This window comes from Streptomyces sp. NBC_01298, from assembly GCF_035978755.1.
Classification (GTDB): Bacteria; Actinomycetota; Actinomycetes; order Streptomycetales; family Streptomycetaceae; genus Streptomyces.
On the sequence record NZ_CP108414.1, the window covers coordinates 8,930,474 to 8,986,527 of the forward strand.

The 56,054-nt window shown below is 69.4% G+C and carries 51 protein-coding genes and 5 pseudogenes (1 of these 56 cut by a window edge); 33 read left to right on the top strand and 23 right to left on the bottom strand.

Annotated elements, in window-relative coordinates:
* The first annotated feature begins 112 nt into the window (after positions 1–112).
* Both araD and OG730_RS40690 read left to right on the top strand, forming a co-directional pair.
* Complete coding sequence (gene araD / locus OG730_RS40685; protein WP_327309025.1) at positions 113–850, top strand: L-ribulose-5-phosphate 4-epimerase AraD; 738 nt, start codon at positions 113–115, stop codon at positions 848–850.
* A gap of 133 nt (positions 851–983) precedes the next feature.
* The gene (locus OG730_RS40690) at positions 984–3,455 is read left to right on the top strand and encodes a glycoside hydrolase family 9 protein (protein ID WP_327309026.1); all 2,472 of its coding nucleotides are present in this window, start codon (positions 984–986) and stop codon (positions 3,453–3,455) included.
* A gap of 81 nt (positions 3,456–3,536) precedes the next feature.
* Here OG730_RS40690 and OG730_RS40695 read toward each other — a convergent pair whose 3' ends face one another.
* The 3 genes from OG730_RS40695 to OG730_RS40705 all read right to left on the bottom strand — a co-directional run bounded on the left by OG730_RS40695 (position 3,537) and on the right by OG730_RS40705 (position 7,594).
* Positions 3,537–4,979, bottom strand: a complete 1,443-nt coding sequence (locus OG730_RS40695; RefSeq protein ID WP_327309027.1) for an endo-1,4-beta-xylanase — start codon at positions 4,977–4,979, stop codon at positions 3,537–3,539.
* Positions 4,980–5,275: 296 nt separating this feature from the next.
* The gene (locus OG730_RS40700) at positions 5,276–6,565 is read right to left on the bottom strand and encodes a glycoside hydrolase family 6 protein (RefSeq protein ID WP_327309029.1); all 1,290 of its coding nucleotides are present in this window, start codon (positions 6,563–6,565) and stop codon (positions 5,276–5,278) included.
* Positions 6,566–6,622: 57 nt separating this feature from the next.
* Positions 6,623–7,594, bottom strand: a complete 972-nt coding sequence (locus OG730_RS40705; protein WP_327309030.1) for a glycoside hydrolase family 6 protein — start codon at positions 7,592–7,594, stop codon at positions 6,623–6,625.
* Between the two features lie 268 nt (positions 7,595–7,862).
* On the opposite strand from OG730_RS40705, the gene OG730_RS40710 reads away from it, so the two are divergent.
* Positions 7,863–8,894, top strand: coding sequence for a LacI family DNA-binding transcriptional regulator (locus OG730_RS40710; protein ID WP_327309031.1), 1,032 nt, complete (start codon positions 7,863–7,865; stop codon positions 8,892–8,894).
* 146 nt (positions 8,895–9,040) lie between these two features.
* Here the strand turns inward: OG730_RS40710 and OG730_RS40715 are convergent, their stop codons facing one another.
* From OG730_RS40715 to OG730_RS40730, 4 genes are all read right to left on the bottom strand, one after another.
* Entirely contained in the window at positions 9,041–11,737 is a 2,697-nt protein-coding gene (locus tag OG730_RS40715) for a beta-L-arabinofuranosidase domain-containing protein (protein ID WP_442815164.1), read from the bottom strand.
* A gap of 361 nt (positions 11,738–12,098) precedes the next feature.
* Positions 12,099–13,643, bottom strand: coding sequence for a glycoside hydrolase family 43 protein (locus OG730_RS40720; RefSeq protein ID WP_327309033.1), 1,545 nt, complete (start codon positions 13,641–13,643; stop codon positions 12,099–12,101).
* A complete protein-coding gene (locus OG730_RS40725; RefSeq protein WP_327309035.1) occupies positions 13,640–15,859 on the bottom strand; it encodes a glycoside hydrolase family 3 N-terminal domain-containing protein in 2,220 nt (739 codons plus the stop codon). The genes OG730_RS40720 and OG730_RS40725 overlap by 4 nt, the downstream gene beginning before the upstream one ends.
* Positions 15,860–16,052: 193 nt before the next feature.
* On the bottom strand, positions 16,053–17,066 hold the full coding sequence (locus tag OG730_RS40730; protein WP_327309036.1) for a LacI family DNA-binding transcriptional regulator: 1,014 nt from the start codon (positions 17,064–17,066) through the stop codon (positions 16,053–16,055).
* Between the two features lie 231 nt (positions 17,067–17,297).
* Between OG730_RS40730 and OG730_RS40735 the strand changes: the two genes are divergently transcribed.
* From OG730_RS40735 to OG730_RS40760, 6 genes are all read left to right on the top strand, one after another.
* On the top strand, positions 17,298–18,590 hold the full coding sequence (locus OG730_RS40735) for an extracellular solute-binding protein (protein ID WP_327309037.1): 1,293 nt from the start codon (positions 17,298–17,300) through the stop codon (positions 18,588–18,590).
* Positions 18,583–19,572, top strand: a complete 990-nt coding sequence (locus OG730_RS40740; RefSeq protein WP_442815165.1) for a carbohydrate ABC transporter permease — start codon at positions 18,583–18,585, stop codon at positions 19,570–19,572. Before OG730_RS40735 ends, OG730_RS40740 begins: the two co-directional genes overlap by 8 nt.
* Positions 19,569–20,399, top strand: a complete 831-nt coding sequence (locus OG730_RS40745) for a carbohydrate ABC transporter permease (RefSeq protein ID WP_327309038.1) — start codon at positions 19,569–19,571, stop codon at positions 20,397–20,399. The genes OG730_RS40740 and OG730_RS40745 overlap by 4 nt, the downstream gene beginning before the upstream one ends.
* 270 nt (positions 20,400–20,669) lie before the next feature.
* Entirely contained in the window at positions 20,670–22,151 is a 1,482-nt protein-coding gene (locus OG730_RS40750) for a non-reducing end alpha-L-arabinofuranosidase family hydrolase (RefSeq protein WP_327309039.1), read from the top strand.
* Between the two features lie 110 nt (positions 22,152–22,261).
* On the top strand, positions 22,262–22,429 hold the full coding sequence (locus tag OG730_RS40755) for a hypothetical protein (RefSeq protein WP_327309040.1): 168 nt from the start codon (positions 22,262–22,264) through the stop codon (positions 22,427–22,429).
* An 81-nt stretch (positions 22,430–22,510) separates the two neighbouring features.
* Positions 22,511–22,807, top strand: coding sequence for a WhiB family transcriptional regulator (locus OG730_RS40760; protein ID WP_327309041.1), 297 nt, complete (start codon positions 22,511–22,513; stop codon positions 22,805–22,807).
* A 182-nt stretch (positions 22,808–22,989) separates the two neighbouring features.
* Here the strand turns inward: OG730_RS40760 and OG730_RS40765 are convergent, their stop codons facing one another.
* The gene (locus tag OG730_RS40765) at positions 22,990–23,439 is read right to left on the bottom strand and encodes a flavin reductase family protein (protein ID WP_327309615.1); all 450 of its coding nucleotides are present in this window, start codon (positions 23,437–23,439) and stop codon (positions 22,990–22,992) included.
* 198 nt (positions 23,440–23,637) lie between these two features.
* Here OG730_RS40765 and OG730_RS40770 point away from each other — a divergent pair, with 198 nt between their 5' ends.
* From OG730_RS40770 to OG730_RS40780, 3 genes are all read left to right on the top strand, one after another.
* Positions 23,638–23,793 carry a DUF6131 family protein gene (locus OG730_RS40770; RefSeq protein ID WP_204357835.1) on the top strand — a complete coding sequence of 52 codons (156 nt, stop codon included), beginning with the start codon at positions 23,638–23,640 and terminating at the stop codon, positions 23,791–23,793.
* A 112-nt stretch (positions 23,794–23,905) separates the two neighbouring features.
* Positions 23,906–24,967 (top strand): fatty acid desaturase family protein, encoded by a 1,062-nt coding sequence (locus OG730_RS40775; RefSeq protein ID WP_327309042.1) that lies wholly within the window; start codon positions 23,906–23,908, stop codon positions 24,965–24,967.
* Positions 24,968–25,191: 224 nt separating this feature from the next.
* The gene (locus OG730_RS40780; protein WP_327309043.1) at positions 25,192–25,680 is read left to right on the top strand and encodes a VOC family protein; all 489 of its coding nucleotides are present in this window, start codon (positions 25,192–25,194) and stop codon (positions 25,678–25,680) included.
* 154 nt (positions 25,681–25,834) lie between these two features.
* On the opposite strand, the gene OG730_RS40785 is transcribed toward OG730_RS40780, so the two are convergent.
* The gene (locus OG730_RS40785) at positions 25,835–26,017 is read right to left on the bottom strand and encodes a hypothetical protein (protein WP_327309044.1); all 183 of its coding nucleotides are present in this window, start codon (positions 26,015–26,017) and stop codon (positions 25,835–25,837) included.
* Positions 26,018–26,337: 320 nt separating this feature from the next.
* On the opposite strand from OG730_RS40785, the gene OG730_RS40790 reads away from it, so the two are divergent.
* Positions 26,338–26,682 (top strand): PRC-barrel domain-containing protein, encoded by a 345-nt coding sequence (locus tag OG730_RS40790; protein WP_442815238.1) that lies wholly within the window; start codon positions 26,338–26,340, stop codon positions 26,680–26,682.
* Between the two features lie 167 nt (positions 26,683–26,849).
* Here OG730_RS40790 and OG730_RS40795 read toward each other — a convergent pair whose 3' ends face one another.
* Positions 26,850–28,283, bottom strand: coding sequence for a pre-peptidase C-terminal domain-containing protein (locus tag OG730_RS40795; protein WP_327309046.1), 1,434 nt, complete (start codon positions 28,281–28,283; stop codon positions 26,850–26,852).
* A 350-nt stretch (positions 28,284–28,633) separates the two neighbouring features.
* On the opposite strand from OG730_RS40795, the gene OG730_RS40800 reads away from it, so the two are divergent.
* The 7 genes from OG730_RS40800 to OG730_RS40830 all read left to right on the top strand — a co-directional run bounded on the left by OG730_RS40800 (position 28,634) and on the right by OG730_RS40830 (position 35,462).
* Positions 28,634–29,587 (top strand): ABC transporter substrate-binding protein, encoded by a 954-nt coding sequence (locus OG730_RS40800; protein ID WP_327309048.1) that lies wholly within the window; start codon positions 28,634–28,636, stop codon positions 29,585–29,587.
* Positions 29,588–29,589: 2 nt separating this feature from the next.
* The gene (locus OG730_RS40805) at positions 29,590–30,564 is read left to right on the top strand and encodes an amino acid ABC transporter permease (RefSeq protein ID WP_327309049.1); all 975 of its coding nucleotides are present in this window, start codon (positions 29,590–29,592) and stop codon (positions 30,562–30,564) included.
* Positions 30,565–30,572: 8 nt separating this feature from the next.
* Complete coding sequence (locus OG730_RS40810; RefSeq protein WP_327309616.1) at positions 30,573–31,325, top strand: amino acid ABC transporter ATP-binding protein; 753 nt, start codon at positions 30,573–30,575, stop codon at positions 31,323–31,325.
* Positions 31,322–32,536 carry a M20 family metallopeptidase gene (locus OG730_RS40815; protein ID WP_327309050.1) on the top strand — a complete coding sequence of 405 codons (1,215 nt, stop codon included), beginning with the start codon at positions 31,322–31,324 and terminating at the stop codon, positions 32,534–32,536. Before OG730_RS40810 ends, OG730_RS40815 begins: the two co-directional genes overlap by 4 nt.
* Positions 32,537–32,708: 172 nt before the next feature.
* On the top strand, positions 32,709–33,998 hold the full coding sequence (locus OG730_RS40820; RefSeq protein WP_327309051.1) for a cyanophycinase: 1,290 nt from the start codon (positions 32,709–32,711) through the stop codon (positions 33,996–33,998).
* Positions 33,999–34,138: 140 nt separating this feature from the next.
* Positions 34,139–35,008 (top strand): MurR/RpiR family transcriptional regulator, encoded by an 870-nt coding sequence (locus tag OG730_RS40825; protein WP_327309052.1) that lies wholly within the window; start codon positions 34,139–34,141, stop codon positions 35,006–35,008.
* Between the two features lie 133 nt (positions 35,009–35,141).
* A complete protein-coding gene (locus tag OG730_RS40830) occupies positions 35,142–35,462 on the top strand; it encodes a UBP-type zinc finger domain-containing protein (RefSeq protein WP_327309617.1) in 321 nt (106 codons plus the stop codon).
* Between the two features lie 151 nt (positions 35,463–35,613).
* On the opposite strand, the gene OG730_RS40835 is transcribed toward OG730_RS40830, so the two are convergent.
* On the bottom strand, positions 35,614–36,384 hold the full coding sequence (locus OG730_RS40835; RefSeq protein WP_327309053.1) for a 2OG-Fe dioxygenase family protein: 771 nt from the start codon (positions 36,382–36,384) through the stop codon (positions 35,614–35,616).
* A gap of 252 nt (positions 36,385–36,636) precedes the next feature.
* On the bottom strand, positions 36,637–37,086 hold the full coding sequence (locus OG730_RS40840; protein WP_327309054.1) for a TIGR03618 family F420-dependent PPOX class oxidoreductase: 450 nt from the start codon (positions 37,084–37,086) through the stop codon (positions 36,637–36,639).
* A 213-nt stretch (positions 37,087–37,299) separates the two neighbouring features.
* Here OG730_RS40840 and OG730_RS40845 point away from each other — a divergent pair, with 213 nt between their 5' ends.
* From OG730_RS40845 to OG730_RS40860, 4 genes are all read left to right on the top strand, one after another.
* Complete coding sequence (locus tag OG730_RS40845; protein WP_327309055.1) at positions 37,300–37,599, top strand: hypothetical protein; 300 nt, start codon at positions 37,300–37,302, stop codon at positions 37,597–37,599.
* Between the two features lie 188 nt (positions 37,600–37,787).
* Positions 37,788–38,252 carry a hypothetical protein gene (locus OG730_RS40850; protein WP_327309056.1) on the top strand — a complete coding sequence of 155 codons (465 nt, stop codon included), beginning with the start codon at positions 37,788–37,790 and terminating at the stop codon, positions 38,250–38,252.
* A 129-nt stretch (positions 38,253–38,381) separates the two neighbouring features.
* Positions 38,382–38,690 (top strand): hypothetical protein, encoded by a 309-nt coding sequence (locus tag OG730_RS40855; protein WP_327309057.1) that lies wholly within the window; start codon positions 38,382–38,384, stop codon positions 38,688–38,690.
* On the top strand, positions 38,687–40,315 hold the full coding sequence (locus tag OG730_RS40860) for a penicillin-binding transpeptidase domain-containing protein (protein ID WP_327309058.1): 1,629 nt from the start codon (positions 38,687–38,689) through the stop codon (positions 40,313–40,315). The genes OG730_RS40855 and OG730_RS40860 overlap by 4 nt, the downstream gene beginning before the upstream one ends.
* A 987-nt stretch (positions 40,316–41,302) precedes the next feature.
* On the opposite strand, the gene OG730_RS40870 is transcribed toward OG730_RS40860, so the two are convergent.
* Positions 41,303–43,969, bottom strand: a complete 2,667-nt coding sequence (locus OG730_RS40870) for an NACHT domain-containing protein (RefSeq protein WP_327309059.1) — start codon at positions 43,967–43,969, stop codon at positions 41,303–41,305.
* 266 nt (positions 43,970–44,235) lie between these two features.
* Complete coding sequence (locus OG730_RS40875; RefSeq protein WP_327309060.1) at positions 44,236–44,709, bottom strand: hypothetical protein; 474 nt, start codon at positions 44,707–44,709, stop codon at positions 44,236–44,238.
* Between the two features lie 226 nt (positions 44,710–44,935).
* On the opposite strand from OG730_RS40875, the pseudogene OG730_RS40880 reads away from it, so the two are divergent.
* A pseudogene (locus OG730_RS40880) lies at positions 44,936–45,151 on the top strand (hypothetical protein); the annotation flags it as partial.
* On the opposite strand, the gene OG730_RS40885 reads toward OG730_RS40880, so the two are convergent.
* Positions 45,048–45,773 (bottom strand): hypothetical protein, encoded by a 726-nt coding sequence (locus tag OG730_RS40885; protein ID WP_327309061.1) that lies wholly within the window; start codon positions 45,771–45,773, stop codon positions 45,048–45,050. The pseudogene OG730_RS40880 and the gene OG730_RS40885 overlap by 104 nt on opposite strands.
* Before the next feature lie 318 nt (positions 45,774–46,091).
* On the opposite strand from OG730_RS40885, the pseudogene OG730_RS40890 reads away from it, so the two are divergent.
* Positions 46,092–46,241: pseudogene (locus OG730_RS40890) on the top strand (IS5/IS1182 family transposase); the annotation flags it as partial.
* A 675-nt stretch (positions 46,242–46,916) separates the two neighbouring features.
* Here OG730_RS40890 and OG730_RS40900 read toward each other — a convergent pair.
* The gene (locus OG730_RS40900) at positions 46,917–47,708 is read right to left on the bottom strand and encodes a PIG-L deacetylase family protein (RefSeq protein WP_327309062.1); all 792 of its coding nucleotides are present in this window, start codon (positions 47,706–47,708) and stop codon (positions 46,917–46,919) included.
* A 204-nt stretch (positions 47,709–47,912) separates the two neighbouring features.
* Between OG730_RS40900 and OG730_RS40905 the strand changes: the two genes are divergently transcribed.
* From OG730_RS40905 to OG730_RS40920, 4 genes are all read left to right on the top strand, one after another.
* Positions 47,913–48,248: a hypothetical protein gene (locus OG730_RS40905; RefSeq protein ID WP_327309063.1), complete on the top strand. Its 336-nt coding sequence runs from the start codon at positions 47,913–47,915 to the stop codon at positions 48,246–48,248.
* Between the two features lie 281 nt (positions 48,249–48,529).
* Positions 48,530–48,877 carry an excalibur calcium-binding domain-containing protein gene (locus tag OG730_RS40910; protein WP_327309618.1) on the top strand — a complete coding sequence of 116 codons (348 nt, stop codon included), beginning with the start codon at positions 48,530–48,532 and terminating at the stop codon, positions 48,875–48,877.
* Between the two features lie 55 nt (positions 48,878–48,932).
* The gene (locus OG730_RS40915) at positions 48,933–49,109 is read left to right on the top strand and encodes a hypothetical protein (protein WP_327309064.1); all 177 of its coding nucleotides are present in this window, start codon (positions 48,933–48,935) and stop codon (positions 49,107–49,109) included.
* A 209-nt stretch (positions 49,110–49,318) separates the two neighbouring features.
* Positions 49,319–49,633 (top strand): hypothetical protein, encoded by a 315-nt coding sequence (locus tag OG730_RS40920; protein WP_327309065.1) that lies wholly within the window; start codon positions 49,319–49,321, stop codon positions 49,631–49,633.
* Between the two features lie 769 nt (positions 49,634–50,402).
* Here OG730_RS40920 and OG730_RS40925 read toward each other — a convergent pair.
* From OG730_RS40925 to OG730_RS40940, 4 genes and pseudogenes are all read right to left on the bottom strand, one after another.
* A pseudogene (locus tag OG730_RS40925) lies at positions 50,403–50,506 on the bottom strand (IS5/IS1182 family transposase); the annotation flags it as partial.
* A gap of 12 nt (positions 50,507–50,518) precedes the next feature.
* Positions 50,519–50,839, bottom strand: coding sequence for a hypothetical protein (locus tag OG730_RS40930; RefSeq protein WP_327309066.1), 321 nt, complete (start codon positions 50,837–50,839; stop codon positions 50,519–50,521).
* Between the two features lie 363 nt (positions 50,840–51,202).
* Positions 51,203–51,754, bottom strand: a complete 552-nt coding sequence (locus tag OG730_RS40935; protein ID WP_327309633.1) for a hypothetical protein — start codon at positions 51,752–51,754, stop codon at positions 51,203–51,205.
* A gap of 188 nt (positions 51,755–51,942) precedes the next feature.
* The gene (locus tag OG730_RS40940) at positions 51,943–52,086 is read right to left on the bottom strand and encodes a hypothetical protein (RefSeq protein ID WP_327309634.1); all 144 of its coding nucleotides are present in this window, start codon (positions 52,084–52,086) and stop codon (positions 51,943–51,945) included.
* 14 nt (positions 52,087–52,100) lie between these two features.
* On the opposite strand from OG730_RS40940, the pseudogene OG730_RS40945 reads away from it, so the two are divergent.
* A pseudogene (locus tag OG730_RS40945) lies at positions 52,101–52,277 on the top strand (IS5 family transposase); the annotation flags it as partial.
* 50 nt (positions 52,278–52,327) lie between these two features.
* On the opposite strand, the pseudogene OG730_RS40950 reads toward OG730_RS40945, so the two are convergent.
* Positions 52,328–52,465, bottom strand: a pseudogene (locus OG730_RS40950) (helix-turn-helix domain-containing protein); the annotation flags it as partial.
* Between the two features lie 1,087 nt (positions 52,466–53,552).
* Between OG730_RS40950 and OG730_RS40955 the strand changes: the two are divergent.
* Together OG730_RS40955 and OG730_RS40960 are read left to right on the top strand one after the other, a co-directional pair.
* Positions 53,553–54,164, top strand: a complete 612-nt coding sequence (locus OG730_RS40955; protein WP_327309067.1) for a hypothetical protein — start codon at positions 53,553–53,555, stop codon at positions 54,162–54,164.
* Between the two features lie 82 nt (positions 54,165–54,246).
* Positions 54,247–54,420, top strand: coding sequence for a hypothetical protein (locus OG730_RS40960; protein ID WP_327309068.1), 174 nt, complete (start codon positions 54,247–54,249; stop codon positions 54,418–54,420).
* Positions 54,421–54,668: 248 nt separating this feature from the next.
* On the opposite strand, the gene OG730_RS40965 is transcribed toward OG730_RS40960, so the two are convergent.
* Both OG730_RS40965 and OG730_RS40970 read right to left on the bottom strand, forming a co-directional pair.
* On the bottom strand, positions 54,669–55,514 hold the full coding sequence (locus OG730_RS40965) for a PaaX family transcriptional regulator C-terminal domain-containing protein (RefSeq protein WP_327309619.1): 846 nt from the start codon (positions 55,512–55,514) through the stop codon (positions 54,669–54,671).
* Between the two features lie 35 nt (positions 55,515–55,549).
* Positions 55,550–56,054, bottom strand: partial view of a GNAT family N-acetyltransferase gene (locus OG730_RS40970; protein WP_327309069.1) — the 3' portion only. The gene runs 131 nt beyond the window's last position; only the last 505 of its 636 coding nucleotides appear in the window; its start codon lies beyond the right edge, outside the window; the stop codon is at positions 55,550–55,552.

Consider the following 56,054-nt stretch of genomic DNA (forward strand, 5'->3'; position numbering starts at 1 on the left):
GATGTGCTGCGGCCCCGATCAGTCCAGTCCACTCGTGCGCGACCGCGGGGGCCCGCCGGGCGGCGGTCCCGGAGAAACCCGCCGCGCATGCCGGAGAGATGGTGAGAGCGTAGTGAGCGAGACCTTCCTGGGGGACCTCCGTCGTGAGGTCCTCGCAGCCAACCTGCGCATCCCGGAGGCCGGTCTGGCCACCCTCACCTGGGGAAACGTCAGCGGAGTGGACCGAGACGCGGGCGTCTTCGTCATCAAGCCGTCCGGCGTCTCCTACGCCGACCTCACCGAGGAGGACCTCGTGGTGGTGGCGCTGGAGGACGGGCGGGTCGTCGGGGGACGCCTCAGGCCGTCCACCGACACCGAAACCCATCGGTGCCTCTACCGGGCCTTCCCCTCCATCGGCGGCGTCACCCACACGCACTCGACGCACGCCGTCGCCTTCGCTCAGGCGCGCCGCCCGATCCCCGTCCTCGGCACGACCCACGCCGACACCTTCAACGGGCCCGTTCCCGTGACGGAGGACCTCACCGCCGAGCAGTGCGCGCGGGACTACGAGTACAACACCGGACAGGTGATCGTCGCCCGGCTCGACGGGGACCCCCGGCTGGCCGACGAGGTCCCCGGAGCACTCGTTTCACGACACGGACCCTTCACCTGGGGTGCCACCGCGAAGGCGGCGCTGGAGAACGCCATCGTCTGCGAGGCCGTGGCGGAGATGGCGCTGCACACGCTGGCGCTGGGGTCCCGCCTCGGGGAAGCCTCCGAACCGCCGAAGCATCTGCTGGAGCGGCACTTCACCCGTAAGCACGGACCGGACGCCTACTACGGCAACGTCCCTCACGCCCCGGGTGCCTGAAACACGGCCTACTCCCGGGCAAAGGTCCCTCAACTGCCTTTTCAGGCAGGCGCCTTGACGTTTCCGTCGGGCGCCTGGCTTGATTGGGAGCGCTCCCACTCTGAGCCCCCACCCCCCCGAGGAAGGCTTCACCGTGCCTCCTGTCCCCTCGACCCGCGGCGTGCCACGTCGCGCGGCCGCTGCACTCGCCGGCCTCGCGCTGGCCGTCGGCGGCCTGTCCACGACCGCCCTGACCGTTCCTGTCGCGGCTGCCGCCACCGTGGCGGCCGCTGCCGACACGCCTGTACGGGTCAACCAGCTCGGCTACCTGCCCGACGGCCCCAAGCGGGCCACCGTGGCCAGCTCCGCGACAGCCCCGCTCGCCTGGCAACTGCGCGACGCCTCCGGCGCCGTGGCCGCCACGGGCGTCACCACGGCGCGCGGTGCCGACCAGGCGTCCGGCCAGTCCACCCATATGGTGGACTTCGGCGCGTACACCGGCGCCGGCGCCGGTTACACCCTGGTCGTCGGCGGCCAGAGCAGCCACCCCTTCGACATATCCGCCTCGCTGTACGACGGACTGCGCGCCGACAGCATGTCGTTCTTCTACCAGCAGCGCAGCGGTATCGCGATCGACGCCGCCCTGGCGGGCGGCAGCGCCTATGCCCGCCCCGCCGGGCACCTGGGCGTCGCCCCGAACAAGGGCGACACCAGCGTCCCCTGCCAGGCCGGGGTGTGCGACTACCAAGTAGACGTGCGCGGCGGCTGGTACGACGCGGGCGACCAGGGCAAGTACGTGGTCAACGGCGGCATCTCCGTCTGGGAGATGGTCAACTCCTTCGAACGGGCCCGCCGTTCGGGCGGCGACGCGGCGCTCGGCGACGCGACGCTGCGGGTGCCGGAGCGTGGCAACGGGACGCCGGACGTGCTGGACGAGGCCCGCTGGGAGCTGGAGTTCCTGCTGCGGATGCAGGTCCCGGCGGGGAAGCCGATGGCCGGGATGGCCTTCCACAAGATGCACGACGCCAAGTGGACGGCTCTGCCGACCCGGCCCGAACTCGATTCCGAACAGCGTGAGGTGCACAAGCCGTCGACCGCCGCGACGCTGAACCTGGCCGCCTCGGCCGCGCAGTGTGCACGGGTGTACGCGCCGTACGACGCCGCGTTCGCCGCGCGCTGCCTGGACGCGGCCCGCCGTGCCTGGACGGCTGCCAAAGCGAACCCGAGCGTGCTCGCCCTGGCGAGCGACAACACCGGCGGCGGTGCGTACGAGGACGCCGACGTCTCCGACGAGTTCTACTGGGCGGCGGCGGAACTCCTGGCCACCACGGGCGAGTCCCAGTACGGGGATGCCGTCACTTCCTCCCCGCACCATACCAAGGCCGTGGACGCGTTCTGGTGGGGCGGCACCGCGACGCCCGGCCGCATCACCCTCGCCACCGTCCCCGGCGTGGCCCTGCCCGCCGACGACGTGTCCCGGCTGCGCGGCCTGCTGACCACGGCCGCCGACGGCCACCTGTCCACCATGGCCGGCCAGGGCTACGCCGTGCCCCTCGCCGCCACCGGGTACGTGTGGGGTTCCAACAGCTCCGTCACCAACAACGCGATGGTGCTGGCCGTCGCCTACGAGATCACCGGGCAACAGCGCTATCGGGCCGGAGCCTTGGAGTCCCTGGACTATCTGCTCGGCCGCAACGCACTGGACCTCTCCTACGTCACCGGCTACGGCGACCGCACTTCCGAGAACCAGCACCACCGGTTCTGGGCGCACCAGAACGACGCCTCGCTGCCGCACCCGCCGGCCGGTTCCTTCGCGGGCGGGCCGAACGCCGGCCTGGAGGACCCGGTGGCCAAGGAGAAGCTCGCGGGCTGCGCACCGGCGGCCTGCTACGTGGACGACATCGGCTCGTACTCCACCAACGAGGTGGCCATCAACTGGAACGCCTCGCTGGCCTGGCTGGCGGCCTTCGCGGCTGAGCGGCGCAGCGCCCCGGCGGCGCCCGTGGTCCAGGTCGTACCGGCGGCCGTGACGGTCCCGGAGGGCGGCTCGGCGCCGGTGGGTGTACGGCTCTCGGCAGCGCCCGCGCAGAACGTGACGGTGACGGTGGCCCGGACCTCCGGCGACGAGGACCTGTCCGCAACCGCGACCCTGGTGTTCACCCCGGCCAACTGGGCGACGGCGCAGCAGGTTTCGGTCCTCGCCGCGCAGGACCCCGACGCGGCGTCGGGCAGCGCGACGCTCACGGCCGGTGGTCCTGGCGTGCAGTCGGCGACGTTCACGGCGACGGAGGCGGACGACGACGCTTCGGCGGCCTCCTGCGCGGTGGCGTACCGGATCGACAACGCCTGGGGCAACGGCTTCACGGCGACGGTGACCGTGAAGAACACCGGAACCTCAACGGTCTCCGGCTGGACCCTCGGCTGGAGCTTCGCGGGTGACCAGCGGATCACCAACGCCTGGAACGCCACGGTGAGCCAGTCGGGCAGCACGGTCACCGCCCGGGACACCGGATGGAACGGAACCCTGGCACCCGGCGGCAGCGTGAGCTTCGGCTTCCAGGCGACGTACTCGGGTACCAACGCGATGCCGGCGCGCTACACGCTGGGCGGAGCACTCTGCTCCTGAATGACCGTCACGTCCCGCCCACCCGGCGATGGACGACGGAGTGGAGCCAGGATCGTCCTGGCTCCACTCCATGGCAGGTCGTCAGGTACGTGTCCAGCGCTGGTTGCTGCCGCCCGAGCAGGAGTAGAGCTGGATCAGGGTGCCGTTGGCGGTGCCGGTTCCGGCCGCGTCCAGGCAGAGGCCGGACTGGACTCCGACGATGGATCCGTCGGAGTTGAGGCGCCACTTCTGGTTGTCGCCACCCCAGCAGCCGTAGATCTGGACCTTGGTGCCGTTGCCGGTGCCGGCGGCGTCCAGGCACTTGTCGCCGTAGACCCTGAGCTCGCCTGCGGCGGTGTACGACCACTGCTGGTTGGTGCGGTTGTTGCAGTCCCACAGGTTGACCTGGGTGCCGTCGGTGGTGCCGGCACCGGGCACGTCCAGGCAGCGTCCTGAACCGACGCCCTTGACCTGCCCGGACCCGGGCGTGGGGGTCGGAGTGGGGGTGGAGGAACCGGCGTTGAGTGCGTTGAGCACGGAGGCGTAGGCCGCCTTCTTGTTGCCGTTGCCGTCGAACAGCAGCGGCGACTGCTCCGACCGCCAGGAGTCGGTGTCGCGCACGCCCCAGACGGTGATGCCCAGGCAGCGCGGGACGGCCAGGCAGTCGTTGGTCACGTTGGCGTAGGTCGTGCCCGAGGCACCCTGGATGTCGAGCTCGGTGACGGCCACGTCGACGCCGAGGGCCGCGAAACTCTGCAGGGTGGTGCGGAAGTTGCTGTTGTAGGGGCTGTCGCTGTTGAAGTGCGACTGGAAGCCGACGCAGTCGATCGGCACTCCGCGCTGCTTGAAGTCCCGGACCATGGCGTACATGGCCTGGGTCTTGGCCCAGGTCCAGTTCTCGACGTTGTAGTCGTTGTAGCAGAGCTTGGCGGCCGGGTCGGCGGCGCGCGCGGTGCGGAAGGCGACCTCGATCCAGTCGTTGCCGGTGCGCTGCAGGTTGGAGTTGCGCCGGGCTCCCGAAGTGCCGTCCTCGAAGGCCTCGTTCACGACGTCCCACTGGCGGATCTTGCCCTTGTAATGGGCCATCACGCCGTTGATGTGGCTGGTCATCGCCTGGCGCAGCGTGCTGCCGCTGAGGTTCTGCATCCAGCCGGGCTGCTGGGAGTGCCAGGCCAGGGTATGGCCGCGTACCTGCTTGCCGTTCTGCACTGCCCAGTTGTAGACGCGGTCACCGGCGGCGAAGTCGAACTGGCCCTGCTGGGGTTCGGTGGCGTCGATCTTCATCTCGTTCTCGGGCGTCACCGAGTTGAACTCGCGGCCGGCGATCGTCGTGTACGCCGAGTCGCCCAGCCTGCCGGAGGCGATGGCGGTTCCGAAGTACCGGCCGCTCTGCGCCGCGGCGCCGCCGAGCGTGCTCTCGGCGGCGTGTGAGGCCGACGGCGCCACCAGCGCGGTGGCCGTACCGAGGACGCCGACGACCAGGGCCGCACACAGGCCGCCTATTTTCCGGCGGACGGTGGATGGGGGAATGGCTTGTGAGCCCATGAATGAGCCTCCAGAAAGAAATCGCGGAAGGGTTGAATCGCGGCATTGTGAATCCGCGTGAACGACGCTCGCGTCCATGGGAAAGGGACGCTCATGAGCGCGCAATGATCCGAGGACGGTGCCCGGAACCGGACACGGACGGGCCACACCGCCTCGACCATCAGTCTGGAAACCCCGCCGAAACAAGTCAAGAGTTTCGAAATCATTTCGAGAATCTGTCTCGCGTGGGCGCTTGGTAGCCCTTTTCATTGAGTGGTCCCTCATCGAAAGTATTTCGATGAGGGACCACTCAACGGTCAGCGCACGACCGTGTTGAACCCCAGTGCGGGCTTTGCGTTCCGGACGAGGGACTTGGCCTGCTCCGGCCACCACGCGCCGGCCGCGGGATCGACGATGCCGTACTCCGGGTCGATGGTGCCGCCCGGGATGCCGCGGTTGCACTGGCCGTCTGACTGGCCGACGGTCTTGATCCACAGGTAGGCGTCGACGAGCGGGACGCCGGTGTTCGCGGTCGGCCGGTCGCCGACGCCGCGACCCGGGGCGTTGCACCAGGTCTGCGGGTCGCCGCCGTACTTGCCCGCGGGCGGGGTCCAGGCGCCCTGGCCGTTGCGGCTCGTGTCGACGGCCAGGTGGGTGAGCTCCTGCGCGGGCGGGGTGCCGACGTTCTGCTGGAACCAGCGGTCGGTCCAGTGCCACGTGGACGGATCGTCCACGTTCACGGAGTTTCCCGGCTGTCCGTCGTTCGGCGCCGCGGGGGAGTAGTACTGGCTCGCGCACCAGTCGGTGTGCCCCCTGGCCCAGTCCGGGCCCTTGGTGGCGAACCACAGACACTGGGAGACCCAGGTGCCGTAGTGGGTGGACAGGTCGGTGGCCAGATAGTTGGAGACGTTCAGCGAGAAGCCCTGGGTACGGGTGACCCCGGCCTGGAGGAGGCGTTGTGCGATGTCGCCGACGCTGCGCCAATGGCTGTTGCCGGCGTCCAGGTAGACGACGCTGTTCGGCTGCCGTTCCAGGGCGTCTATCGCATGGTTGAGGTCGGCGAAGCGTCCTGTGGTGATCGCGCCGGTGGGGTCGCTGTCGGGACCGCAGTCGGAGGGGAGGTTGGCCAGCCCGTCCGGTTCGAGGATGACGACGGCCTTGCTCCGGCCGAGCCCGCGGGCGAAGGCGCTGATCCAGGCCTGGTACTCGGCGTCCGACTGCGCACCGCCGGAGGAGTACTGGGAGCAGTCGCGCAGCGGGATGTTGTAGGCCACCAGGACGGGAACCGTCCGGGTTCGCTCGGCTCGGCGCACCAGGTCGCGCACCCGGGGCTCGACCTGCTCCGGGGTGCCGTCGGTGAACCAGGCGGCTTCCGGCCAACTGGCCAGCTTCGCCATGGACTTGGCGCCCTCGAAGTCCCGGTGGAGGAGGTCGGTGACGGCCTGGTGGGCTGCGTCGCCGTCGGGGTCGACGTAGAAGCGGGTGTTCGCCGGAAGCGTGTGGGAGACCGGCGCGGAGCCCGCCTCGGCAGATGTCGGGGCGAGGGCGCCCAGGAGCAGCGTGAGTGTGCTCGCTGTCAGGGCTAATCGGTGCAGGGGGATGCGCACGGGGTTCCTTCGGCTGGGGGTTGGCCTTCGGCGAGGGGTGAGGGAAGGGGGATCGGCTCAATAGCCGTAGATCATCTTGTAGGCGACCTCCGGCAGGAACTGTCCGGCCGAGGAGCCGGCGCCGACGCCGCAGTTGCCGTCGGACTCGCCGGGGACCTTGATCCACAGCAGCATCTCGGCGCCGCCGCCGCGCTGGCTGGGCGTGCCGATCCGGCGGCCGGCGGGGTTGCACCACTGGCCGTTGGAACCGTTGCCGTTGCGGCTGGTGTCGACGACGAACGGCTTGGTGTAGCCGTAGGACCCCAGGGCGGAGTTGACCGCGTTGCCGTAGGAGGTGTTCTGGTCGGTGGTGAAGTAGTTGGAGACGTTCAGCACGAAGCCGCGTGCCCCGCTGACGCCGGCGGCGGCGAGCTGCTGCGCCATGGTCGAGGCGCCGATCCAGCCGGGGTTGCCGGCGTCGAGGTAGACCCAGGTGTTGGGTGCCTTGGCGTTGAACTGGGCGATGGCGTTCTTCAGCATGGCGTTGCGCTCGGCGATCTGGGCGGCCGTCATGCAGCTCTCGTGGCCGAGCGCGTCGGGTTCGAGGACGACGACGGCCGGGCGGTTGCCGATGCCACTGGCGAAGGCAGTGATCCAGGCGTCGTACGCGGCTCGGCTCCCGGCGCCGCCGCCGGAGTGGCCGGCGCAGATGTCCCGGTTGGGGATGTTGTACGCGACCAGGATCGGCAACTTGTCGAGGGAGTCCGCGCGGCCGGCGTAGGCGCCGGTGGCCGCGCCGATGTCGCCGCTCCAGTTGCCGAACCAGCGGGCCGCCGGCGTGTTGGCGATGGACGTACGGATCGCCGCCGCCCGCCCGTCGCCTGGATTCGCGTTGCTCCACCGCAGGGCGGAGTTGTCGGGGTCGGTGTAGAAGCCGCTGGTCATGGTGGTCGGGTCGGCGGCGTACGCGGGGCCGGCGCTGATCAGGGCCAGGCCCGCGGTGAGGGCTGCCGCCAGCAGGGCGGATGCGGCTCGGACGGACTTGCGCATGGTTCTTCCTCCGATGGATGGGGAAGTGGAAGCGCTTCCAATGCTGAGATGGGTCGGACCGCGCTGAGGGGATGATTGGGTTCGTCGCCAGGGTGTGTCAAGTGGTTGAACGCAGAACTGCCGCCAGGGCCGGTATTGCTGTGATGGGTTGGAAGCGCTACCAAATCGAGACCAAGGGCGACATTCGTGCGTAGGTCCGAAGTCGGGGCGGCGCATGGAATCATGGCCGCTGTTCGCCGTCCGCGTGAGCCCGAGGAGCAGTTCTCTCATGGAGCCGTCACCCAAGCGCATGCCGACTCTCGACGAGGTGGCCGCACGTGCCGGCGTATCGCGCACGGCGGCCTCCCGGGTGATCAACAACGCCCCGCACGTCAGCCGTGCCAAGCGGGAGGCGGTCCAACGGGCGGTGCGCGAGCTGGATTTCGTGCCCAATCCGTCCGCGCAGGCCCTGGCGAGCCGCAGGGTCGGAGCGGTGGTGCTGGCGGTCTCCAGCGATGAACCGGGGCTGTTCGCGGACCCGTTCTTCGCGGAGGTCATCATCGGCGTCAGTGAGGCGCTGGAGCAGACCGAACTGGAACTGATCCTGCTGCTGGCCAACACTCCGCGCGGCCGGGAGAGGTTCGAGCGGTTGCTCCGTTCCCGCCGGGCCGACGGCGTCATGCTGATGGCGCTTCGGGGCGACGATCCGCTGGGCCGCCTGGGAGAGGAGGTCGATCTCCCCGTCGTCTTCGGCGGGCTCCCGCTCACCGGCGAGCCCACGTGGTACGTGGACGCCGACAACCGGGGCGGTGCCCGACTGGCCGCCGAGCACTTCGCGCGCACGGGCCGCCGACGGCCCGTCATGATCACCGGTCAGGTGGACGCCAGGGCCGCGGTCGCGCGGGAACAGGGGTTCACCGACGGTCTGACCTTGTCCGGCCTGCCGCTGCTCGGGGTCGAGCCCGGGCAGTTCACCGAGGAGGGCGGCGCCGAGGCGATGGAGCGGCTGCTCCGGGCGCACCCCGATCCCGACGCGGTGTTCGCGGCCTCCGACGCGATGGCCATCGGCGCTCTGCGCACCTTGCGGGAACGGGGGCTGCGGGTGCCCGAGGACGTCGCGGTGATCGGCTTCAACGACCTGGCGAGCGCCCGGCACACCAGCCCGCCGCTGACCACCGTCCATCAGCCGGTACGGGCGCTGGGCCAGGAGATGGCCAGGATGCTGGTCAGTGCCATCGAAGGACACCGCCCCAGCCCGTTGATCCTCCCGACCCGCCTGACCGTGCGCGAGTCGGCCCCCGATCTGCCCGCGCCCGCCTGACCGTGCGCGAGTCGGCCCCCGATCTGCCCGCGCCCGCCTGGCCGACGGGCGCGGGCGGCAGGGCCGGCCCGATCTGACGGGAGCGCCTCGCGCTCGATTTCCCGCCGCCGGGATCGGCCCCTGGCGATCGGGGGACTCGCGCCGGGTCAGATGAATCGCCACAGGTGGTCGTTGCTGCCGTTGTCGTCCCAGAGGACGGTCTGTGCTCCCTGGGCGGTGGAGGCGCCGGAGACTCCGAGGACGCGGCCGCTGCTGGCGCACTGGATCCTGAAGGTGTCGCCGCCGCCGTGGCGCAGGCGCCACCGGTGGTCGGCGGCGCCGTCGTCCGCCCACTGGACGATCCGGGCGCCGTTGGCGGCGGCGCCGTTCTCCACGGCGAGGACCTTGCCGCTGTGGGAGTTGCGCAGGCGCAGATGGCCGCCGGTGTCGACGACGGCCGTCCAGAGATGGTCGGCGGTGCCGGTGTCGTCCCACTGGATGGCGAGGCCGCCGTCGGCGGTGGACATGTCCTTCACGCCGAGGACCCGCCCGCTGGCGACGTTCTGGATGCGCCTGGCGCCGTCGGGGAGGAACTGCCACTGTCCGGCGGGGGCGCCGGTGTCGGGTATCTGTACGGCTGCGGCGCCGTTGGCGGTGGAGCCGCCTTCGATGCCGAGCAGCTTGCCGGTGTGGACGTTCCGAAGCTTGTGGTAGCCGTTGCCGGCGTCGACGACGGTCCAGCGGTGGTCGGCGGTGCCGGTGTCGGCCCACTGGAGGACCGGGGCGTTGTCGGCGGTGGACATGTCCTTCACGCCGAGGACCTTGCCGCTGTTGAGGTTGCGCAGCCGCAGTGCGGTGCCGTCGACGAGGAGGAGCCAGTCGTGGTCGGCGGTGCCGGAGTCGGTCCACTGCAGAGCGAGGCCCCCGTCGGCGGTGGACATGTCCCGGATGCCGAGGACGAGTCCGCTGGCCGCGTTGACGAGACGGAAGCCGGGACTGTCGGTCCGCCAGTAGACGGTGTAGTTGAAGCCCTGGGCGTCGTGGAACGGGCCGAGTTCGACCTTCGTTCCGTTGGCGGTGGCCGCGAACGCGAGGGCGGTGCTGCTGGTCCGGGTGATCGAGGAGGGGTCCAGGACCGGGAGGGAGGACAGTGTGGTGCTGCCGTAGTTGCCGGCGAGGACGGCGGGGCCGTAGGTGATCGCCGCGACACCGGGGGTGTCGTTGGAGGCCTGGAGGGCCACGCGCATGGGGAGCTTCACGGTGACGGTGTCGCCGGAGGCCCAGGACCGGGTGAGCGTGGCGTAGGTGCCCGGACCGGCCGTGACGCTCTGGGCGACGCCGTTGACGCTGACGGTGGCGCCCGAGCTCCATCCGGGGATGCGGACGCGCATCGACCAGGTCCCGCCGGCGTCGCCGGTGACCTTGAGCGTCGTGGTGTCGTCTGCCGGATAGGAGGTGGTCTGGGTGACGGTGACGCCTCGCTGGGCCCAGTTCAGGACGGAGGGGAGGAACAGGTTCACGGTGAGGGTGGTGCTGCCGTCGTGGAAGTAGATGGAGTCCATCAGCTTGGTGTGGGACTCGACGCCCGTTCCCTGGCAGCACCAGAACGTGCCGTAGTCGGTGCTCCAGGTGCCGCCGCCCCACGCCGGGCCCTTGCCGCGGCGGCCGCCCGGGTTGAGGGGGGTGAAGTAGGTGACGTGTCCGTGCGGGTCGGCCGGGTTCTGGGCGCCGATGACGTGGTTGAGCAGCGCCTTCTCGTAGAAGTCGAAGTACGACGCCCGGCCGGGGTCCAGCTGCCACAGTTCTCGGGTCAGCTTGAGCATGTTGTAGGAGTTGCAGAGCTCGCAGGTGTCGGGGACGAGGAAGCCGGAGATGGCGTTCGGGGCCCGGAAGTGTTCCGCCTGGCTGTTGCCACCGATGGCGTAGGTGTGCGAAGTGGTGCAGATCGTCCACGCGTTGGCGGCGATGTCGCGGTAGCGGGTCGTCCCGGTGGCCTTGTACGCGCGGACGGCTCCGATCCACTTGGGTACCTGTGTGTTGGCGTGCAGACCGTTCAGTCGGTCCAGGTTCGCGGCGAGGGGGTCGAAGACCGCCGCATGGTCGAAGCGCTGGGCGGTGGTCAGCCAGCGTGCGTCGCCGGTCTGTTGGTGGAGGTCGGCCAGTACCTCGTTCATGCCGCCGAACTCGACGCCCAACAACGACTGCATCGTGCTCTGGCTGAGCGCGGCGGTGCGCCGGTCGACCCAGCCGGCGAGCGCGAGGAGTACGTCGCGGGCCTGCGTGTTGCCGATGAGGCGCCATACGTCGAGCAGGCCGGCCATGGTCTTGTGGACGCAGTAGTACGGCACGTTGCCGTTGGTCAGCGTGCCTGCTTCGAGGCTGTTGAAGTCGGCCTCGGGAAAGCCCGACAGGTAGCCGGCGGAGAAGCCCGCGGTGGAGTTGTTGGCCTGGCACTTGGCGAGTTCGGCCACCATGCGGTCGGCCTTGTCGCGGCAGGTGGTGTCCCCGACCGCGGCGTAGGCCTGTGCCCATGCCGTGAGGAAGTGGCCCTGTACGTGGGTGCGGAAGGGGAACGCCGGGTCGTCCCATCCTCCGGTCGGGGTCGCGGCGTTGGTGGAGAGCCGGTGGTTGGCGCGGAAGTTGTACAGCAGGCGGTCGACGTCGATGAAGCGGAGATAGGCCAGGGTGCGGTTCTGGTTGTCGAGCCATCGGCTGCTGGTGAGCTGGACCTGACCCAGGTCGAACGGGAACGCCGACACTCCGACGTCGGACCCGACCGGGGGCGTCTGGGCCGCGGCGGAGACGGTGTTGAGTACGGGGCCGACAGCCGCGGCCACGGCCGCGACGCCGGTCGCCTTGATCATGGCACGGCGGCCTAAGGGGGGAACCGGCATCGCGAACTCCGTGGTCCGTGAGAGATGGGGGCGCCGGGCACAAGGGCTGTTGGGCTTCGCCCGGCGGTTGCGAGGTCGGTGCTGCGGCCGCCTGCTGCGCATGAGTGTTAGCGCTCACAATTGACGTGTCAATACTTTCGACGGGCGGCGCCGACAAGGCCGGCCGGCGCACCGCGCACCGCGCGCAGCTGCTCCGGGCGGCCGATCCGCTCCGGCGGCGTGCATCGCGGCCACGTACACCGCGGTCACATGGGGTCGGCTGGGCGGGCGGTGAGTGCGAGCCGGCAGGTGGCGGACGTGGACCGCCACCTGGCCGCTGCATCAGCGGTGTTCAGGGCCTGCCCGGCGGTTGCTTCGGGCTCGGGCTCGGGATCGGGTACGTGATGTCGAACCACGCGAAGTGGGCTTGGCCGGTGGAGGGGCGGCCGTTGGAGGTGGCGTAGAGGCCGAGCTGGATGCCGGTGAACAGCGGGGTGAGGAAGGTGGCTTCGACGGTGGTCAGGTCCTGCCAGGCTCCGTCGGGTGTCGCGCGGGCGAAGGTGTGGCTGAAGCCGCGGATGCGGACCCGCAGGCGAACGGGGCCCGGGGGGACGGGAACGCCGGCCAGTACCTCGGCCCCGCGGCGGAGGCTGAGTCCTTCCGCGGTGCGGAGGAAGAGGAGATGGGTGTCGTCGTCGAGGACGACGGCGAGGCCCGCCTCCTCGTCCGGTGCGGCGGGGGCGAAGTGCAGTTCGGTGGAGACGTCGCAGTCGGGCTGTTCCTGGGGTCGGGCCAGGAGGGACGGGGTGGTGCGGTCGCCGAGGCGTTCGGGTCGGAGCTGGAGGCGGAGCCCGTCGCCGGTGGTCCAGAACCGCTCCGGTGGTGTGCGCAGGCTGCTCCAGTCCGCGCAGAGCATGGCGAAGTCGTCGTGGACGGGGCGGCGTGGGTCGGTGTGGGCGACGGGGGAGAAGACCGGCCAGCCCGCGTCCCAGGTGATCCGGCTGAGGAAGGTCTCGCGGCCGAGGGCGGAGCCGGGGCGGACGCCCAGGAGGACGGCCCGCCAGTCGCCGTACGGGGTTTGCACGAGGTCGGCGTGCCCGGTGCAGGTGACCGGCCCCTCGGCGGGTGGGAGCACCGGGTTGCCGGGGGCGCCCTCGTAGGGCCCGGTCACGTGATCGGCGCGGGCGGCCACCACGCTGTGGTCCACATCGGTGCCGCCCTCGGCGGTGAGCAGCAGGTAGCTGCCGTCGATCTTGTAGAGGTGCGGGGCTTCCGACCAGCGGGCGCCCGGGTGGCTTCCCGACCACAGGACGTGCTCGGGTCCCGTCAGCCGTCGTTCCTGGGGAAGGTATTCGCGCATCCAGATCTCGGTGCGGCCCGCGGCTTCGTCCACGACTCGTGCGGCGGTGAACCAGGCCCGGCCATCGCCGCCGTCCCCCTGCCCGTTGCCGTCGCCGTCGCCGTCGCCGTCGTCCGGCCCGTCGTCGAAGAACAGCGACGGGTCGAAGCCCTCGCCGTCCAGCCAGTTCGGCTGAGACCACGGCCCCGCCGGGTCGGTCGCCGTGACGACGAAATGGCCGGGGCCGTCCATCAGCGTGCAGACGAGATGGAAGACCCCGTCATGGTGCCGGATCGTCGGTGCGAACAGCCCCCGGGAGGGCTCGCACCCGTCGAGATCGAGCTGAGAAGCCCGGTCGAGCGCGGAGCCGATGCGCCGCCAGTTCAGGAGGTCGCGGCTGTGGAACACGGGAAGCCCCGGGAACCATTCGAAGCTGGACGTCACCAGGTAGTAGTCCGCGCCCACGCGGCAGACGGACGGGTCGGGCCGGAACCCGGGCAGCACGGGGTCACCGAAGACGGGGTCACCGAAGACGGGATCATCGAACGACGTGGTCATGGAACGGGGACGATCTGGACCGGCACGGACAGCACCCGGTCGGCCACCGGGTGGCGTACGGGGCCCTCCAGAGTGAAGGAGCCCTGGAGCGGAAGATCGCCGCTGGACCGTCCGACGGCCACGCCGATCTCCCCGGGCTCCACTCTTCTGCGCAGGTCGAGCCCGGTGAACGAAGTCCGGTCGGCGTGGACGGAGAAGGTGATCCGGGCGGCCGCGCCCGGCCGCAGTTCGACCCTGGCGAATCCGGCGAGCCACCGCTGCGGCCGGACGACGGACGCCACGGGGTCCGAGAGGTACAGCTGCACCACCTCCGTCCCCGCCACCTCGCCGACGTTGCGCACGGTGACCGAGACGGAGACGGCCCCGTCCGTCGCGGCGACGGGATCCACGGAGAGCTCCGAGCAGGTGAAGCTGGTCCAGCTCAGTCCGTGTCCGAAGGGGAACAACGGGGTCGGGTCCACCGAGCTCCAGTCGGAGTGCCCGCCGAGCCTCGCGTGCAGGTAGGTGCCGGGCTGGCCGCCGACCTGGCGGGGGATGGAGACGGGCAGCCGCCCGGACGGTTCCGCGGCCCCGCTGATGATCCGGGCCAGCGCCGTCCCGCCCTCCTCACCGGGGAAGAAGGCCTGCACCACGGCCGATGCGCGCTCGGCCAGCGTGCCGAGCGCGTAGGGCCGTCCGGAGACGAGGACCAGGACGGTCGGTACCCCGGAGTCCAGAACGGCGGAGGCGAGTGCGGCCTGGTCGCCGGGCAGGTCGAGGGTCTCGGCGTCGCAGCCCTCTCCGGAGGTGCCCCGGCCGAACATGCCGGCCCGGTCCCCGAGCACCAGGACGTTCACGTCCGGATCGTCCGCGGTCACCGTGAACCCGGCAGCGGTGAGCGCCTCGCCGAGCGTCGGGATCTCCAGCCCGAGGTCGCCGGGCAGCGCGACGTGGTTGGGGAAGGAGTAGCAGCCGAGGAAGGACTGGGGGTCGTCGGCGTACGGCCCGCTGACCGCCACGCGGCACGGTCGCAGCGGCAGGATGCCGTCGTTGGCGAGCAGCACGGTGGACCGTTCGGCCAGGAGCCTGGCCAGTGCCCGGTTCTCCGGCGGGTCGAGGTCGACCGGCTCGGCCTTGACGGGTTCCCAGTCGGGGTCGAGCAGGCCGAGTTCGGCCTTCTGTAGCAGGACCCGTTCCGCGGCCCGGTCGATGAGCTCCTCGGACACGGCTCCCGACCGGACGAGTCCGGTCAGCGGTTCGCCGTAGCAGCGGGCCGTGGGCAGCTCGACGTCGATTCCGGCGGTCAACGCCAGCGCGCCGGCCGCGCCCCGCGATCCGGTGACGCCGTGCCGGGTCTCCAGGAAGGAGACGGCGTAGTAGTCGGCGACGACCACACCGCTGAAACCGAGCTCGCCTCTCAGTAGCTCGGTCAGCAGCCGTGCGTCGGCGGCCACCGGAACGCCGTCCACGTCGGTGTAGCTGTTCATCACCGACCGGGCGCCCCCCTCGTGCAGCGCCCGTACGAAGGGCTCGACCAGTACGTCGGCGAACTCGCGCGGCCCCGAGGAGACGGGGGCCATGTTCCGGCCGCCGCGCGAGGCCGAGTACCCGGCGAAGTGCTTGAGCGTCGCCACGATCCCGGCGCCTTCCAAGCCCTGCACGTAGGCGGTGCCGATCGCTCCGACGAGATAGGGGTCCTCGCCGATGCACTCCTCGGTCCTGCCCCACCGGTAGTCGCGGACCACGTCGAGCACCGGAGCCAGCCCTTGGTGTACGCCGACCCGCCGCATCCCCGCGCCGATGGCGGCGGCCATCCGGCGCACGAGCCCGGGATCGAAGGATGCACCCCAGGCCAGCGGCCCGGGGAAGACCGTCGCCCCGAACGTCATGAACCCGGTCAGGCATTCCTCGTGGGCGATCGCCGGGATCCCGAACCGGCCGGATCCGGTCACCTGCCGCTGGAGCGAGGCGAGCCGCTCCATCCCGGCCTCCGCGGTGATCGGCGCGGTGCCGTACACCCGGGTGAGCTGGCCGAGCCCGTGGGCGACGATGTCGTCGAGGCCGGGCGCGGTCTCGCCGGAATCGTCCTCCATCGGCGCGACCGGTGCGCCCGGATCCGAGGGCAGCGCCCAGAAGCCGGTGAGCTGCCCCGCCTTCTCCTCCAGAGTCATCCGTTTCAGCAGATCGGCGACCCGTACGGACGCGGGTATGAGGGGGTCGCGCCAGGGCTCGGGCAAGGAGTTCTCCTAGGGGGTGTCTTGTCGATCGGGCCGGATCAGGGAGCGGCGTCTGGTGCCGTGCATCGCAAGGCGGAGGAGGCAGTCGATGCGGAGCATCGGCGAGTGACGACAACGCGGCGAGGCGCGGTGCCAGACACCGCGAGCCCGGCCTGATCGGCAAGACACCCCCTGGGGACTTCGACGACACGGCCTAGAGACGGGGCGGGGCGGTGGAGAGCCGGACCTTGAGCTCGGTCGAGAGCTCCATCCGGGGGCTGACCAGCGGCTGGCCGTCCAGGAGCTGGAAGAGCGTGCGGGCCGCGAGTCGGCCCATCTCCTCCAGCGGCTGGCGCACCGTCGTCAGTGGCGGTGACAGCCATTCGCACATCGGCAGGTCGTCGAAGCCGGCCACGCTGAGGTCCTGCGGGATGCTCAGCCCACCCTGCCGGGCGGCCTCGTAGACGCCCATGGCCTGCTGGTCACTGCCTGCGAAGACGGCGGTCGGCGGATCGGGCAGGGCGAGCAGCTCCCGGGCGCGCTGGAACCCGCCCTCGTGCTGGAAGTCGCCGAACCGGATCAGGTCGCGGTCGACCTCGATCCCGGCCCGCTCCAGCGCGGCCCGGTACCCGTCGATGCGGGCCTGGCTGCAGAGCATCTCCTTGCGCCCGCCGATCGCGGCGATCCGGCGGTGCCCCAGTTCCAGCAGGTGCTCCGTGGCGGCGAGGCCGCCCGCCCAGTTGGTCGCGCCGATGCTCGGCACACCGTTGCCCGGCAGGTCGATCGGGTCGATGACGACCAGCGCCACCCCGGCCTGTTCGACCTGGGCGCGCTGAGCCTGGGTGACCGAGGCGGTGACGAGGATGACGCCGTCGCTGTGGTGCAGGACCGGCAGCGCGGCCCAGCTCGACGGCGTGGCCTCGCCCGGCGGGACGAGCGACACGACGGTGCCGACGCTCCGCTGGGCGCACTCGGCCTCGACGCCGCGCAGGATCTCCACCGCCCACGCGCTGTCCAGACCGCCGATGATCAGGTCGACCAGGCCTGACCTGCGGGCCCTGGCCTGCCCGCCGGGGTGGAGGTAGTTGTGGGAGCGCAGCAGGCCCTCGATCCGCTCTCGCGTCGAGGGCGCGACATCGGAGCGGCCGTTGACCACTTTCGACACGGTGGCCTGGGAAACTCCCGCCTCCGCGGCGATGAGGGCCAGGGTCGGACGCTGCTCGGTCAACTTCTCTCCTCTGCGCGAACGGCTTGGGCTCACGACGGTTATCGCAAACTTTCGAAGAGTTTCCGGTCGGCGTGACCAGGTTGTCAAGCTCCAAGTGCGGTGCTGCCCAAGGGAAATCGGTAAGAAGGCTTGACCGGGGGGCCGCGCGTTCCTAGTTTGTGGCAGCACCGAATCGAGGATGTTGCGAAACAGTTTCGAAGTCGAACCGCATTCCCCCACCCCGGAGGTCCCATGGCCAGCACACCCCCGAGCCGACGAAGCTTCCTGGCGCTCTCGGGCCTGACCGCTCTGTCCGTCGCGCTGACCGCGGCCTGTGGAGGCGGGGACACCGGCTCCGGGCCGGCGGCCGACGGCAAGGTGACCTTCGCGTGGTGGAACATCGCCACGACGGAGCCGGGAAAGTCCCTCTTCCCCCAGATCTCCTCGGCGTTCACGGCCGCCCACCCCAACATCACGATCAGCACGACCTCGTTGGAGAACGAGGCGTTCAAGTCCAAGCTGGCTGCCACCACCTCGTCGGGCAAGCTCCCCGACGTCTTCCAGACCTGGGGTGGCGGCGTGCTGCAGCAGCAGGTCGACGCGGGGCTGGTCGAGGACCTCACCGACGTGCTCGGCTGGTCTTCCGAGCTCACCCCGGTCTCGCTGCAGGCCTATCAGTTCGAGGGCCGGACCTACGGGGTGCCCTACGACGTCGGCATGGTCGGCTTCTGGTACAACAAGAAGCTCTTCGCCCATGCCGGGATCACCGCTCCGCCGGCCACCTGGGCCGAGTTCCTGGAAGACGTCAAGAAGCTCAAGGCGGCGGGCGTCACACCGATCGCCCTCGCGGGCAAGGAGAAATGGCCCGGCCACTTCTACTGGGCCTACCTCGCGATGCGGGTCGCAGGGCTCCCCGCACTGGAGCGGGCCGCGGCCACCAAGGACTTCTCGGGCGCCGGCTTCGTCCAGGCGGGCACCCACCTCAAGGAGCTGGTCGACCTCCAGCCGTTCCAGACGGGCTTCCTCGGCGCCGGCTACGCGACCCCCGGAGGCCAGGCCGCGACCATGGGCAACGGCAAGGCCGCCATGGAGCTGATGGGGCAGTGGGGGCCATCGGTACAGAAGGACGCGGGCGCCGATCTCGGAGCGGACCTGGGCTTCTTCCCCTTCCCGACGGTCGGCGGCGGGGTCGGCCGCGCCACCGACGTGCTCGGCGGTGGCGGTGCCTTCGCGCTGCGCAAGGGAGCGCCGAAGGAGGCGCTGGCCTTTCTGAAGTTCTTCGTCCTGGAGAACGAGTCCAAACTGCTCGCCTCCAACGGCTACCTGCCGGTGGTCAAGGGCGCGGAGAGCCAGGTCGCCGACCCGAACCGGAAGGCGGTGGCCGAGAGTCTGGTCAAGGCGACGGACTTCCAGCTCTACCTCGACCAGGCCTACCCGCCGGCGGTCGGTCAGGAGATCAACGACAGCGTCGCCGACCTCATCGCGGGCAAGAAGACGCCCGGGCAGGTCACCAAGTCGATCACCGAGGCCGCGAAGGGTGCCTAGCTCCGTGTCCACCCTGACCAAGGAGCGGACGCAGGACGCCGGGCCGGTGCGCCCGCCCACCCCGTCACGGTCGCGCCTGCGCGGTTTGGCAGGCTGGGCGTCGGTCGCCTGGTTCCTCGTCCCGGCTCTGGTCCTCTTCCTCGTCTTCGTCCTCGCGCCCATCGCGGTCGCCGTCTACACCGGCTTCTTCAAGTGGGGCGGGGTCGGCCCCCTGGAGGACTTCGTCGGCTTCGGGAACTACGCCAACCTCTTCAGGGACCAGGTCTTCCTCGGCGATCTGGAGCGCGGGCTGTACCTGATTGCGCTGTCGGTCACGGTCCAGTTGCCGTTCGCACTGTTCACCGCCGTCCTGCTCAACCAGAGGCTGCGCGGCCGGGCCGTCTACCGGATGCTGTTCTTCGCGCCGTACGTCCTGTCCGAAGTGGTCACGGCGGTCCTCTTCACGATGATCTTCCTTCCCGGTGGCGGCATGGCCGACCATCTCGCGGGCGCCCTCGGCCTGGAGGGGCTGCAGGGCAAATGGCTCGCGGATCCCTCGACGGTCATGCCGACCCTGTTCGTGGTCATGACCTGGAAGTACTTCGGGTTCCACATGATGCTCTTCCTCGCCGGGCTGCAAAGCATCCCGGGCGAGATCCTCGAGGCCGCCTCCATCGACGGCGCCGGCGCCTGGCAGCGCTTCCGGCACGTGACGCTGCCGTTGCTCGGCCCGACGATCCGGATCAGCGTCTTCCTTTCGGTCATCGGTGCCATCCAGCTCTTCGACCTCGTCTGGGTCATGACAGCCGGCGGGCCCAACCACTCCTCCGAGACGATGGCGATCTCGATGTTCCAGTTCGGGTTCAAGCGCTACCAGGTCGGCTACGCCAGCGCGATCAGCGTGGTGCTGTTCATGATCAGTCTGGTCTTCTCCCTCTTCTACCAGCGCTACGTACTGCGCCGTGACCTGAGCGGGGCCGTCACCTCGGGAGGTGGCCGATGAACGCACGCAGAACGGCACGCGGCCTGTCGCTGCACGCCGTGGTCTGGCTGATCGGCGCGTTCGTCGTCGTGCCGCTGGTCTACGCGGTGATCTCCGGGTTCAAGAGCACCGGCGAGCTGACGACCAACCCGTTCGGGCTGCCGGAGCACTGGAAGACCGGCAACTACGCCGGCATTCTCGGCGACGGAATGTTCTGGCGGCAGATCGCCAACAGCGCGGGCATCGCGATCGGCACGGCATGCTGCACGGTGATGGTCGCGGCGATGGCGGCGTTCGTACTGGCCCGCTACGCCTTCCGGGGCAGGGAGCTGTTCTACACCCTGTTCACGATCGGGCTGATGTTCCCGTTCGCGGTGGCCGTCCTGCCGCTGTTCCTGCTGCTGCGCAACTTCGACCTGCTCGACAACCCGCTCGGAGTGATCCTCCCGCAGGCGGCCTTCGGGCTCCCCATGACGATCATCATTCTGCGCGGCTTCTTCCGGACCATCCCGGCAGAGGTCGAGGAGGCTGCCGTCATGGACGGCTGCGGCAAGTTCCGCTTCTTCTGGAAGATCCTGCTGCCGATGGCACGTCCGGCGCTCGGCACGGTCTCGGTGCTCGCGATCGTCGCGAGCTGGAACAACTTCTTCCTGCCGCTGCTGGTGTTCAACGACCCTCAATGGCAGACGATCCCGGTCGGCGTCCAGCAGTTCCAGGGTCAGTACTCGACCGACTACGCGCTCGTTCTCGCCTACGTCGTGCTCGCGATGGTTCCCGCCCTCGCCTTCTACGCCGTCGCCGAACGGCAGTTGATCGGCGGACTCGCAGCGGGCGCCACCAAGGGCTGAACCGTTCCGCATGACCTCCACCCCCGAGGAGACGCCGTGAAACGCCTGGTCGCATCGACCGCAATATTGTTAGCGCTAACAGTTCAGGCTGTGGCGGCGCGAGCACCTCTCTCATCTGGACCTCGGCGAAGTGTCACGCCTGGAGTGCCCGGAGCGCCATCGCTTCGGCAGGTGCGGCCGTCTGCACGCCCATCCCGTCCCAGACCCCCTGACGCGGCCGCTCGGCGTTCGTCGGGGTCACCTCACCCCGCCCCCAAAGGAGCTCTTCAGATGTGGTTTCGCCATCCGCCACGGGTCCTGAGACTCGTACTCGCGGTCCTTTCGTCCTTGCTGCTCGGGGCTGCTCTCCTCGGTACCCAGCCCGCCGTCGCCGCCGCCGCGGCGAGCGTCGACCCCAACGCCTCGTACGTGCTGGTCAACCGCGGCAGCGGTAAGGCCCTGGACGTCTACAACCTGGCGACCAACGACGGCGCGCGCATCACCCAGTGGACCAGGAACGATCAGAACCAGCAGCAGTGGCAGTTCGTCGACTCGGGCGACGGCTACTACCGCGTCAAGTCCCGGCACTCCGGCAAGGTGCTCGACGTCCAGGGCAAGTCCACGGCCAACGGCGCCCCGATCGTCCAGTGGGCCGACGCGAACGGCACCAACCAGCAGTGGCGGCTGGCCGACAGCCCGGACGGCTACGTGAGGCTCATCGCGCGCCATAGCGACAAGGCCCTCGAAGTACAGGGCGCCTCCACCGCCGACAACGCGAACATCGTCCAGTACGACGACTGGGCCGGCACCAACCAGCAGTGGCAACTCGTCAAGGTCGGCAGCGGCAACCCCGGCGCCTGCGAGCTTCCGTCGACCTACCGCTGGACGTCGACGGGCGCGCTGGCGCAGCCCAAGGCAGGGTGGGCCTCGCTCAAGGACTTCACCGTCGCCCCCTACAACGGCAAGCAGCTCGTCTATGCGACGACGCACGGCGCGGGACCGGGAACGGGCTGGGGTTCGATGAACTTCGGCCTGTTCACCAACTGGCCGGAGATGGCATCAGCGAGCCAGAACACGATGTCGAACTCCGTTGTCGCGCCCACGCTCTTCTACTTCGCGCCGAAGAACATCTGGGTGCTCGCCTACCAGTGGGGAGGTGGGAGCGCCTTCTCCTACCGGACGTCCAGCGACCCCTCCAACCCCAACGGCTGGTCGTCACAACAGGTGCTCTTCTCCGGAACCATCACCGGCTCCGGAACAGGACCCATCGACCAGGCGCTCATCGCTGACGGCACGAACATGTACCTGTTCTTCGCGGGTGACAACGGCAAGATCTACCGGGCCGGCATGCCGATCGGGAACTTCCCGGGCAGTTTCGGATCGGCGTACACGACGGTCATGAGCGATACGACGAACAACCTGTTCGAAGCCCCGCAGGTCTACAAGCTTCAGGGCCAGGACCGCTACCTCATGATCGTCGAGGCGATCGGCTCGCAGGGGCGCTACTTCCGCTCGTTCACGGCCACCAGCCTGGACGGCTCATGGACACCCCAGGCCGCGACCGAGAGCAACCCCTTCGCCGGCAAGGCCAACAGTGGCGCCACCTGGACCAACGACATCAGCCATGGCGAACTGATCCGCACCAGCGCCGATCAGACCTTCACCGTCGATCCCTGCAACCTGCGGTTCCTCTACCAGGGACGCGACCCCAACTCCGGCGGTGACTACGGCCAATGGCCCTACCGGCCGGGTCTGCTGACACTGCAGCGCTGACGACGTGACACAGGTCGGCTCCGATGAGGAGCCGACCCTGAGCACCGGGTTCACGGGGTGGCCGACCCGCCCCGTGAACCCGTTCTTCGATTCACCAAGGAGCGATCCTCATGCGCAGGACACACAACCGCGCGCTGCTGACCATGTCGGCGCTGGCCCTGGCCTCCACGCTCACCTCCGCCCCCCAAGCTCAAGCGCTCGACAACGGCGTGGGCCGCCCCACCGGCGGGGCGTCCCGAAGGGTTACGCAGGCACCGCACCACCGGCTCGCTGTTTGAGGTCCCTCGTACGGGCCAGACGGGAAGGGATCGCGCATCCGAATGCGGTGCGCATCCGATGGAGGTTCCGAGGTGGGAAACGTGTCGCGTCTGCCCGGTCGTGCCGAGCACCACTGGTTGTGGCAGGAGGGGGCCGCTTGCCGTGAACTGGGCTCGCGCCTGTTCTTCCACCCCAGGGGCGAGCAGGGGCCGGACCGCGAACGGCGGGACGAGGCGGCGAAAGAGGTGTGCGCGCTGTGCCCGGTGCAACGCGACTGCCTGCGGCACGCGCTGCGGGTCGCCGAGCCGTTCGGGATATGGGGTGGCCTCACCGAGCGCGAGAGGCGCCGGTTGCGCACCGAGGAAGCGGAGCGGGCGGGTCTGTCTTCCACAGCTTGACCTTCGCCGACCGCGGGGAGGTGTTCGGGACGCGGCGCGGTCCCGGCGTTTCGGGGCCGCGCCCAGCTCCGCGGTCTCAGCACCGGTGAACGTATCGCGCAGCCGCACGGAGTCGCGTACTCCGCGCTGCGGCTGCGGCCGCGGCCGCAGCTGACGGCGAAGGCGTGAGTCGGATCAGACAATCAGGCAGGGTGCCCCGGTGAGATGTCGGCGATATCGCTGAACCGGAGCAGGGACGGCTCGTCGCTCCGCCCGGGCGGGCTCTGGTCCACGGGCTCGAGCAGAAAGCCGACGTGGTCCCCGTCGCTTTCCACGTGCCCTCGCACCCGGCCGACGAACCAGGCGAGGCAGTCTGTGAGGACCGGTGCGCCCCCTTTTTCGGACCGCCAAGCCACTCGCTCGAACTTGTCGACGTCGTCGCCGGTCCGCCCGCCGAACCAGTCTGCCGTGGGCTCCTGCTCGCGACGCAGGACGTGGACCGCGACGTGCGAGGCGCGGCGTGCGACGCGATACGTCCGGTTGGACGTGGAGATCCACACCATGAAACGGGGCGGGTCGATCGAGCACTGCGAACCGAATCCCACCAGGCAGCCGGCCTGTTCGCCATCGGCCGCCGCCGTCACGACGTACATCGGATAATCGAGGACGTCGGTGAAGCTGTCCAGTCCGGGTCCGGTCACGTAAAGCTCCTCGGGTGAGCAGCAGAATTTCCGCCGCAGAAGTTCAGGGCCGACCGACAGATAAGGGCGAAATTCTCGGGTACACGCGATCTGAAGCACTCGGGCGGATCAACTGTTTCATCGAATTTTCGACATGAGAATGAGGAAACCATGATTTTCGCCGGACTCATCCTCCTGCTCATCGGATTCCTGACCGGAATCTCGATTCTGTGGACCATCGGGATCATTCTGCTCGTGGTGGGCGCGGTACTGTGGATTCTGGGCTCGGTCGGGCACGCGGTCGGCGGACGACGTCACTACTGGTAACCCTGTGCGCCACGGCGCAGGGCCGGTAGCCGCACCCACGGCCCTCCGTACCGGCAGTCGGACACCCGGAACTTCACGGCACGCCGAAGGCCCTGGAAAGGGATGCCCGATCATGAACTCTTTGGAGAAGGTGCGGCCCCCGCCCGCAGGGGCGGAAGCGGGCAGTGATTTCGCACGGCTGTCCAAGAAGATCCAGGCGGCCGGACTGATGGGCCGGCGCCCGGGCTACTACGCATTGCGCATCACAACCGTGACGCTCCTCTACGTCCTGGGTTGCACGGCCTTCGTGCTGATCGGGGACAGCTGGTGGACCCTGCTCGCCGCCGGATTCCTGGCCGTGGTCTTCGGGCAGGTGGCGCTGTTGGCGCACGACATCGCGCACCGGCAGGTCTTCCGCCTGCGCAGGTCCAGCGAGCTGTCCGGGCGGCTCGCCGGGAACCTCGGCATCGGGATGGGATACGGCTGGTGGCAGGACAAGCACAGCCGCCACCATGCCAACCCGAACCACGAGGACCTCGACCCCGATCTCGATCCGGACATCCTCGTCTGGACACAGGGCCAGGCCCGGGCCGCGAAGGGGCTGCCGCGGCTCCTGGGGCGCTCCCAGGCGTTCTTGTTCTTCCCGCTGCTCACGCTGGAAGGCTTCAACTTGCACGTGTCCGGGATCCGCTCCCTTGCCAACGGCGCTCTGAAGAGCCGGGTATGGGAGGGCTTGCTCCTCTTCACGCACATCGCGGTCTATCTCGGCGCGCTGTTCCTGGTGCTTCCGCCCGGCAAGGCGATCGCGTTCCTGGTGGTCCACCAGTGCCTCTTCGGCATCTACCTCGGATCCATCTTTGCCCCGAACCACAAGGGCATGCCGACCCTGCGAGGCGCGGACCGGCCGGACTTCCTGCGCCGCCAGGTGCTGACCTCCCGCGACGTGCGGGGAGGCCGGTTCACCGACATCGTGCTCGGCGGCCTGAACTACCAGATCGAGCACCACCTCTTCCCGAGCATGCCCAGCCCGCACCTGCGCCGGGCCCAGGTCATCGTCCGCGGTCACTGCCAGGAGCTCGGAGTGAGCTACCTGGAGACCAGCCTGATCAACTCCTACCGCCAGACCCTGGCCAGCCTCCACCACGCCGGCGCCCCTCTGCGGCAGCCCCGCCTGCGCCAGCCCCGCACCACCTGATCCAGCTCGCCCTGCGGGCGATGACGGGAAACGCCGGGGAAACCCGACGAACGCAGGCTCGCACCTCCCCTGCGGCTGCACCCACCACCTCACGGCGGGCCCCTTTGGGGCATCCGGCGCCCGGCCGCCGCGCGGCGCGGGTACGTGTGCGGCACGTTCGGGATATCTCTGGTCGCAGATTGGCGGTCGGCGTGGCCGCCACTGTCCGGAAAGGCCGGTGGCCGGTGACTGTCCAGCCCGTTCCCGAGGGGTATCCGCGCGTCACGCCGTACCTCTGTATCGACGGCGCCGCGGCCGCGATCGACTTCTACGTCTCCGTGCTCGGCGCACGGGAGCGGATGAGGATGGCCGCACCCGGCGGCAAGATCGGCCATGCCGAGCTGGAGCTCGGAAGCTCGGTCATCATGCTCGCGGACGAGCACCCCGCCATCGGCTTCCGCTCACCGAAGTCGATGGGCGGGACGCCCGTGACCCTGCATGTGTACGCCGAAGACGTCGACGCGGTCTTTGCCAAGGCCCTCGCCCGGGGTGCCACCGAGCTGCGGCCGGTCAGGGACGAGTTCTACGGGGACCGCACCGGCCAGTTCGAGGACCCGTTCGGACATCGCTGGAGCATCGCCACGCACATCGAGGAGGTTCCGCCGGATGAGATGGAGAGGCGTTCTGAGGAAGCCGAGCGCGCCATGGAGTCCAAGCCGCCGGGCGGCGAGTGAGGGAACCCTCCGCACCGACCCCGTGAAGGAGGGCCGTCCGCGCACCAGCGACGGCCTGTCGACCAGCCGGCCGCCGTCGGCCTGCTACCGCTCACCATCTTCAAGCTGATCCGGCGGCCATGACCTTGGCCCCCTCTCGCTGACGACCCGGATGTCAGCGCCTGCGGCCCCGTCCGCGTGATGCCCACCCGGTTCCGATGCCGGCGACGTGCAGTGCGAGCGCGGCGAGGCCGAGCAGCATGAAGTTGGAGGAGCTCAGTACGTCGTTGGTGGCGATGTTGGCCGCGTTGATCAGGAACGCGATGAAGAACAGCACTGCGGCGATGATGCCGAGCATGTCCTTACCCCCTTCGGTAGATGACGGCCGTGTTCCCCGTACGGGCCGGATCATGAGCCGCTTCCGGGACTGGCTACGCGGTGGCCGGTGGCCGGTGGCCTCTACCGAAGGCCCGACCGGCACGCTCGACGAGCAATGGGCCAGAGCAACGCCTCCTTCCTCTCACCTGGAGAGGCACGTGACGGGATGGAGCGGACCCGTGCCGGGCCGACGTGTGAGTCCCGGGTCTCGGGGCAGTCGCCTGGCCGAGGCACCCGCCCTCCGCCGGACAACAGGGGAGCGGGTGCGCAGAGCAGGCGAAGAAGGAGACACCCGTGAACATGAACGTGTGGAGCTACCGCGAGACTTCGGGCCGTCTGGAGGCGATCGACCTGCGCGGGTTCAACGTCGAGGCGGCTGACGGGAGCATCGGCAAGGTGAGCAAGCACTCAGACGAGGTCGGCTCCTCGTACGTCGTGGTGGACACCGGGCCCTGGATCTTCGGCCGAGAGGTGCTCCTGCCGGCGGGCACGGTCACCCATGTCGACGTGGAGGGCGAGAAGATCTACGTCGACCGCACCAAGGACCAGATCAAGGCCGCTCCCGAGTTCGTCAGCGAGAAGCACATCGGGGACACGGACTACTACAGCCGGATCGGTGGCTACTACGGCGGCTTCATCGGCTGAGACCTCGTCCGCCGAGCCGTCCCGCCGCCCGGGGTTCCGCAGCAGGGACCCGTAGGTGCACGGCATTGCGCAAATTGTCCACGCCGCCGGCGCCGCGGGACTGCCGCGGGCACGCGCTGTGGCGGGTGCCGGACCGGAGAGTGGGAGGGTCCGGCACTCACCGTGCCTCAGCTCTTCGTCAGCGTGCAGGTGTAAGGAGAGCTGCCCGAGCTTTGATATGCGTCGAGCTCGATGTAGTAGGTGCCGCTTCCGGCGGCGGTTCGGGTGAAGGTGAGGTTCTCGTCGGCGCCCACTCCATCGTTCACGGAACGGTCGACGGTGCTGCCGCCGGAGTCGAGCAGGTAGAGGTCGGCGTCATAGGCGCCGTCCGGAATGGCGCACTGGATACCGACCCGCTCGCCGGCCGAGAAGGAGACGCGGAAGTAGTCGCGGTCGGTGGTCGACTTCATGCTGCCGGTGAGTGAGGCGGGGTAGGCCAGCGCGGTGGCGTCATCGGCGGTGGCGCGGGTGTCGTTCGTTTCGGTTTCCGTCAGGGTGTTCGTGCCTCCGGGCGGGGTGCAGTCGCTCTGAGGGCTGCCGGTGTACAGGTTGGGGTCGGTGACTCCGCTGGTGACGCTGCGGAGGTAGTAGCCGCAGGTGGGTCGGTTCTTGAAGTCGTAGGTCTGCCCGGGGCCCAGGCGCCAGATCTTGTAGTTGGAGAAGGTCAGTGGTTTGCCCGAGGACGCCTGCTCCGGCTGGTGGTCGCCCAGGACGACGTAGGCCTCTTTGCCGTAGAGGGTGGCTGCTCCGTTCTTGTCGAGGAACAGTGAGCTGCCTTCCTCGACCCCTACGCCCCAGGCCTTGCCTCCGGAGGTCCGGCCGTCCTTGATGGCGCGGGCGACGAAGGCCATGGTGCGCCCCATCCGGTCGCGGGTGGTGAAGTGGGAGTCGTTGATGACCCCGCCGTAGTTCGCCCAGTCGAACATGCCGGTGGTGAAGGTGATGTAGCTGTCGTACGGGTTGGCGAGGGCTTCTGGGCTGGTGACGCTTCCCTTGCAGGCGTCGTAGACCACGGGGCTGTTGATGTGGTGGCCGGCGCTGCCGCCGCCCGCGCCGCCGCCCTTGGCCACGACGGACTCGACCGATGCCTCCAGCGCGCTGCCCTTCCAGGCGGTGTAGCGGCACTGGTCACCGCCGGCGAAGTAGACGAATTCGGCGTTGCGGATGTCGGTGTTGACCTGGCTGTTGTTGCCGTCCGCGGCGGCGGTCAGGGTCCAGGTGGTACAGGAGTTGACGCCGGGAAGCGCCATGGCGGCGTCGCATTCGGGCGTGGCGCTGCCCGAGGTGGGGGCGGAGCCGGCCAGTACGACGACGTCCAGGCTGCCGGTGCCGCCGCGTACGGCGTCGATGGCGGCCGACATCGAACCGGGGATGATCTTGCCGTCGCCGTTCATGGTGAAGGCGGGCCCCTGCCATGACGTGCGGCTGACGTCCGAGCCGCTGCCCGAGCGGACCCGCGTGGTGGCCGCCTGCGCGCTGCTGGTCGAAGTGAGCGTGGCGGCAAGTGTGAGCAGTGCTACGGCGGTCGAGGTCAGCGAGGCATGTCTGATCCGTGTGCCCATGGCTTCTCCAAGGGGTGGGGGAGGGGTGGGGTATCCGCGGGAGGCAGGGCGTGGCGACGCCCTGAGCGGCGCTTGGGGAGGTGCGCCGTCCTGTAGGTGCAGTAGCGGAACTTACAAGCCGGTCCGAATGGGCGGTAGATGTAGAGCGAGAATCGCTTCACTCTTGCGGTGCGTGGGCGGTTTCGTCAGCTCAAGTGTCAGCTCGAAGGGCTCTCGCGGCCGACAAGGCGCTCGTTACCTCAATGTAACGAGCGATACATCTAGCCATCAGTCGCATGCGTCTGTAATTTTCGGGTTGTAGTCGACGGCGAACACCCCGTCGGCCCGAAGACCGGAGAGGCATACGCCTGATGAACACCCGTTTGTCCAGAAACCTGATCGCGGCGCTGACGGCCGCGACCGCGCTGGCCACGCTCACTTCCTGTTCGGACTCCGCCGCCGACACCGCCAAGGCCACCGGCGGACAGCCGGCCACTGTCGCGGGGGTGGCGGTCGCGAAGGACGCCGCGCTGTACGACGCACTGCCCGACGCGATCAAGAAGTCGGGCACCGTCCGCGTGGCCACGGACGTGCCCTACGCGCCGTTCGAGATGTTCGTGGCCGAGGGCAAGCCCGAGCTCACCGGGCTCGATTACGACCTGGGACAGGCGCTGGGAGCCAAGCTGGGCGTGAAGTTCGAGTTCGCGCCTCAGAAGTTCGACGGGATCGTGCCGGCCATTCAGGCCGGGAAGTTCGACGCGGCGATGTCGGCGATGACGGACAACAAGGAGCGCCAGGCGGTCGTCGACTTCGTCGACTACTCCGTCTCCGGGTCCGGAATCATGGTGATCAAGGGCAACCCCGAGAAGATCACCACTCTCGATGACCTGTGCGGCAAGAAGGCCGCGGTGCAGGCGGCGACCAACCAGCTGGACCTCCTCAAGGAAAACCAGGCGAAGTGCAAGGCCGCCGGGAAGAGCGAGATCGACATCCAGACCTTCCCCAAGGACTCCGACGCGCAGCTCGCCCTGCGCTCCGGCAAGGTCGTCGCCCAGGTGCAGACCAAGCCCGCCGCGGGCTGGACGGCCAAGACCGCCGACGGCGGCAACGCCTTCCAGATCGTCGACGATCCGGCTGCCGCGGGCGGCTACGGGGCCTCGCCGAACGGGATCGCGGTCTCCAAGAAGCTGCCCCAGCTCAGCGACGCGATCCTCAAGGCCTTGCAGGCTCTGATCGACGACGGAACCGTGACCAAGATCTTCGACAAGTACGGTGTCGCCTCGATCGCCGTCAAGGAGGCCACCAAGAACGCGGCGGTGGACTAGAAATGACCACCACCACAGCTCCCGCCGACATCGATCGCCCGGCCCCCGAGCAGCTCACCGTCGTACCGCTGCGCCACTACGGCCGTTGGATCGCCGCTGTCGCGGCCATGACCGCACTCGTCGGCGTGGCCGGATCACTGGCGAAGAACGGCAATCTCCACTGGGAGGTCATCGGGCGTTTCCTCTTCGCCGACCTGATCTTCTCCGGCCTCGTCACGACCCTGTGGCTCACCGTGGCGGCGATGGCCCTCGGACTTCTTCTGGGCACGCTGGTCGCCGTGATGCGGCTGTCGTCCAACCCGGTTCTCTACGGCATGTCCTCGCTGTTCGTCTGGTTCTTCCGCGGCACCCCGCTGCTGGTCCAGATCATCTTCTGGGGATACGCCGCCGCCCTCTACCAGTACGTGAAGATCGGCATCCCGTTCACCAGCGTCACCTTCCTCCAGGTCGAGACGAACTCCCTCCTCACCCCGGCCGTCGCAGCCCTGCTGGCCCTCGGTCTCAACGAGGCCGCGTACGCCTCGGAGATCGTCCGCGCCGGCATCCAGTCGGTGGACCCCGGCCAGAGCGAAGCCGCGCACTCCCTCGGCATGCGACCCGCCCAGACGATGCGCAGGATCGTGCTGCCCCAAGCCATGCGGGTGATCATCCCGCCGATGGGCAACGAGTCGATCAACATGCTGAAGATGACCGCCCTGGTATCGATCATCTCGGCGCACGACCTGATGTCCAACATCCAGGACGTATACGCGCAGAACTACCAGGTCATCCCCATGCTCGTCGTCGCCAGCCTCTGGTACCTGGGACTGGTCACCCTGCTCGGCATCCCGCAGGCATGGCTGGAGCGCCGCTACGGCCGCGGAACCGACCGCGGCGGCCACGCCTCACCTCTCCGTCGCATGCTCACCGGCGCACTGGCCCAGCCTGCCGGCCGGCCCGCCCGCACGAAGAAGAACACCAAGGAGGCGGCAGCGTGAACGTCCCCATGGTCCACGCCCAAGGCGTGCGCAAGCACTTCGGGAAACTCGAAGTCCTCAAGGGCATCGACCTGACCGTCCAACGCGGCCAGGTGTGCTGTCTGCTGGGCCCCTCCGGCTCAGGCAAGTCGACGTTCCTGCGCTGCATCAACCACCTCGACAGAGTCGACGGCGGGAAGCTCGCGGTCGACGGCGACCTGGTCGGGTACCGCCAGAGCGGATCGCGGCTCCACGAACTCCGGGAGAAGGAGGTCGCCGCGAGACGACGCGACATCGGCATGGTCTTCCAGCGCTTCAACCTGTTCCCTCACATGACCGCCCTGGACAACGTCATGGAAGCCCCCGTCAACGTCTGCAAGACCGACAGGTCGCAGGCCAGGGACGAGGCTCGGCACCTGCTGGAACAGGTGGGTCTCGGGGATCGGGCGGGCCACTACCCGGCCCAGCTCTCGGGCGGGCAGCAGCAGCGCGTCGCCATCGCGCGAGCCCTGGCGATGAAACCCAAACTCATGCTTTTCGACGAACCCACCTCCGCGCTCGACCCGGAACTGGTCGGAGACGTCCTGGACGTGATGCGCCGGCTCGCGGCAGACGGCATGACGATGGTCGTGGTCACCCACGAAATCGGCTTTGCCCGCGAGGTCGGTGACACCGCCGTCTTCATGGACGACGGCGTCGTCGTCGAATCCGGTGACCCGCGGCAGGTCCTTGTCGAACCCCGGCAGGAACGCACCCGCGCGTTCCTCTCGAAGGTCCTGTGACCGCCCCCTCACGGGAGCAGCCGCACACCAACGAGCTGCTTCCGTATGCCGAGGCGCGTCTGGAAGGCTACCTGTCCGACCTGGCCGGCCTGGTCGCCATCGACTCGGGCTCCTACAGCCCCGTCGGCGTGAACCAGATGGCCGACTGGACCCAGAACCGGCTGCTGAGGCTCGGATTCGCCGTCGAGCGCGTGGCTCCCGACCCCACTCACGGGCACCCTGTCGGCGATGTGATCCTCGCCCGGAAACAGGGCGACCTTCCGGTCGAGCAGGGCGGACGACGCCTCCTGCTCGTCGCGCACCTCGACACCGTCTTCGACGACGGAACCGCCGCGGCGAGGCCCTTTCAGCTCGACGGCCACACGGCGCGCGGCCCCGGTGTCAGCGATGACAAGGCCGGACTGCTGGCCGGTATCACCGCTCTGGAGATCCTGGAGGAGACCGGGGCGGGGCAGTACGCGGAGCTCGTCTTCCTCGCCACCCCGGACGAGGAGATCGGCTCACCGGCGAGCCGCCCGGTGACCGAAGCGGCAGCCCGTGGTGTCCACTTCGCCCTGGCCCTGGAATGTGCCCGGGAGAACGGAGACCTGGTCATCGCCCGCAAAGGTGTCGCCGACTTCCGCGTGAGCGTCACCGGCCGGGCAGCGCACGCCGGCATCGAGCCGGAGCGCGGAGCGAACGCGGCTCTGACCGCCGCCCACCTCGTCGTGGCTCTGCAGTCCCTCAACGGCCACTGGGACGACGTCACCGTCAACGTCGGTGTCGTACGGGCCGGCAGCCGCACCAACATCGTCTGCCCGGAAGCCGAACTGCGCGTCGAGGTGCGCTCGGCGACAGCCGCCGGACTCGCCGCGGCCCACCGTGCGATCGAGTCCGCCGCCGCACGGCCCGCCGTGACCGGTACGACGGCGACGGTCGAGCAGCTGGACCTGTGCCCGCCCATGGAGGACACACCCGCCTCACGCCGCATGTTCGACCAGGCCAGACGCATTGCCGCAGGCCTGGGGATCAGCCTGCACGGTGCGGCGACCGGCGGCGTCGGGGACGCCAACTTCATCGCGGGTCTCCGCGTGCCCACCCTGGACGGCCTCGGCCCGGTCGGCGGCGCCGACCACACCCCGGAGGAATGGCTGGACACCTCGACCGTCCCGGCCCGCGTCGCCCTCCTGGCTTCACTCGTCGCCGAACTCGGCGACAGCCGCACCGGCTGACACCCCCAAGGACGTCCCGTACCGGTTTGATCGCGCCATTGCCCGGTACGGGACCCAGCCCCGGCAGCCCCTCCCACCAGGCACCGGGCTGCCGGCCCGCGCCGGGACCGCGGCCGCCACCAGCCGCCGCGGTCCCGGCCACCACCCGACCCCACCCACAGGAGCCATGCCCATGCGCGTCCCGACCGGAGCCCGCCGTACCGCACTGGCGGGCAGCACCGCTCTCCTTCTCGGCCTCACCCTCGCCCCGGCCGCCCAGGCCCACACCGCCAAGTCAGCCAACGGCGGTGGCTCGCTCGTCCTGATCGGCGGCGGCCTGAAGGCCGACAACACGCAGGTCTACGGCGAGATCATCAAGCGTGCGGGTGGATCGAAAGCCCGCATCGGTGTCCTCACCGCCGCTTCGGTCCCCGCCAGCCAGGATCCCGACGCGGGCGACCCCGAGAACTGCGGCAACTCCGTTTGCAACGGCGCCTACTACGCCGGACTCTTCAAGCAGCACGGTGCCGCCGACGCCCAATGGATCCCCATCGACCTCGACCACATCGCCCATGCCGACTCCGACGAGGTCGTACGGCAGGTCAACTCCATGACCGGCTTCTTCTTCGGCGGCGGCGACCAGTACCGCTACGTCACCACTTTGCTCCACGGCTCCGCCCACACCGACTCCAAGGTTCTCGCCGCCATCCGGGCGAAGCTCGCCGCCGGGGCGGTCGTATCCGGATCCAGCGCCGGAGCACAGATAGCGGCCGGAGCCGACATGGTCACCGGAGGCGACTCCTACGAAGCACTGCGCGACGGCAGCAGCCCGGGCTATTTCGACGACCCGGCCCGGCTCGGCTACCTCCCCGAAGGCGGCTTCGGCTTCCTGCGCTCCGGACTGATCGACACCCACACCGGAACGAACGGACGCGAAGGCAGGGCCCTGCGGCTCGCCGCCGACACCGGACACGACCGCGTGTACGCACTGGAAGAGAACACCGCCCTCGTCGTCGAGGATCCCAGCACCCCGCGCGAGCGACTGCGCGTCCTGGGCCCGCAAGGCGTCGCCATCCTGGACCTCCGCCAAGCCCGAACCGGCAAGAACCCACAGGCCGGATGGAGCCTGAGCGGCGCCCGCTACACCTACCTCTCGAACGGAGACCGCTACGACCCGAACCGCTGGCAGATCCTGCCCGCCGACGGCAAGCGGCCCCTGATCCCGCTGACAGCCTCACCGATACCCGCCAACTCGGACGTCTTCTACTCCCCGGCCAACCCCGCGGGCGTCCCCTACTCCTTCCTGAACACCGCCCGCGCCCTCGCCGCGAGTACCCGGCGCACCACCACGGCCGCCACATTCGAGAGCGGCCCCCGATTCACCGTCACCTTCACCAAGCAACCCGGATTCACCGCCTGGACCAGCGACGACGCCACCGCGCACACCGTCACCGGCCTGCGGATAGCCGTCGCTCCGGAGTGACTCTGCCCTGACGCACTCCGGGCGACCGGGCCGGCCGGAACCCGGGGGTTCCGGCCGGCCACACCGCTCACGATCGCCAGTAGGCTCGACCTCAACCTTGACCGCCCAAGCACCCACGCATACGAAGGAAGACCCAGCGCATGGCCCCTGGCACGCTCGCCGACGAGATCCGCCTCAAGCTGGGCGACGCCAGCCCCGCCGAACGGAAAGTCGCACGCGTGCTACTCGCCGGCTATCCCGCGGCCGGTTTCGAAACCATGGCAGTCCTCGCGGAACGCGCCGCCGTCAGCACCCCGACCGTCCTGCGCTTCATCAACCGGCTCGGCTACCGCGGCTTCCCCGACTTCCAGGCCGCGCTCCGCGCAGAGCTCGACGAACGCAACGCCTCCCCCCTCTCCCTCTACGAGGCAACCGACTACGGCCGCGGCCACGACGGAGGCGAGGACCTTTCCCTCCTCCAGCGCGGCAGCAACCTCTTCAGCGCCGCCGTGGCCCAGACCCTCGCCGAACTACCCCCGCACGATCTCGAACACGCGATCGCACTGCTCTCCGACGGAAAACGCCGCATCACCCTGGCCGGCGGCCGGTTCACGAACCTCTTCGCCCAGTACCTCGGCCTGCACCTCATGCAGGTACGCGACGACGTCCGGTTCCTGCCGGACCGGGACGTCGAACGGACCGCCCAGCTCGCAGCGGTGAACCGACGTGACGTCTTCGTACTGTTCGACTACCGGCGCTACGAGCCGGACAAGGTCTCCGTGGCCGAACTCGTCCAGGAGCAGGGCGGCAAGGTCATCCTCTTCACCGACGTATGGCTTTCACCCGCGGCCGCCCACGCACAGGTGGTCCTGCCGAGCCAGGTGGCCGCACCCTCCCCGTACGACAGCCTGGTCCCCACCCTCGCCATCATCGAAACCGTCGTCGCCGGCGTGCTCACCGCCCTCGGTGAAGGCGCCCGCCAGCGGATGCAGCGCGGAGAGGACACCGCCCGCCGGATGGGCCTGTACTGAGCCCCTTCCCGCGCCCTGCGTGCGGGGCCGCGGCTCCCCGGAACTCCTGTCCGCGTGACGGCTCGCCGGCATGAGCGCCCGCTAGGCGCGGTCTAGCATGGCCATGGGGCAGAGCCACGAAGGGTGGATGGTGATGGGCCGCGGCCAAGGCTGGAAGGTGGCACCGGACGGCGGGCGTCCACGCGGGCGGACCTGCACCCACGCCGCCGCACTGCCGCCTCTACCGGCACCGGGTGCGGACGCAGGCTGTGCGCAGTGCCGGTCACGCGGATGGAACTGGGTCCGCTTGCGCGTGTGTCTGAGCTGTGGGCACGTCGGTTGTTGTGACAGTTCCCGAGGCCACCACGCCCATGATCACTACGTGGGGACAGGACATCCCGTCGCGGTTTCCATTGCCCCTGACGAGGACTGGGCATGGTGTTTCCCCGACGAGGTCTTCTTGGTCCGCGCCTGACGGCGGACGGGTGGCTTTCCCCGGCCGCGACGGAACACCTCCTCTTGGTGCGTCACGCCGTTGAACTCGAAGCATTCGCGCTGGAGGGTGGCCTGGATCCGGGTGCCGCTGCCGCCGGACCCAGGCGGGTGAACGTCCCGGGGGTGCGATGTCACAGCTGGGGGACGTACGGGGCGATGCCGATGATGAGGATGGACCGTTCGCCCGGCCCGGGCTCGGAGCCCGCTCGGACCGGGCCGACGTAGTGGCTGACCTTGTGGTCGTGGACGGCGTACCCGTCCAGTGGGTCGGTGAGGGTGAAGCGCGCGTGGATGTCCGTCCACGGGTCCTCGGGTTTGAGGCCCGCGCTGCCCGGTGTGGCGATGACGTTCTGCCCGCCGGTGACGTTGGTACGGCTGATCAGGTGAGCGAAAGTGAACGTGCTGGCCGAACCTCCGTCCTGGTGCAGGCAGTCCGGGGAGGAAACGGCGTCCTGGCCGAGATGGTCGACGCCGAGCTTGATCAGGTGGACACCGGCCCACAGGGGCCGCCTCCCCAGATCCTTCAGCGACAGCACCTGGTCGATGTCCCAGCGCAGGAGTCGCAGCAGCAGAGCGTTGCCGCGCAGCGCCTCGGGGATGCCGGGGAGCACGCGCCCTGTGCGCGGGTGGGCAGGGTCGTCATCGCCCTGGGAGAAGTCGGTGACCGTTCCGTGCACGGGGTCGGGGGTTCCGGGAATCCAGGACAGTTCGTCCTTCCACGGCAGGTACACGGCGTGGGAGTACCGGCGGAACCGATTGGTTCCCGGCGCGTACGGGTCGGGTGGCAGAGACGTGAAGACCTCCCGGATCCCGGCCAAGTCCCTCGCCGTGGAGCCGGTCGGGACGATACCGAGTTGCTCCGCGCCGTAGCGGGCGAACCCGCGCTCGCGCAGACCGTTCAACCCGTCACCCAGACCACCCGCATCAGAGTGCGACCGTCGCCGGGTATCAGTCTCCACGTCTTCCTCCCACAAGGTCACCGCCCGGAGCGTGGCGCCCACGGCTCGTGCCGACCTTACGCACACCCTGGGCCGCGCCGATCCGCCCGGTGGACATCTCGCGCGACCGGACGGGAGAGACGGAGCTGCGCGTGTGCGGCCAGGACGAGCCAGGCCCGGCGGAGGAAGGCCCACCAGCACCGGTCTACTGGCCAGTCAGGGAGTAGGGACGGGGCCGCCGGGCCGGAACCGCTCCACCCCTACGATGTGCCGCACCTTGATGGGGCGCACGATCACCGAGACTCGCTGTTCCCCGGGCATGAGCCACTCGTAGCGCTCTTTGTCCAGGTACTTGCGGGCCAGCTGGTCCATCCGATCGTGTGCCTCTTTGCCCTCGATGAACCGGGCCACCACACCGCTGATTTGGACTCGGTCGAAGGGGTTGGTGGCGTCCGCGTGCGACAGATAGACGCGGGGGTCGAGGCGCAGGTTTTCCTCCTTCACCCGGCCCGCTGAGGTGGTGAACGTCAGCTCCCCCTCACCCTCCAGATCCACCCACATCGGGCTGACCTGCGGTGCTCCGTCGGCGAATACGGTGCCGACGTACCAGATGTTGGGGGCTTGTAGCCGGGCTCGGACAGCATGGTCGAATGTCACAGCAGTCATTCTGTGAAGCTAGCAACCCTGCGCGGCGCGACAGCTATAACTGGCAAAACTCACGCCGGCCCGGGTCCGCCGGGGGTTCAGGAACCTGCGCGCGAAGACGGGCACGCCAGCCGGTGCACCGAAACCCACCAGGCCCGGCCCCGGCCGGCCGCTGGGCTCGGAGAACCGCCACCCCCGTTCATCGCCACGATCCCGGCGATGTTGGATAGCGGCATGGTGAGACGCAAGAAGGAGAAGAAGAAGCGGCACGCCTGGGGCATTCCGAAGGGGATCGTCCTCTTGGCGACGCCGGAGGGCTGGCGCTTCAGCATCCAACCCGTGGAAGGCGGCATGCTCTGCGGGCGCCTGGACATTCCGATCAACACCGACCCGCAAGACGCGCGAGCCGCCGCGGCGGCCATGGTGGTGGAACTGGCACGCGACGTCCACGACACCGACGTCGAGGTGACCTGGGATCCGCCCCCGGAGCCCTGGTCATGGACCGCCCAAGTATCCCTCGCCACCGGCCTCTAACCTCCCTCGCCAGCCACCGGAGGTTGGACGGCAAGCTGATTTCCTGTTTGCAATCCGGAGCTGCCGGAGCCCGGATGGTCTGACGCCCTTGGGGTGCCCTGCCTGGGGGTGGCGGCCCGTCCTGAGAGCGATTGGACCTGACGGACCGGCTGGTCGGAGCGATCTGGCACTCTGCTCAGAATGGCGGGATGGGTTTCGAGGGCGAAGTCTGGCGACTGATGGGGCAGGAGGAACTGCTCGGCGAGATCGTCATCGACGAGGCCGACTTCCCATGGCTGAACGGTCGCTTCGTTCCAACGCCGACGTTCATAGTCGAAGCTGATCGGCTGGACACCCACCGGCACGGCTGTCGAGTCAGGCACAGCCCACCCCCATGCGCCGTCGGGACCGCACACAGGATGTCCCCCGAGCGTCACACACCGTATGGGCGCGAGGGCATCCAAAGGCCAGCGGATTGTGTCGCTCTGGGAGCTTTACTCTTCGCGCTTCGGGCGGTCATTCCGCGGGCCACGGATCCCGAACTGGTGCAGGAGCCCTTCAACGGGTTCTTTCCCGGTCGCCCGGAGAACCTCGTCGTCAGTGATCGGTGGCAGTTCCGTGGTGGCCGGACGTACGTGCAGGGGTTGCCGTGCCGCTCGATCGGTCGGGGTTGACCGCCGCCGTATTCGTAGGGCAGGAAGCGCATTGCAGAAGTCCGGCGTACAACCTTCGGCATGCCTCGCAGGTCAGAGTCCCCGAAGGTTCCAGCAGGCAGCAGTCGAGCAGGTTGTACAGGGGGATGCGTGAAGGGGTTCAGAACGGCGGTGACCGTCGTCGGTGCGGCGGTTGCTCTCGGGATCGTGGGGACTGCCGTGGCTCCGGTCGCGGCCGTCGCCGCGCCGGCGGCGCGGGCGGCTGTCGTCGCGGGCGCGGCGCCGGATGCCTGGATGGAGGTGTACGAATCCGACACGGTCGGCTCCGAGGAGCCGTACATCGGCTGGTACGAGGCCGACGGGACCTGGCGCGTACGCCACGTCGACACCGACGCCCAGCACTTCGCTTCCACCAGCCACACGGTCCACCTGGACGTCAGGGGAGGGACTGCACCATGAGCAGCAGAGTGAAGACCGCCTTCTTCGGCGGCGTGTTCGTCCTGGTGGCGGGCGGGGTGGGGTTCGCGGGCTACGAGATGCTCGGCGGGGACTCGGACGCCGCGTCGCTGAACGCATCCGGATCCGGGGCCGGGGAGGTTACGGCCCAGGACGTCGAGCGGACATCGCGGGACTTCCTCGCGGCGTGGGCCCGCGGGGACGCGGACGCGGCGGGGACGCTGACCGACGACCCGGCGGCGGCCGCGGAGGCGCTGCGCGGCTTCCGGGAGACCGGGCACGTGGAGAACGCCGTGGTCACGCCGGGCGCGGCGAGCGGCGCAACGGTGCGGTACACGGTGAAGGCGACCATCAGTTTCGAGGGGCACGAGAAGGAGCTGGCGTACGCCTCGGAGCTGACCGTGGTGCGGGGCAAGAACAGTGGGCGGGCGCTGGTGGACTGGCGGCCGGCGGTGCTGCACCCGAAGCTGATCGAGGGCGCGACCCTGCGGACCGGTGCGACGACGAGGGGCTCGATCCTGGCGGTGGACCGCGAGGGCCGTGAGCTGACCGCCGAGAAGTATCCGTCGCTGGCCCCCGTGCTGGACACCCTGCGTACCCGGTACGCGGACGGAGCCGCGGGCGAGCCCGGCGTCGAGACCTGGATCGAGGCGGCCGACGCCGCCGCGCCGAACCAGACGCTGCTCACCCTGGTCAAGGGAAAGACGAAGAAGGTCCAGACGACGCTGGACGCCGACGTACAGGCGGCCGCCGAGCTGGCGGTGAAGAAGTACGACCGGGCCTCGGTGGTCGCCGTCCGGCCCAGCACCGGCGAGATCAGCGCGGTCGCCAACAGCCCGGTCAGCGGGTTCAACGTGGCGATGGAGGGGGCGCAGGCCCCCGGCTCCACGATGAAGGTCGTGACCGCGGCGATGATGCTGGAGCACGGCCTGGTCGGCGGACCGACCTCCCCGGTCGAGTGTCCGAAGGAGGTGACCTGGTCGGGCCGGACCTTCCACAACAACAAGAACTTCTTCATCGAGAACGGCACCTTCCGGGACAGCTTCCGCCGCTCCTGCAACACCTTCTTCATGAAGGCGCTGGGCCCGCTGAACGCCAAAGGCGTGGAGGACACCGCCCTGAGCCAGACGGCCCGCAAGTACTTCGGCCTGGGCGGGGTGTGGTCTGTCGGGATCGCCTCCACCGACGCCGGCATCCCGGTCTCGAAGGGCCCCGAGACGGCCGCCTCCTACATCGGCCAGGGCAAGGTCACCATGAACGCCCTCAGCATCGCCTCCCTCTCGGCGACCGTGAAAAACGGCGCGTTCCGCCAGCCGGTGATCGTGCCCAGGGAGATGATCAAGGGCAAGCTGACCACCGCCCAGCCGCTGCCCAAGAACATGGCCGCCACCCTGCGCAGCCTGATGGGCGCCGCCGCGACCGACGGCACCGCCGCCAAGGCGATGTCCGCGGTCAGCGGAGACAAGGGAGCCAAGACCGGGTCGGCCGAGGTCGATGGGCAGAGCGACTCCAACAGCTGGTTCACCGGCTACGCGGACGACCTGGCCGCCGGCTCGGTCGTCCAGTCCGGCGGCTACGGCAGCGGGCCGGCGGGCGACGTCGTCGCGTCCGTGCTGAACGCACGGTAGGGCGGAAACGGCCCGGCCGGCAGCCCGGAGACGGCCGGACGGGCCGAGGCGCACTGTGAATGCGCGGGCTGGTGGCAGCGGCTGGGCGTCAGCACGGCTATGAGGGCTGTTCCTGCTCATGGCTGCGCGCCGGTAGTGATCATGGCTGTCAGGGGGTGACCAAGCTGCTGCCACCAGGTGGCCATCGTGGAGATGGCTGGCTGTCCTGGGAGTGCATTTTCGAAGCCGCGTACATGGTCTGGACACATCGCCGCGAAGGGTGTTCTAGATCATTTGCGTCTGTGGCAGCCGTCTCGCCGCTCCTTGCACGAGTTGGTCACGAGCCACAGGACGCCCAAGATCACGGCTCCGGCCAGCCACAGAAACACGATTGCCCCCACGCCGAGGACGGCTCCCACATCGCTGTCTACTCTGCGGGCGTCCTGGACCTCGGGAGACTTCGTGGCACAGGTGTCATTGCTGGCCTCAGCGATTCCGAAGATCAGCCACAGCAGCATCAGCAGGCTGAACGCGAGGATTCCCCTCCCGGACGGGCCGGCGTCGGCCCGCGCGGAGTGTGCGGAGTGTGCGGTGCGACAGGCCGGAACGGCGGCACTGGTCGTGCATCGTCACGACCGGGCCAGTCCAGCCCGAGGTCGCCGAGCGCGGCGAGCCGCCCGGGGTCGAGCCGGTCGCGGCGCTGGTAGCCGAGGGGGGGCGACGACATCAGCCACGAGGGCCAACGTTGCCTGATCCGGCACCCAGCAACCGGAGCACCCGGTCGTTGGCGAGGGCGTGCCCCTTCGCGTGCCGGCCACGGCGGCCCGCCGGGTTGGCGGGGGAGGAGGGCGCGTACGGTCTTGCCGCCTTCGGGCCCGGGTGTGATGACGGTGGCGAGGGCGAGGTCGTTGACCATGTGCCAGCCGAATCCGCCGGTCTCATCCCGCAGGTCGGGGCCGGCGACGAGAGCGCCGCTGCGCCGTTCGTTGCCGATCAGACGGACGCATGTCATCGACGGACCCGGTACAGGTCGAGAGTGGTCAGCGCGGTCGCTGCCTTGGTCCGAATTGCCTTGCCTGCCCGAGGGTCATTGGCCAACGCGGCCAGGAACCGCATGCCCGCGGCGCGGTGGGTGTCCAGCATGGCGAGGGAGCTCGCGGCAGTGATCTTGAGGTCCACGGGGGTCGTGGGGTCCGTGGCGAAGGCCGACAGGAGGTCGGCGGAGCGTTCTTCTCCCCACTGGGCCAGTCTGGAGACCGCGCTGACCCTGTCCCACAGTTCGACGCCCCCGTCCCGTGCGATGCAGAGGAGCAGGACGACCGCCTCTTCGCGGTGCCCGTCCACCTCCGCCAGCGCCTCTGCGGCAGCCATGCGGTGGTGCGCTTCCATCGCCCGGTCGGATGCGATATCGGCAAGTGGTCGAGCGGCCTCGCCCTGGTGGGTGGTGGAGCGGGTCAGGAGTTGGAGTGCGCGCCGGCGGTTGTCCGGGTGGCTGCTGCGGCCGGTCACGACGGGCAGAATCAGTTCCGCGGCTGCTTCCGCGTCTACCTCGGCAAGCCTTTCGGCGGCCGTCAGTTGGGAGTGGCTTCCAGGTATCGACTCCCGGGCCAGCTCGGTGAGCAGACGGACTGCGCGGTCCTGGTAACCGGCCACCCCGGCCAGTGCCAGGGCTGCCCTCGCCCGGTCATCCGGTGTCCTGGTGCTGATTCCCGCCAACGCGGTGAGCAGGCCAACTCCGTCTTCCCGGTGGGGCTGGTCCATCTCGGACAGGTACTGAGCAGCGGTGACGGACCCGTACTGGGCGAGGTTGAGCAGCAGAGCGGCGCCGGACTCGCGATGCCCCTCCAGCTCAGTGAGGTGATGGGCTGCCGTGCAGCGAAGGTAGTCCGTGCTCTCGGGGTCCATGGCGCACTCGGTGAGCAGCTGCACCCCGAGGAGGCCATGACTGGGCAACCGGGCCAGTACCCGGGCGCCGGCGAGAAGGTTGTCGGGGTCGTTGTGAGGCGCCTGCTCCTCGATGAGCTGGAGGAGCAGTGTGGCCCCGGCCGTCTCGTGGCCCTCCAGCCCGGCCAGGATCTCGGCGGCCCAACTTCGGTGGTCCGGTTGCAGCGCGCGGTCACCGGCGAGACGGGTCAGGAGCCGCGCGCCCTCATCGAGGTGGCCCTCCAGCTCAGCGAGGTCCCAGGCGGCCTCCACACGACTGCGGTCGTCCCCGGCGGGGCTGTTCGCGAACGCGGTCAGCCACTGTGCGACCTTCGGACGCGGGAGGCTGCTGCCGAGCTGGAGTTGCGCCTTGAGCAGGTAGTACCCCGTGATCTCGGCGGATCCGAACAGGGCCTCCATGGCCCGCAGCGTGGCCCTTGCCAGCGGCCCCTCCGAGGCCAGCAACGCGTCGAGAAGGAAGCCCAGGTAGGACGGTTCCAGACCGAGCGGATCCAGGGGCTTGATGCCGGACGTGCGCCGGCTCGCCCGGCGAAGTCTGTCGCGCAGCCGCTGTGCGGGAAACAGCCGGTCGAAGAGCAGCGTGCGGGTCTGAGGGTCGCGGGTGGCGTGACGCGCGGCGTGGTACTCCAGGAGTGTGCGGTGCAGGAACTCGACGTCGCCGCCCTGGCCGGCCAACAAGCCGCAGGAGCGCAGAAGCGAAGCCAGTAGAGCATCCCACAGCGGTGGTTTGACCTTTTCCGGTCGTCGGGCGTGCGGGTGCGCGGTGAGGATCGCGGTGGCCGGAGCCCGGTTCCCGCTGATCCTTTCGTGGGCCAGGTGATCGATGAGGAGCGGCAGGTGTTCCCGGGCGCGCTCTGCGGCCTTCTCCACGGTGCGGCGGTCCTCGGGGATCTGATAGCGGCTGACCAGGGTGTGGATAGCACGGTCGTGCAGGTCACTGACGCCCTTGTGGACGTTCTCCTCATAGAGCAGTTCGACGAAGGATCGGAAGACTCCGGCCCGGCCGTCGGGAAGGGGGCGATCGGTGTCGGCCTCGTACAGATGGCACAGCATGGCGGTCATCAGCGGGATGCGGGCCAGTTCTTCCAGCCGGGTCCGCCGGACACCGTGCAGGAACGCCCGGACGTGACGGTCGGCATCGGGCAGCGCGTGCAGACGTTTGTGCACGTAAGTGCGCACGTCGGCGTCCGTGAAGGGCTCCAGCGTGAAGTGGTCGGCGGCGCGGGGCAGCCGGTCGAGTTCGCCGTGGGGAAGGGGGCGGGTTGCGACGAGGAACAGGTAGGGCGTGTCCGTCTGCCCGGCTTCGCGAGCAAGGCGGTCGAGGAGGGACAGCCGGGCCGTCCGGTCGGGCACCTCGTCAAGGCCGTCGACCATCACCAGCCACCGCGCGCCGAGACGCGGAGGGAGGCGGAAGAAGTCCTCGTTCAACACCTCGCGAAGCCCGAAGGGACCGTACTCCTCGGTCACCGCGTGCGCCAGGGCGGGCGCCAGCAGGGGCGCACCGACCAGGTCGCCGGCCCTGATGAGTACCGGGAAGGCGAGTGCCGAGGAAGCGGGGTCGGCCTCCGTCGTCAGCAGGTGCCGAGAGGCGGACAGCAGGTGCTGCCGCAGAAGCGTCGACTTGCCGTGGCCCGGTCCGGCCAGCAGGACCCGGATCGGGTCGTCGCCGGCGAAGACCTGTTCGGCGGCCGCGGGAGCCCGCGCGGCCCGGGCCGAGGTGCGCCGCGCCACATAGACATCGGCCAGCGCCGGCGCGTCGAGCTCCGGCGCCAGCCCCGGGTGAGGAAGTTGATCGGCTGCCGACCGGACGGCCCGCAGGTACGAGCCGAGCCGGTGATCGGGGCCGCCCGGTCGCGTGGCGCGGTGACCGTCCCCGGGCTCCGGCGCGGAGGCGTAGTACGTGATGTTGTCGGCGTGCCCGACCGCGAATCCACCCGTGGTGGCCGAGATGATCGTGTCTGCCGTGACGTGCTGGGCCTTACCATCTCCGAGCCCGCTCAGCCCTGCTGCGGACCCGGCTGTGGAGGGGTTCCGACGGTGACGTCACGCATCTGCACCGCTGCCGCGGAACCGTGATCGGCCCGGATGTCCACGTTGCCGCGGATCATCGGGCCGTCGGCGGGCGCCTCCGCTCCGTCCGCCGGGGCATGCCTCTGCAACAGGGCCTCCAGGATTTCGGCGGCCTCATCGCGCTCGGAGTCGCTCAGGTTCTCCAGCGCCTGCTCGAAGCGTGCCTGCCAGGCTCCTTGCTGGCCGCTGCGCACGCCAGCCTGCTCGTCGTCCTGTGCTGTTTCCAGGGCGGCCGCACTACGGTCGAGCCGTTCCAGCTCGACGCGCTGACGCGCCCCGTCGCCCCGGGCGAACCATTGCGCAACCGACTGCTGCAAGCCCTGCCAGGCGCTGGTTCCGGCTGCCTGGACGACCGCAGCACCTCCGGCCGCGGCCAGCGCCGCCAGCCCCTCCGCCAACATCCAACGGACCCCGTTCGTAACCGTGTTCGACAGGCGAGACGGTAGCGCACGGCGCGGTACGCCACCTCTCATTCCACAGGATTCATACCGGGCGGGGGCGCGGTCCGCGCCGCTGAGTGGGGTCAAGGCTGGCAAGAAGTAGGTCTCCATCGACCTGGTCCAGGACTCCCGCACATCCCGATCGCCGCCGGCGCCAGCGGCGGCAAGTCGACCATCCTGTGTGGCCCACGGCTCCGGAGTGGGCAAGGTGCGCTCGGTGGTCGAGCGCACCTTCGACTGGCTGCACCAGTTCAAACGCCTGCGCACCCGCTACGAACGACGGCCCGATTTCCATGGTCTCAGACGGCGGCCGGTACGGGCTCCCCGGCCTTGGCCTCATCCGCGGGCACGGGGGTGGCCTCGGTTACGGGCCAGGTGTAGAACACCGTGCCCTGCTGGCTGACCCTCTCGAGCTCGCCCTTCTTCACGAGACTCTGCAGGGCATTACGGATCGTCTGGACTGAGGTGTCCCGCTCGGGGTGCGTCGCTTCGAACTCGCTCTGGATCTCGCTGACCTTCTTGGGCTCGCCGGGCTGCTGGGACAGGATTGCGCCAAGGAGCCGGCCAAGTGTGGGCCCGGCCGTCGTTGGGTGCTTGGCTTCAACAGCCGCGGTCTTCGGGGCAGCCGTCTGCTTGGTGGCCACGGTCTTCTTCGCGGGCGTGGCCCCGGCCTTGGCTGTGGCCTTCTTGGCGGCCGTCTTCCTGGGTGCGGTCGACTCCTTAACCGGAACCGCGTCGGCAGCGGTCTTCGCTGCCCTCGGCGCGGGCACGGCCGCCGCGTCTGTGCCTGCGCCGACCGTCGGAGTGCTGCGTGCGATCTGGACAGGCGCCGGTGCCGGTGCCGGCTCAGCACCAGCATCCTGCGGAGTGTCCGCGAGCGCCGCGGTGAGCCACTTCTCCTCCCCCTGGAGCTTGCTCAGACGCTCGGTGAGGATCGCCTGCTCGGCCTGGTTGGCTGCGAGGGCGGCGGCCAGGTGGTCCGTGTACTTGCTCTGGGTCGGGGTGCTGACCGGCTCATTTGCCACTATGGTCCACGCTCCTTCTGGAGGGATGTGCGTTGATTCGGGATGCTACTCGGCGCAGGCCGGGGCCGGTTGGTGTATCGCCCCAGCTCACGCCGGAACGGTCGGGCCTACCCATGTGAGGCGCGCGCCTCCCAACGAAACCGGGTACGGTTCGGCACCCGGCACGGAGGCCAGTGGGACGGCACGTGGGTACGTACCGGATGACGTCGTGATCACGTCCTTTTCTGATCCCGGTCTCTCGGAAGGAAGCAGGGGCATCGTCAAGGTGGTCTACCCCGACCCGGTCGACCGTGTCGACGTCCGGTTCGCAGCAGGTCTGGTCGACAGCGCTGGGCCGTCGAGCGCACCATGTCCTGGCTTGGCGGCGGCCGCCGGCTGCACCGACGTTACGAGCGCAAGCCCGAGCACCTTCTCGCCTTCACCACCATGGCCACGAGCCTGATCAACTATCGCCGACTCACCGAGTGAAGGCCGCACGGGCGGAGGCGGCTTGCGCTGATCGTCCTGATAAGTGCGCGGCTCTGGACGAGTTGGTGGACGAGGCCGGCCAGGGTACGCAGGCGGCTGTATGAGGTGTGGAGGGGCAATCGGACCTCTCATCACTGTCCGCGGCCCGCCGACGCCCGCCTCCCGGCGGACGTATCACCCCGCTCTGCGGCACCACCCGCCGAACAGCTCCCCGAACTCCTCAGGCACGGTCCACTCAACAAGGCTCGCCATGTCCTGGACAACGAGCCACTACGCCAGACGAAACGATGTCCAAAGGGGGCTCCCGAAGCGGACTGAGCCCGGTTGGCCGTGGCAGGAACGGCACCAAGTACCACCTGATCACCGACGCCACCGGCATTGCGGTTGCCGCCACCCTGACCGGCGGCAACCGCAACTGCTCGCTCATCTGCTGGCGACGCCTGAAGTCATTCCGATAGCAGTTCTCAACCGTGTAGTGACTGGTGCGTCAGCCGGGGTCGTTGGCCGGTGGAGCTGCGAAGTCGTCGGGTCTCTGTTCTGGCGTTGCGCCGCTGGCTGCCCCCGACGAACTCGCGGGCACGCGCCGCGACCGATCAGGGACGCCAGCAGGGCCGGCCCCGCCGCGAAACTGGGCGCGTTTCCGGCGGTCGGCACGGCTTGCGGGGGGTGCGGGGCCTATTGCTCCCAGGGCGGCTTCCCCTCAAATGCCAGGTGGTGTACGTCGAAGAGGATCGCTGCCTCGACACCGAGCGCGGGGCCCCCCATCCGCGCCGCCCAAGTCAAAAACGGGCGGGGTTCGAAGCTCTGCTCTCCCAGTCCGCTGGTGTATTCGGCGTGGGCGGACAGTGACGCGATGCCGCGTTCCAGGGGTTGGCCGGTGACGTCCACGGCGTGGGTGGGGTGTTCGGGGCCGGCCATACACACCAGGCGGACGCCGCCCCAGGGATCAAGGCCTTCGTCGGTCAGTTCCGGGAAGATCCAGCGGTTGCCCGCGTCCCTCGCGGCGTCCAGGGTGGCGAGGCCGACCGCGCGGTGATCGGCCTGGTTGGTGACACCGGCGATCATCCGAACGGTGAACGCGCCGGTCACCACTACCTCGGGCCGGTGCCGGCGGATCGCGCGCACGATGTCGCGGCGCAGGTCGGGGCCGTACTCCACCACGCCGTCGCGATGGTCGAGGAACTCCACCGTGTCCACGCCGACCTCGCGGGCTCCGGCCCGCTCCTCGGCCTCGCGCAGCGGTCCGGCCTCGGCGGGGTGCAGAGCGTCGATGCCTGCTTCACCACGGGTGGCGAGGAGGTACGTCACCCGCTTGCCCTGAGCGGTCCAGCGGGCGACGGCCGAGGCCGCCCCGTACTCGATGTCGTCCGGATGCGCGGCCACGGCCAGACACCGCTCCCAGTCCTCCGGAAGCGGCGGCAGCAGGCTCTGCGGGCCGAACGCGGCCGTTTCGTCTCGCGTCGTCATGCACTGATAGTGGCGGTCCGACTTCCCCGATCCGCAGAGGCGCGCGTGTTGGCTGTCCTCCGGGGCGTACGGGGCGACGCAGCCGCGTAGTGGCCTTCCGGAGAGGCGAAGGTCCTGTGAACAGGGGGCCGGACCGGTCGGGAACCGTTCGGCGGGATCGGGCGTGAGATCGGGATGGGCGGTCGGCTGGTGGAGGGGAATCTGATGACGTCGCGAGCGATGGCGGGCGCGGCAGCTGTTTCGGCATGCGTGGCGCTGCTGACGTGCGGGTGCGGTCCGGACGAAGCGAAGGAGAGCGCCGTCGCGAAGCCTTCGCCGCCGTCCGCGTCCACACCATCGAACGTTCCGTCGGGCACGCCGTCCGCGTCCGCCGGAACCGGACAGCCATCGGCCCCCGTGGGCGCTGACCTGCCCGCGCCCAGGACGAAGGAGCGCGCGATCCAGCGGTACGAGCAGTACCTCCACGCCCTCGGTCGTGAGGACATCGGCACGGTCTGCGAGGTGTCAGGGCCAGGAGCGAACATCACCGACGGGAAGTAGCGCTCCATTCGCGGAGACCCGCCAGAGGCTCCAGGCTCCAGGCTGCCGAGGCCGAACGGCCGGCGCCCGGCCCGGCTGGTGATCACTCCAGCAGGTTCACGGGGTGCTCGAACGGGCCGGGGAAGGCGGGCCGCGCGCCGTGGTGATGCGCGGAGCGAGCCGGGCTGCTCTATCCCACAGCTGGGACGTCGTCAGGAGCGTGAGCGGTCGCCGCTGAGAAGGCTGCCTGTAGACGATGACGGCAGGCGCAGGAGCCGGCCGATCCCCCTGCCGTCTCCAGACTGTCTTCAGGCAGCGGGACTTCCGGGAGCTCGGGCTCCGAGGGCAGGGGTGGTGGCAGCGTCCACTACCAGAACTGCACAGCTGTCCGGGATGCTGGCGCGGCGCCGATCCGGCGTGGCGATGCCGGGTACGGCTCACACCTCGACCGGGACGGCGACGGCGTGGCCTGCGAGTGGCGACCCGCTGACCGCCCACTCTCTGCCCGGCCGTCTGTCCAGCCTGCGTCCGGCCGACTGCAGGGCGCGTTGGGTCCGAAGGGGCGGCGCAGCGTCCGGCCGCTGAAAGGGGGTCTGGGAAAATTTTGGCGCACACCCGCCAGTAAGCGGGCAGACCGCTTGCGGATTTGATAGTTCTGGCCCGAGCTGGCGGACCGGTTGCGCCGTCGGGATTGGGGTGAGGGCCGTGCGCGAGGCTGCCCGTCCGCGGGTTGTTGTCTGCCCGTACTGCAAGGCCACGGACCGGGACGGCGACGCGAGGACGCTGTTCGCTGCCGGCGGTGTGCTGTCGGTGACCTGGCACGTCCGCGGATGTCCGCACTTGGCTGCCGACCGGATCCTCGCCGAGGCGCCCGGCCGGTGACCGGCCTGACGAAGCGACTGCGCCTGCAGCCGGATCACGCTGCCGGCTCCCAGCCATGCCCGGGCCCTGGTGCATCAGCCGTTTGGCCGAGGGCTGGGTCGACTTGAGGAACGTGTCCAAGTCCGAACCGGCTGCGTGTGCGCATTGATCTCCTTCGTGTGAGCAGAAGCGATGGAACGAGCCGCTTACCCCCTTGGAGGGCAAAGACGATGGCAGACGACACGCAGACGGGGAATGTCTCCTCGGACGGCATTCCCGCGGGCGAGCAGATCATTGCCGCGCTGGACAGGCTTCCCGCACCCATGGTGGTGGCCCTGAAGCAGTTGATGCTCTCGTTCGGTTTCCCGGCGTCGGGCACCGTCAATGAGATGCCTCCCGGTGTCGCCCCCGCGCTGACCGCGATCGCGGACGCGTTCTACGGAAGCACCTCGGGCGGGCGGGCGGGCTCGCCGGGTGGGGGAACTCCGGCCTTCCCCAGCACGCCCCCGCTGCCTCCGCCCCCTCCCGGTGTGATCACCGGCTAGAGGCAGCGGAGGAATCAGACGCGTTCGCTGCTGGCCTGTCTTGGACGCTGGACCCCAAATCCCCCTGTAAGGACGGCCGGAGCGGCGGCCACCCCGGCCGACGCGCGACGAAGGACCCGGGCCGGCTCCGCCGATCAGCGTGCCAGTCCGGTCTCCGTGGACAGGATGGCCACGCTGCGACTGACCAGGGGGCCGGTCCGCGGTTTTGGGGTCGTGGAGTAGTGGGAGCTGCGGATGTGCCGGGGTCGTGGTGGCATCGGTGGGGTGAAGGATCCATTCGGTTGTGATGAGCCGGCGCTGTTGGCCCGGGCGGCGGGCGTGGACCGGGCTGCCGCCCGTCGCGCCGTCGCCTCCCGGGCTGTCGATGTCGCCGACCTCGACGTTCTGCTGGACATCCTCGGCTTGCGGCCCGAGGACGACCCTCCGGAAGAAGGCGGGCCCTGACTGGACGGGCCCGGGCGCCGGGGGAGTGGGCGTGCGGTGTGCCTACGGGAAAGGGCGTGGGCCGGTTGCCCGGGACACGCCTGCGCAGCTGTCGCCGGTCGGGTGGTGTCGCTGTCGTGCGCTGGGGCAGGCGCGACGCGCAGGGGGAGAAATTCTCCTGCCCGCCGATCGCCGGCGGGGATCCGAGTACGGGACGGACTTCTTCGATGTCGCAGGTGAAGGAATCGATCGAGGTTGATGTGCCGGTGACGACGGCCTAAGGACTGTCCCGTAAATGATCTTCTGGTTGCCTCAGGCATGGTGGGCCGCCGTGCGGCTCACTTCCCTATGAGGCGCGGGCGAGGTTGTGCATCCGGCGATCCCGAGCATGGCGTGGTGGACGCCATCGCCCTTGAGGCGGCAGTCGCGGAGGATCTTCCAGGTCTTCACACCCCTCGCCGATCACCGGATGCGCCGCATCCGCCGCGCTCCTGGTGGTGGGGGAATCTGGTAGGCGTACGCCCAGGGCTCGTCGTGGTGCTGCTCCAGTTCTCCGGCGGTCGCTGGGGCCGCCTCCAGGCGGCCTCTTGCTTCCCTCGGCATCGATACGGCCACGCACGCCAGACTCGTGCCTTCGTAGTGGAGGCCTGCCAAAGCGTCGACGAGTCCTACGTCCGCCTGCACGGGTGTTCGCTCCACCAGGGTCAGCCCGCGCACTCCTGCGGGCGTCTCGAACAGGGCGGGTACCGGTCCGGCCAGGCCGAGCCGCCCGGTGACCAGCACCCAACCGGATGTTTCAGGGATCCGCACCGGCAGCGGAAGGGCCCGCGCAATGTCCGGCCGGTCGGACCAGACGGCTCCCCACGACGCGGTTGTCCCGTCCTGTAGCGAGTCCACGACATGCCGAGCCGGCTCGGCAACCACACGCGGTGCCCCGAGACCGCCGCCCGGTGCAGGGGCCGCCCTCCGCTCCACGCTTCCGGATCGGCACCCTCATCAAGGGCCGTGCCACGTCGGCGTGGTCTGCCCTGCCCTCCCATCCAGGCATCCTTACGACCCGTCACCGGTCCTTCTTCCATGCGAATCGGGCCGGCTGTCGGATGAGTGGAGCGCGGCCCGGTGTCCTCGACCCCGTCAGCGTCCGGCTCACAGGATCAGGCGGGAGCCAAGTATGGGCAGCAGCCGGTCCGTCAGTATGCGGCGGGCTGGTTCGGAGGACAGCCACAGGAGTTTGTGGCGGCTGCCGTCCGTCATCCTCATGGAAAGGCCGGACGCGGTGAGACCGCGGTGCAGACGGGCGTGGGTGATGCCGTCGAAGGGGATGATCTTGTTGGTGTGGTGGCCTCTTAGGACGGCCGCCGGGTCGTAGCCGATCACGGTGGTGGCGGTGTGTTCCGGCACGCCGGGGCTAAGTGAGTGCACGACGGAGTCGAGGGATCCGCCACGCATGCGGACCAGGGAGTCCGGCAGCAGCCACAACTCGCCGTGCAACCAGTCGAGCCAGCCCGTTGTGCAACTGGTGGCAAGCAACTGGGCATGCTGCAGCTTCAGGCCGTTTGCGCGCTGGACGGCGTGGTCCAGAAGGGTGTCCCATGCTTCGAGTGAGCGGACACTTACGCGCTCCTTCACCCACCCCACGGGTGCGTGGTAGGCCAGACTTGCCGTCCCGTCGGGCTGCAACTCGATGGACAGGACCACGCCCCAGTCCGGTCCTGTCATCTGTACGGCAAGGCCGTCTGGGTCCGTAGCCGGCCCGTGCTCGGCCGGTGCATAGGAATCCGTTTGATGCCGCCACAGGGCAGGCGATACGTACAAGCCCTCCGCGAGCCACCGCTCCCTGTGGAGGGCCAGGCGTGCGCCGGCCAGATGCATGTCTATTCGCTGTTTCATCCCCACGGCGTCGTCTTGTCGAGAGGAACCACAAGGCCGACACCGTCGTCCGCGATGGCGAGCGTGAAGTTCATGTACTGATTGGCCACCGACCGCCCGGTGTCCTCGAGGTCGGCAGCGGTGGCCCCCGAAAGCTCCATGGCCAAACGGTACCCTTCCCCGTCGTTCGACCGTCGAGAGAACCCTCGGCTGGCTCATGAACCACCGCAGCCTCGCCCGCGACTAGGAAAGGTGCCCACACCGCTCCGAAGCCATGATCCACCTCACGATGAACAACAGCGCGACCCGCAGACTCACCGCCGAATCCACCCCGGCTTGGCGTGGACTATGAATCGCACTCAACCCGGCAACCTGGGATGAAACATCGGACGAAAGTGACCTCTTAGGCGGTCGCTCCGAGTGCAACGGGGCCCGCACCGTGTTGCGGGCCACCCCCAGTCGCCGCGAGGTCTCCTTGATGGGCACACCTTCCGCTCGATGCAGTCGGCGTATCTCTGCCCAGTCCTCCACGTTCAGCACCCTCCAAGAGTCCGGAGGGGGTCAAGATTCGGAGACTGCCAGGGGGTCAGTTTTCACGAAGCAGCGACAACGGCCGCCGCAGTCCTTCGTGGAGGCCGTGCTCGCTGTCGCCCTTGACACATGGGCCGCCACACGGTGGCCCGACGTCCTCTTTCCCGGGGTTCCGGATGACGCCGCACGCATGCTGGAGTAGCAGCGAGCGCGGTCACGTCCGCAGTGAGAGCCGGATCGAGGCGACCCTAGCCGTCCCGCGAAAAAGGTAGGCACGCTTTTCCCTGCCCGCACACTCCGCCTACCGAGACGCAGACCTCGGCGCACCCGCCGACGGCGGCCCGGTAGCGGGTCCCTTTCAGGTCTACCATCCGTCGGGCAAGGCCTTGCTCGCTCCTTCCGCGCGAGGCTCCGCGGCAGAGCCGCCAGTCCTTCATGTGGGCGCGGCTCACGTTGCGGCGGCGTGCGCCGCGCGGGGCAGCCCGGCAGGGGGGATCCTTGAGTATGGTCACCATCCGCTACCCGGGGGGATGCGGCATTGGCCGGCGTCTGGCTGGCTTCGTCGCCGTAGCTTTCCTCGCGGCGGTGGGCGGTTTTGCCGGACCCTCCGCGGTAGCCCATCCGGCCACCGCGGCATCGGGCCTGGCCTGGGGGCAGTCATACACCTACGCGAACGGGCTGGCCGTCACCGTCGCACCGCCCGCACCTTTCAGTCCCAGTGAAACCTCCGCAGGATAGACGCGGGGGTCGAGGCGCAGGTTTTCCTCCTTCACCCGGCCTACTGAGGTGGTGTCGGCGTGTACATGAACGTGCTCAGCCACGTACGAATGAACGTGCCCACTTCCTGACGTGGTGAGGGTTGCGGCTGGGCAGCCCCTACACCGTCAAGAACGAGACCCGCTACGAGGTACCCGCCGGCGCGTGGGGAAGTGTGCAGGCCTACCCTCTATGCGATCTGTCCCAGGGCGAGGTCTACAACCTGTGGGGTCCGGACACAGGGAAGGACGCCTACGGCTACAAGCCGGTGGGCGTCTGCTTCAATTCGTGGAACCAGTGATCAGAGTCTGACCATACGACGTAAGTAAGGGTGGCCTTGATGGCTAAGATAATGAGGACTTTAGCCATCGGGGCTGCCCTGATTGCGCTGACAGCTGGATGCGATTCCGGTAAATCGCCTGACGGGAACTCTACTCCGAGCGGAGAACGCAACACTCCACTGACCGAGTTGAATTCGATTTCGGTGGATGACGATCCGCTAGGCGATCTGAAGGATCACCCTCATATCCTGTCTGAGGTTCAGTACGGAGACGTCCGTCTCATCGCCTACGCGACCAGCGACTCCTGCGGAATCGTCGCCACCCCGAAAAGCGACCCCCAGCACAGTGATATCCACCTCGTGTCGAAGTGGCCCTCACAGGGGCAGGGAACGGCCCCCTACCCGGCTGGCCCCTACAACAGCGCTTCGGGCAACGGCAGCGCGAAGGCCTGGGCCTCCCTGCTCTGCAGCAAGGACGCGATGGTGATCGAGTACGCCCTGGACTCGGCCAGTAGCAGCCCCGCAGAGATCCGCGGAGAAGCTACCGCCACGCCAGTGCCTGACAATCGGGCAGTCTCACGGATCATCATCGGAGATCCCGCGACCCGGCTGCAGATCCAGCACCAAGCCGACAAAACGGGGATCAACACCCCCAGTACCGGGCCGCGCTAGAAGAGGCCATCGCCTCGATAGCTGACACCGGGGCACGTGAGGCGGCCTAAGGACGGAGTACTACGGCCTGGCCATCGCGAAGATGCGGGCCGAGGGCCGCGCGGTCGACGACGAGCTCCTCGCGGACATCTCCCCGGCCCGCAGCGAGAACGTGAACTTCTTCGGCACCATCAACGTCGAGGTCGACACCGAGCTCGCCAAGCTCGACCCGGCCGGCTATCTGCCGCTGCGGCCCCGCCGACCGGACCGGCCCTGAAGCCATGGCCGATGTCGGGGTGCCGGGGCCGCCGAGAAGGAGAACCCGACGACCCGTCACCGAGGATCGAGATCAGAAGTTTGTGACTCCGGCGATCTGCCAGGGTGCTCCGACGCGGGTGGGGCTGCCGCCCTCCTCAACCACGCTCTGCAGTCCGGCGAAGCGGTTGCCGGACACGCGCGGTGATCAGCCGCTTGAACCGCGGACACGCGTGGCGGCTTTTGGGTTCACCTTGGCTGGCCCCCCATTCAGCGGGCGGCCCGGTCTGCAGCTTCTCGGGTGATGTCGGCGTAGAGGCGGAAGAGGACCGGGCGGGCTTCGCCGCCGTCTCGTTCGTGCAGGGCCGCCCAGCACCGGGCGATGAGCTCCCGGGCCTGGGTGCCGGGCCAGGGCTGGGGCAGGAGCTGAGGCGGCAACAGCGGGTCGGGCTCCATGGCGCGGGTGAGTTCGGCGGCAAGCTCGACCGCGATGGTGAGCAGTGCGGACGCGGGGAGTCCGGCAGGGCCGGTGAGCCGGGCGAGGCGGGGCCGGGCGATGCGGCTGAGGCGGTGGTAGCGGTCGGCGATCTCCGGCAGGGACCACAGCCGGCGGGCGAGTTCGACAGGCTCTTGGGTGTCGCCCCTGCGCAGGTCGGTCGTGGTGAGGAGGGTGAGCGCACTCTGGGCGCCGAGGCGTTGGGCCGCCTCTTCCACGTACGGTTCCCAGGCGTTGGCGCAGGCGTACAGTCCGCCCTGGAGCGGGGCGCCGCCGAGGTGGACGAGGGTTTCACGCAGGGCGTCCCGGGCCGTGCGCGCCGATTCGGGCACCGCGAAGGCGGCCAGGTGCCAGACACCGTCCCAGGGCGCGAGTCCGGCGTCCTGCCGGAACGCGTGCCGGAGGAAGTCCGCGTTGGGAGCCAGGGCCCGCGTGGTGTCCTCGGTCGCGTACAGCTGCGCCTTGCGGCCACGGCCCTCGTGGGTGAAGCGGCCCTCGGCCACGAGGCGTTTGACGCACAGCCGCACCTGCTGGTCGCTCATGCCCAGGGTGTTGGCGACGGTGTAGAGCTCGTCCGCGCCGACGGTGCCGTCCTCGCGGATCAGCGCGTGGACGAGCATGCGGGTGGGGACCTCGACGTGGTCCGCCTCGGTGCTCACAGTTCTTTCGCCCCTCTCGTTGCGACGGCGCGACGCATGGTGGTCACCGCGCCGAACCCCAGTAGCCCGCGCAGGTAGGGCATGTGCTCGGTCCTTACGGCCGTGAAGCCGCGCCGCTCGTACAGTGCCCTGGCGCGCGGATTGGTGTCGATCACATCCAGTCTGATCTCCCGGCAGTGCTGCTCCGCCGCGACGGCGGCCACTTCCTCGATGAGCAGGCTCCCGACGCCACGCCCGCGCATGCCCGGGTCCACGGCGATGCCGTCCATGACGAGCTGTCCGGGGGCCGGATGGCGTTCGAACAGGGCGAGAAGCAGGAGCCGGGGCAGCCCCCGCAGGTGTCCGTACGCGCGCAGCACGGCGGAGGCAGATCCCCCGGTGAGGGCACGGCCACCGAGCTGGTAGCCGGCGAGGCCGACGAGCTGCCCGTCGAGGAGTGCGCACACCGCGCGATCAGCGTTCAGGTGGGCGGCGATGAAGGGCACCGCCTTGTCCGGCGGG

What these genes read in the sequence shown, in the direction of transcription:
- OG730_RS40765 (WP_327309615.1), bottom strand. Translation starts at nt 23,439, where the DNA reads ATGTACGTCGTGACGGCGGCGGCCGATGGCGAACAGGCCGGCTGCCTG.
- OG730_RS40845 (WP_327309055.1), top strand. Translation starts at nt 37,300, where the DNA reads ATGGTGAGACGCAAGAAGGAGAAGAAGAAGCGGCACGCCTGGGGCATT.
- OG730_RS40805 (WP_327309049.1), top strand. Translation starts at nt 29,590, where the DNA reads ATGACCACCACCACAGCTCCCGCCGACATCGATCGCCCGGCCCCCGAG.
- OG730_RS40810 (WP_327309616.1), top strand. Translation starts at nt 30,573, where the DNA reads ATGGTCCACGCCCAAGGCGTGCGCAAGCACTTCGGGAAACTCGAAGTC.
- OG730_RS40960 (WP_327309068.1), top strand. Translation starts at nt 54,247, where the DNA reads ATGCGGGCCGAGGGCCGCGCGGTCGACGACGAGCTCCTCGCGGACATC.
- OG730_RS40900 (WP_327309062.1), bottom strand. Translation starts at nt 47,708, where the DNA reads ATGACGACGCGAGACGAAACGGCCGCGTTCGGCCCGCAGAGCCTGCTG.
- OG730_RS40720 (WP_327309033.1), bottom strand. Translation starts at nt 13,643, where the DNA reads ATGACCACGTCGTTCGATGATCCCGTCTTCGGTGACCCCGTCTTCGGT.
- OG730_RS40735 (WP_327309037.1), top strand. Translation starts at nt 17,298, where the DNA reads ATGGCCAGCACACCCCCGAGCCGACGAAGCTTCCTGGCGCTCTCGGGC.
- OG730_RS40800 (WP_327309048.1), top strand. Translation starts at nt 28,634, where the DNA reads ATGAACACCCGTTTGTCCAGAAACCTGATCGCGGCGCTGACGGCCGCG.
- OG730_RS40955 (WP_327309067.1), top strand. Translation starts at nt 53,553, where the DNA reads ATGGCTAAGATAATGAGGACTTTAGCCATCGGGGCTGCCCTGATTGCG.
- OG730_RS40710 (WP_327309031.1), top strand. Translation starts at nt 7,863, where the DNA reads ATGGAGCCGTCACCCAAGCGCATGCCGACTCTCGACGAGGTGGCCGCA.
- OG730_RS40940 (WP_327309634.1), bottom strand. Translation starts at nt 52,086, where the DNA reads ATGGAGCTTTCGGGGGCCACCGCTGCCGACCTCGAGGACACCGGGCGG.
- OG730_RS40745 (WP_327309038.1), top strand. Translation starts at nt 19,569, where the DNA reads ATGAACGCACGCAGAACGGCACGCGGCCTGTCGCTGCACGCCGTGGTC.
- OG730_RS40905 (WP_327309063.1), top strand. Translation starts at nt 47,913, where the DNA reads ATGACGTCGCGAGCGATGGCGGGCGCGGCAGCTGTTTCGGCATGCGTG.
- OG730_RS40795 (WP_327309046.1), bottom strand. Translation starts at nt 28,283, where the DNA reads ATGGGCACACGGATCAGACATGCCTCGCTGACCTCGACCGCCGTAGCA.
- OG730_RS40860 (WP_327309058.1), top strand. Translation starts at nt 38,687, where the DNA reads ATGAGCAGCAGAGTGAAGACCGCCTTCTTCGGCGGCGTGTTCGTCCTG.
- OG730_RS40790 (WP_442815238.1), top strand. Translation starts at nt 26,338, where the DNA reads ATGAACGTGTGGAGCTACCGCGAGACTTCGGGCCGTCTGGAGGCGATC.
- OG730_RS40785 (WP_327309044.1), bottom strand. Translation starts at nt 26,017, where the DNA reads ATGCTCGGCATCATCGCCGCAGTGCTGTTCTTCATCGCGTTCCTGATC.
- OG730_RS40820 (WP_327309051.1), top strand. Translation starts at nt 32,709, where the DNA reads ATGCGCGTCCCGACCGGAGCCCGCCGTACCGCACTGGCGGGCAGCACC.
- OG730_RS40750 (WP_327309039.1), top strand. Translation starts at nt 20,670, where the DNA reads ATGTGGTTTCGCCATCCGCCACGGGTCCTGAGACTCGTACTCGCGGTC.
- OG730_RS40965 (WP_327309619.1), bottom strand. Translation starts at nt 55,514, where the DNA reads ATGCTCGTCCACGCGCTGATCCGCGAGGACGGCACCGTCGGCGCGGAC.
- OG730_RS40775 (WP_327309042.1), top strand. Translation starts at nt 23,906, where the DNA reads ATGAACTCTTTGGAGAAGGTGCGGCCCCCGCCCGCAGGGGCGGAAGCG.
- OG730_RS40705 (WP_327309030.1), bottom strand. Translation starts at nt 7,594, where the DNA reads ATGCGCAAGTCCGTCCGAGCCGCATCCGCCCTGCTGGCGGCAGCCCTC.
- OG730_RS40755 (WP_327309040.1), top strand. Translation starts at nt 22,262, where the DNA reads ATGCGCAGGACACACAACCGCGCGCTGCTGACCATGTCGGCGCTGGCC.
- OG730_RS40830 (WP_327309617.1), top strand. Translation starts at nt 35,142, where the DNA reads ATGGGCCGCGGCCAAGGCTGGAAGGTGGCACCGGACGGCGGGCGTCCA.
- OG730_RS40840 (WP_327309054.1), bottom strand. Translation starts at nt 37,086, where the DNA reads ATGACTGCTGTGACATTCGACCATGCTGTCCGAGCCCGGCTACAAGCC.
- OG730_RS40825 (WP_327309052.1), top strand. Translation starts at nt 34,139, where the DNA reads ATGGCCCCTGGCACGCTCGCCGACGAGATCCGCCTCAAGCTGGGCGAC.
- OG730_RS40770 (WP_204357835.1), top strand. Translation starts at nt 23,638, where the DNA reads ATGATTTTCGCCGGACTCATCCTCCTGCTCATCGGATTCCTGACCGGA.
- OG730_RS40715 (WP_442815164.1), bottom strand. Translation starts at nt 11,737, where the DNA reads ATGATCAAGGCGACCGGCGTCGCGGCCGTGGCCGCGGCTGTCGGCCCC.
- OG730_RS40920 (WP_327309065.1), top strand. Translation starts at nt 49,319, where the DNA reads ATGGCAGACGACACGCAGACGGGGAATGTCTCCTCGGACGGCATTCCC.
- OG730_RS40875 (WP_327309060.1), bottom strand. Translation starts at nt 44,709, where the DNA reads ATGTTGGCGGAGGGGCTGGCGGCGCTGGCCGCGGCCGGAGGTGCTGCG.
- OG730_RS40850 (WP_327309056.1), top strand. Translation starts at nt 37,788, where the DNA reads ATGGGTTTCGAGGGCGAAGTCTGGCGACTGATGGGGCAGGAGGAACTG.
- OG730_RS40695 (WP_327309027.1), bottom strand. Translation starts at nt 4,979, where the DNA reads ATGGGCTCACAAGCCATTCCCCCATCCACCGTCCGCCGGAAAATAGGC.